Below are 51901 nucleotides of genomic sequence, written 5' to 3' on the forward strand. Positions count from 1 at the left end.
GGGGGGGTCGTCGCGGGCGCCGCGTCTCTCTGCGGCGCGGGGGGGGCGTCCCCCCCCCCGCTGGGGGGGGGTGGGCTGGGCTTGTTCCCCCCCCCCCCCCCGGGGGGGGGCGGGGGGGGGGCGTCGGCGATGGCGTGCCCGACCCCACCCCACCCCGCTCCGCTTCGCGGATCGACCCTCCCCTCGAGGGGGAGGGTGACGCCTGTTTCGCCAGCCGCTCGGCGAGCTGCCGCGCAGCCGTGGCGCGCGGCGATCTTTCGGATCGGAACCGCATCAGCCGCCGTTCGAGGTCGGCGCCGTCGCCGCCAAGGCCACGCTCGGTGAGCAGCACGGCGAGCATGGCCGCCTCGAACGCCTGGCCGGTTTTTGCCGCCTCGGCGACCATGTGAGCGAGCCGCACCGGCAGTGCCAGCCTGCGCATCGCGGCACCCGATTCCGTCAGGCGCCCTGCCTCGTCGACGGCGTCGAGCGCACGCAGCAGCGCCCTTGCCTCGTTGAGCGCCGGGGCCGGCGGCGGATCAAGGAACGAAAGGCTCACCGGGTCGGCGACACCGAAGGCGGCGCAGTCGAGCAAAAGGCCGGAAAGGTCCGCCTCGAGGATTTCCGGCGGGGTGAAGGCGGGAAGTGCCGCCGTCTGCTCGGCCCGCCACAGCCGGATGGCGACGCCCGGCTGTGTGCGACCGGCGCGGCCGGCGCGCTGGTCGGCGGACGCTCTGCTAACCCGCACCGTCTCCAGCCGCGTCAGGCCGCTGGCCGGTTCGTAGCGCGGCAGGCGCGACAGGCCGGAATCGATAACGACGCGCACGCCGTCGATGGTGATCGAAGTTTCGGCGATCGACGTCGCCAGCACGACCTTGCGGCGGCCGGACGGCGCTGGCTTGATCGCGGCGTCCTGTGCCTTGTTGTCGAGCATGCCGTAGAGCGGCACGATGTCGGTGTCGGCACTGACGCGGCCTTGCAGCCGCTCGGCTGTGCGCTCGATCTCGCGCTGGCCGGGCAGGAAGGCGAGCACGCTGCCGGGCTCATCGGCAAGGGCAGCGCGGATCGCCTTGGCCATGGCGTCCTCAATGGCGATGCCGGCCGGCCGCTCGTCGTAGCTGATGTCGACGGGAAAGGCGCGGCCCTCGCTCTCGATCACCGGGCCGCCGGAAAGCAGCCGCGCGACGCGCGCGCCGTCGAGCGTCGCCGACATGACCAGCAATCGCAGCTCGGGCCTCAGCGCACCTTGCACGTCAAGCGCCAGCGCCAGACCAAAATCACCGTCGAGCGAGCGCTCGTGGAACTCGTCGAAGAAAACAGCCGAGACACCGGGCAGCTCCGGATCGTCGAGGATCATCCGCGACAGCACGCCTTCTGTGACGACGAGGATCCTTGTCCTCGCAGAAGTGCGGTTTTCCATGCGCATGGCATAGCCGACCGTCTCGCCGGGTTCCTCGCCGAGCAGTTCGGCCATGCGGCGGGCGGCGGCGCGGGCAGCGAGCCGGCGCGGCTCGAGCAGAATGATCTTTCCCGTGCCGAGCCATGCCGCTTCGAGCAGCGCCAGCGGCATCAGCGTCGTCTTGCCGGCACCGGGCGGCGCCACCAGCACGGCGCTGTTGCCATGACCGAGCGCTTCGCTGAGCGCCGGCAGCACGGCGGAGACCGGAAGCTCGGGCAAGGGTTTTCTGGTCATTGTTCCAAGGATGCATCCATCCAATTGCGGCGGATCCGCAGCGCCCGCATATCAGCGGTGGCGTGCGCCGCGCAACCGGCAACGGGCCAACTCAAAGCCGGGTCCGTGAGAACGGGTTCCAGCGCACCGTGCCGAGCCTCACCTCCTCGCGCACCATCGTCACAAGGGCCCGAGCCGCCGACGACGGCGAGACCGACAAGCGACAGAAGATCTGGCGACAGAAGATCTGGCGACAGAAGATCCGGATATTCCTGGAGAAAGCGCCCAGGATCACCGCCAGAGGATCTGCAAGTAATGCGTCGGCGCGATCTGCCCAGGCTTTTGACAACGGCATCGTTGCATGAACAGCTTGCATGGGCGAGCAGAGCGAGCAGAATTCCGTTCGTCCCGTTATTCCAGTTCCAGGGGAGAGAGCAGAGTGAAGATACTGGCACTCGGTGCGCATCCGGACGATATCGAGATCTTCATGTTCGGTACGATGGCGGCCTATGCCGCACAAGGCGCAGAACTGGTTTTTGCCATAGCCACGGATGGCGGCAAGGGCGGGAAGGGCGATCCGGGATTACTCGCGCGCGCCCGCCGCGAGGAAGCGGCTGTGGCGGCGGACCTGCTTGGCGCAACATCGCACTTCCTCGATTTTCCGGACGGCGCGCTGGTTGTCGATGCCGCGCTGATCGCGGCCCTGAAGACGCTGATCGGGGATATCAGGCCGGATCTGGCGATCACCCATGCGCCGAACGACTATCATGGCGACCACCGTGCGCTGTCGGACGGCGTGCGCATCGCGGCGTCCTTCGCTGTCCCGGTGCTGCATGCCGATACGCTCGGCGGCACCGGTTTTTCGCCGACGCACTATGTCGATATCTCCGGGCATTTCGAGCTCAAGGCGATGGCGATCCGGGCGCACCAGTCGCAGGATCCCGAACGTTTCGTCGATGCGGCGCGCACGCAGAACTCGTTTCGCGCCGGCCAGTGCAATGGCGCGGCCGGTTCTTTCGCTGAGGCCCTCCGCTTCGAACCGATCTTCCCCTTCGCCGATATCCGCGCCCTGCTGCCGCCCGCCCCAGCGATCCGGCCGGTGACGGTGAGCACCAGAACGGTCAAATGAGCCGGCACCCGCGCCGAACGATCTGACACGCGCCTTTCCTGAACCAGCGACCGATGCGCTATGCTGCAGCGCAGCGACGAATTCGCTTGCCTTGTTTAGTAAAAATTGCATCACTAAACAAATTACTAAACATCCGCCGCTCAACCGCGTCGTTTGTTTAGACCCCTGAGGAGGGGGTGAGGTTTTTTGAAACCGTCATCCGGGCGCGTTTCGCAAATGGGAGGAAGGCATGAAATCGACCTTGAAACTGACGTTGGGACTGACATCGGCGATGTTTGCGTCGACCGCCGTTTCGAATGTCGCGCAGGCTGAAGATCTGACGCTTTGCTGGGCAGCCTGGGACCCGGCCAACGCGCTTGTCGAATTGTCCAAGGATTTCACCAAGGAAACCGGCATCGGCATGAAATTCGAATTCGTGCCGTGGACCAACTATGCCGATCGCTTCCTCAACGAACTGAATTCCAAGGGCAAGCTGTGCGACCTGATCATCGGCGACAGCCAGTGGATCGGCGGCTCTGCCGAGAACGGTCACTACGTCAAGCTGAACGACTTCTTCGACAAGGAGAAGATCAGCATGGACGACTTCGTGCCAGCCACCGTCGTCGGCTACTCCGAATGGCCGAAGAACTCGCCGAATTACTGGGCGCTGCCGGCCATGGGCGATGTCGTCGGCTGGACCTATCGCAAAGACTGGTTCTCCAAGCCGGAACTGCAGAAGGAATTCAAGGAAAAGTACGGCTGGGATCTCGCCGCGCCGACGACCTTCGACCAGCTGAAGCAGATCGCCGAGTTCTTCCAGAAGCGCGAGATCGACGGCAAGACGGTCTATGGCGCGTCGATCTATACCGAGCGCGGCTCCGAAGGCATCACCATGGGCGCCATGGACGTGCTCTACAGCTTCGGCTTCAAATATGAGAACCCCGACAAGCCCTACGAGATGGACGGCTTCGTCAATTCCGAGAAATCGGTGAAGGGTCTGGAGTTCTACAAGGCGCTGTATGATTGCTGCACGCCTCCCGGGGCCTCGAACAGCTACATGGGCGAAGGCGTCGATGCCTTCAAATCCGGCCAGGTGGCGATGCACATGAATTTCGCCTTTACCTGGCCAGGCCTGCAGAAGGACGAGAATGTCGGCGGCGACAAGATTGGCTATTTCGCCAATCCCAAGGGCCCCGACGGCGATCAATTCGCCCAGCTTGGCGGCCAGGGCATCTCGGTGGTCTCTTATTCGGACAAGCAGGAGGCTGCGCTCAAATACATCAAGTGGTTCGCCAACAAGGACGTGCAGGCCAAATGGTGGTCGCTCGGCGGCTTTTCCTGCCTCAACGCAGTCGTCAAAGATCCAGGCTTCGCAGCCAGCCAGCCTTACGCGCAGACCTTCCTCGACTCCATGGCCATCGTGAAGGATTTCTGGGCTGAGCCCAGCTATGCGCCGCTGCTGCAGACGTCGCAGAAGCGCTTCCATGACTATGTCGTCGCCGGCCAGGGTTCGGCCAAGGATGCGCTCGACGGCCTGGTCAAGGACTGGACCGAGGTCTTCCAGGACGATGGCAAGATGTAGTTGGGGCAGTATCTAACCGGCTCCTCCCGAGCCACGACCCGCGTGTCCCGTGCCGCCCTTGGCACGGGACACAGTTCAGATAAATTCCATTGTCGAGACGACTTAAAGTGACCGAAGCGGGACTGACCATGCTCAATCGGACTGCGGACAGCGTTGCCCGGGCTACGCCTGAGCCGTTGGCCCGCAAGGTCCGAGGCATCAGCGACAAGGGCCTCGCCTGGCTGTTCATCTCGCCGACGATCCTTTTGCTGCTCGCCATCAACATCTTCCCGCTGTTCTGGGCGATCTATCTTTCCTTCACCAACTACCGCGCCAATCGCCCCAATGAGGTCGTCAGGAATGTCGGCCTTGCCAATTACAAACGCATCCTCGGCGACCAGGATATCTGGATCGCCATGCAGACGACGGCGCATTTCGTGTTCTGGACCATCCTGCTGCAGACGCTGATCGGTTTCACGCTGGCCTGGCTGATCGACCGTAAGTTTCGCGGCCACGCCTTCTGGACGACTATCATTCTGGTGCCGATGATGCTGTCGCCGGCAGTTGTCGGCAATTTCTGGCGCTTCCTCTACGAGCCGCAGATCGGCCTGTTCGCCTATGCCATCTCGTTCGTCACCGGCATTCCGGCGACGCAGATCGGCATGCTCTCCAACGTGTCGCTGGCGCCGTGGTCGATCGTCATCGTCGACACCTGGATGTGGACGCCTTACGTGATGCTGATCTGCCTCGCCGGCCTGCGTTCGATCCCCGAATACATCTATGAGGCGGCAGAAGTCGACCGTGCCTCCAACTGGCGGCAGTTCTGGTCGATCACGCTGCCGATGGCGCTGCCCTTCATCATGCTGGCGGTGCTGTTCCGCGGCATCGAGAACTTCAAGATGTTCGACATGGTCAACCTGCTCACCGGCGGCGGACCGGGATCGACCACCGAGGTCGCCTCGATCACGCTGAAGCGGCAGGCCTTCGAAAGCTGGCGGACGGGCTATTCCTCAACCTTCGCCATCATCCTGTTCGTGGCGGTGTTCGGCCTTGCCAACATCTACGTCAAGGCGCTCAACAAGGTGAAGCAGAGATGAGCCTGACGTCAGCCCATTCGGTCGTCGCACCCTCGGCCACGTCGAAGCGCGTCGCCGGCACGATCATCGTGCTTTACGCACTGATCTCAATCGTGCCGCTGCTGTGGATCTTCGCCACCAGCTTCAAGACACCGCCGGATTCGATCGCCTATCCGCCAAAGATCCTGTTCCAGCCGAGCCTCGAGGGCTACTGCAATCTGTTCTCGACCCGGACCCGGCAGACACCGGAATACATCAACTCGCTGGGACCGGCGACGGGCGTCTGCGACGAGACAGTGCGCAAGCGCAACATGGTGATCGCCGGCCCGTCCAATTTCATGCCGCGCTTCGTCAATTCGCTGATCATCGCCTTCGGCTCGACCTTCTGCGCTGTGTTCCTCGGCACTCTGTCGGCCTATGGCTTCTCGCGCTTCAAGGTGCCGTTGGCCGACGATCTCCTGTTCTTCATCCTGTCGACGCGGATGATGCCGCCGATCGCGGTCGCCATCCCGATCTACCTGATGTATCGCGAGCTTGGCCTGTCGGACACCGCGCTCGGCATGATCCTGCTCTACACCGCGGTCAACGTGTCGCTTGCAGTGTGGCTACTGAAGGGCTTCATCGACGAGATCCCGCGCGAATATGAGGAAGCGGCGATGATCGACGGCTATACGCGGCTGCAGGCCTTCTGGCGCGCCGTGCTGCCGCAGGCGACCACCGGCATTGCCGCGACCGCCATCTTCTGCCTGATCTTCGCCTGGAACGAGTATGCGTTCGCCGCCCTTTTGACCTCGGGCACGGCGCAGACCGCACCGCCCTTCATCCCCACCATCATCGGCGAAGGCGGCCAGGACTGGCCGGCGGTCGCCGCGGGCACGACGATCTTCCTGGTGCCGATCCTGGTGTTCACCATCCTGCTTCGCAAGCAGTTGCTGCGCGGCATCACCTTCGGCGCGGTGCGCAAATGAGCCTGACCCAACCCGCAAAACGGAAGTCGCGCTGGCCGGCATGGGCCAGGCGCGGACTGATGGAGAATATCGCCACAGTAATCATAGCCATTGGCTTCCTGATGCTGTTCCAGCCCTTCGCGCTGTCGCTCTACACTTATTCGTTCATCACCATGCTGGCCGGTACGGCGATGTTCATCATCGTCTCGAAGTTTCCGGAGTAGACGATGGCGGAGATCAGGGTCGAGCATCTGAGAAAGGCATTCGGCGATTTCGTCGCCGTGCAGGATTCCAACTTCGTCGTCGGGGATGGCGAGTTCTTCGTCATGCTGGGGCCGTCGGGTTGCGGCAAGACGACGACGTTGCGCATGATTGCCGGGCTCGAACTGCCGACCGGCGGCAAGATCCTGCTCGGTGGCGAGGACGTCACCATGCGGCGTGCCCGCGAGCGCGACATCGCCTTCGTCTTCCAGCTGTTCGCGCTCTATCCGCATATGAATGTGCGCAAGAACATCGGTTTCCCGCTGTTGGCACAAGGTATGCCAGGCATCGAAATCCGCCAGCGCGTCGAAGAGACGGCGAAGCTGTTGCGCATCGATCATCTGCTCAACAAATCGGTCTCCGGCCTTGCCGGCGGTGATCGCCAGCGCGTCGCGCTCGGCCGCGCCATCGTGCGGCGGCCAAAATGCTTCCTTATGGACGAGCCGCTCGGCACGCTCGACACCGAATTCCGCGATCTCATGGTCCATGAGTTGCGCGAACTGCACAACCGCATCCACGCCACCACGGTCTACGTCACGCATGACCAGATGGAAGCGATGTCGATGGCCGACAAGATCGCGGTTATGAACCACGGCGTCATCGAACAGTTCGGCACGCCGCGCGAAATCTACGACCGGCCGGCGACCATGTTCGTCGCCGATTTCATCGGCTCGCCGCCGATGAACTTTCTCGGCTTCGGCGGCGGGCTTTCAAAGGGCGTCAGGGAGATCGTGGTGCAAGGCGCCAAAGTGGCGGTGCCGGAGGTGCGCGAGGACATCGCGCCGGCCGACATGGCGCTCGGCATCCGACCGGAGCACATCCGCTTCGACGACGCGTCGAAGCTGCGCGGCGCCATCTATGGCACCGAATATCTCGGCACCACGCAGATCGTTGCGGTGGAGACATCCGGCGGCATCGTCAAGGCGCGGGTGCCGGCCGAAATCCGGCTCAATGCGGGCGACCATGTCGGCCTAGCGCTGAGCAGCGCACGGCTGTCGCTGTTCGAGAAGGGCTCCGGCCGCGCGGTGCGAACCGCAATCCATGACGCGGCTTCCCAGGGAAGAGCGCATCATGGCTGACGTGGACATCAAGAGCGTGACCAAGAGCTTCGGCGAGCATGTCGCCGTGGACACTCTCGATCTGCACGTCGCCGATGGCGAATTCGTCGTGCTGCTCGGCCCGACCGGCGCCGGCAAAACGACGACGCTGCGGCTTATCGCCGGATTGGAACGGCCGGATATGGGCTCAATCCATATCGGCGGCCGCGATGCGACAATGTTGTCGCCGGCCGAGCGCGACACCGCCTTCGTCTTCCAGCAATATTCGCTCTATCCGCATCTGTCGGTCTACGACAACCTGGCCTTTCCGCTGCGCTCGCCGGCGCGGCGGCTGAGCGAGGCCGCGGTGCGTCGCCGCGTCGAGGATGTGGCCAAGATGGTGCGTATCCACCACAAGCTGAACAACCGCTCCACCAAGCTTTCCGGCGGCGAGATGCAGCGCGTCGCCATCGGGCGCGCCCTGGTGCGCAAGCCCTCGATCTATCTGATGGACGAGCCGCTGTCGTCGCTCGATGCCAAGCTGCGCGCCGATCTCCGGCTCGAGCTCAAGCGCATCCAGGCCGAGCTCGGCGCCACCATGCTTTATGTCACGCACGACCAGATCGAAGCGATGACGATGGCCGATCGCATCGGAATTCTCGCCGACGGCGTGCTGGTGCAGATCGGCACGCCACGCACCATCTACTCGGAGCCGGCAAACCTTCATGTCGCCGCAAGGCTCGGCCAGCCGGCGATCAATCTGTTGCCGACCGGCCTGCTGCCGGATGGCGATATGCCGGCGGGAACCAAAACGATCGGCGCGCGTACAGAACATCTGTCGATCGGCAAGGCATCGAATGGCCCCGCCGACGGCGTTGTTAACTGGGTCGAACATCTGGGCGACCAGAACCACCTGCATGTGACGGTGGGAAGCAAAAAGCTGGTGACGCTGACCGACCCCGACATCCAATTGGAAAAGGGCGACAGGGTGATTATCCGTTACCGGGCGCCGCTGTTCTTCGACCAGGCCGGCAATAGGATTGCAAACCGATGAGCGCTGGGACGATGGTCAAGACTGGGACGATGGTCAAGGTTGACCTGAAGACACTGATATCCGTCACCGCCGACACGATTGCCGCCCACGCGGACGAACTGACCGCGCTCGACCAGGCGATCGGCGACGGCGACCATGGGCTGAACATGAAGCGCGGCTTCGAGGCAGTGCGGGCGGAGGCCGAGGCGTTTGCGGCAAAGCCATTGCCGGAGGCGCTAAAGGCGATCGGCACCAAGCTGGTGATGACCGTCGGTGGAGCCTCGGGCCCGCTGTTCGGGACGCTGTTCATGGCGCTCGGCAAGGAGATTTCCGCAGAGCCGGATCGCGCCAATCTGGCTATGGCTTTCGGCAAGGCAATCGAGGCGGTGGCAGCCAGGGGCAAGTCGCAGGTCGGGCAAAAGACCATGCTCGACGTGCTGCAGCCAGTGCATGACGCCCTGCTGCAGGGAAAAACCGAGGCGGAAATCGCCGATGTCGCGGACAGTGCGGCCGATGCCACCGTGCCAATGAAGGCGTTGCGCGGACGCGCTTCGTTTCTCGGCGACCGCTCGATCGGCCATATGGATGCCGGCGGGCGCTCGGTCGCGCTTCTGGTGCGGGCTGTCACTGAGACCATCAAGGGGCACGCATGAGCAATGTCGGCATCGTTATCGTATCGCATTCACCGCTGGTCGCCGAGGGCACGGCAGACATGGTGCGCCAGATGGTCGGCGACGAAGTGCCGCTTGCATGGTGCGGCGGAAACGGCCATGGCGGGCTGGGAACCAATGTCGAGGCGATCATGGGCGCCATCAACAAGGCCTGGTCGGAGGCGGGTGTCGCCATACTTGTGGATCTCGGCGGCGCCGAGACCAACAGCGAGATGGCGGTCGAGATGATCGGCGAGCCGCGTGCGCACAAGATCATCGTCTGCAATGCGCCGATCGTCGAAGGCGCGGTGATGGCGGCGACGGAGGCTTCCGGCGGCGCTTCGCTCAGGGAAGTGGTGGCGACGGCACACGAATTGTCGCCATCGTGAATAACAGGAATTTTGACAGCATGTCGGCATCCGCAGAAGCCACCGTCCTGATCAGCCATGAGGTGGGCCTGCATGCGCGCCCTTCGGTGAAGTTCACCAAGCTCGCCAAAACATTTTCGGCCGAAGTCGAAGTGGCGCTCGCCGCCAACGGGCCCTGGTTCGATGCCAAGAGCATCGTCAAGGTGATGGCCGCCAAGGCGCCGAAAGGGACGGTGCTGCATATCCGAGCGAGGGGTGACGGCGCCGGCGAGGCGGTCGGCGCGCTGGTCGAGCTGGTGCGGCGCGATTTCGACGAGGGCGTGGACCATGCCCGAACCGCTTAGGCTGCAGGGGATTTCGGCTTCGGCCGGCTATGCCGAAGGGCCGCTATTCAACCTCGATCCGGTTGTCGCGCGCTATGGCCGTAAGGCGACCGCCGCGGACGAGAGGCTCGCGCTCGAAACGGCAATCACGGCAGCGACAGGCCGGCTTGCGACGCTGATCGAAGCGACCAAGGGCGACGCCGCCGACATTCTCGAATTCCAGCTCGCCATGCTGGATGACGATGCGCTGACCGGCCCGGCCTTTGCCGCGATTGCCGCCGGCCAGCCGGCCGATGCGGCCTGGCGGCAGGCGCTCGACGCCGAAATTGTAGGCTACGAAACGTCAGACCAGGATTATTTCCGGGCGCGCGCCGCCGACATGCGCGACATCAGAGACCAGGTGCTGCGCGCGCTGACCGAGGACAGCGACCCTGCGGCGCCGGCAGGAGCTATCTTCTACGGCGAGGACATCGCGCCGACGCGCTTTCTCGAAACCGACTGGAGTTCCGGCGGCGGCATCGCACTGAAAGCGGGCAGTGCCGCCAGCCATGTCGCCATGCTGGCGCGCTCGCGCGGCGTGCCGATGGTCGTGGGGCTTGGGGCAGTCGGGCTCGGTACTTCGCCGGCTCATCTTGCCGGCGTCGCCCTGCTTGATGCCGAGCATGGCGGCATCATATTGGCGCCATCAAGGGCAGAGGTCGAGGCGTTCCGGCGATCATCGTCGTCTTTCGCGGCGCGTCGCGACAGGGCGGAAACTTTTTTGGCCCGGCCGGCGGTGACGAAAGCCGGCACGGCGGTGCGGGTGCAGGTCAACATCGCCGATCCGTCCGATGTCGACAACATCGATGTCTCGACCTGCGACGGCGTCGGGCTGATGCGAACCGAGTTCCTGTTCGGCAAAACGCTGCCAGACGAGGAAACGCAGTATCGCGCCTACCGCAAGGTGCTCGAATGGGCTGAAGGCAGACCGGTGACCATTCGCACCGTCGACGCCGGCGGCGACAAGCCGGTGCCAGCCTTCACCGTGGCGGAAACTAATCCGTTCCTTGGCCTGCGCGGCATCAGGTTGTCTCTGGCAAGACCGGAGGTTTTTCGGCTGCAGATCAGGGCGCTGCTGCGCGCCGCCGTGCATGGCAATCTGAAGGTGATGTTCCCGATGGTCGCCGTTAGGGACGAATATGAACGTGCCGCCGCGCTCTTCGCGGAAGAGCAGGCCGCGCTTACCGCGCGCGGCGTCGCGCAAAAAATGCCGCCGCTTGGCATCATGGTCGAGGTGCCGTCGGTGGCGATCGCTCCTGAGGCTTTTACCGAGGTCGCCTTCTTCTCGATCGGCTCGAACGACCTTACGCAGTATGTGATGGCGGCGGCGCGCGACAACGCGTTGGTTGCGCATCTCAATTCGATCAGGCATCCGGCCGTGCTTCGGCTGATCGCCTCGGTTGCGGCGTTCGGCCGCGTGCAAAGGATTCCGGTCAGCCTATGCGGCGACGCCGGCGGCGATCCGGCGGCAATCCCGGCGCTGATTGAGGCCGGCCTGCGCGACCTTTCCGTGGTTCCCGCACAACTCGCAATGGCCAAGGCGGCCATTGCGGACGTTTCGATCTAGGCACCGGCATGGCCGACAAGACACCTGAAGCCGGCTCCGAAGAGGCGATCCGCGCCTATAAGACGATCCTGTCGCAGGTCCTCGACCAGCGCCCGTCCGGGATGCGCCAGCGCCTCGCCGACGCGTTGGGCAAGCATCGCAGCTTCGTCACCCAGATTTCCAGCCCGACCTACTCGATCCCGATCCCGTCAAAACATTTGCCGGCTATTTTCTCCGTCTGCCATTTCAGCCCGGCCGAACGCGATCATTTTCTAGCCGCCTACCATCAGGCGCATCCCGGGAAAATGTCGGTGGCATCAGGCATGCGCAAGACGCGGCATGTCTCGTTGATCGTTCCCGATTTCGGCGACGACAAGCAGAATGCGGCGCTCGATCGGGCGGTCAACGATTTCATCCAGAAGATCACCAGCATCGCCGGCAAGGGCGGGACATAGTCGCGCCAAGTTCAGCTATTTCGGGAGGAGACGGCCATGAAGAAGTTTCTAAATTCTGTTGACACGGTGCTGACCGAAAGCCTCGATGGCTTCGTTGCCGCCCATGCCGACATATTGGCGCTTGGCGACGAGCATAAATTCGTGCGCCGCAGGACACTCAAGCCCGGCAAGGTGGCGCTGATCTCCGGCGGCGGCTCTGGCCACGAACCGCTGCATGGCGGGCTGGTCGGGCATGGCATGCTGGATGCCGCCTGCCCCGGCCAGGTGTTCACCTCGCCGACGCCGGACCAGATGCTGGCGGCCGCGGAAGCGGTCAACACCGGCGCCGGCTGCCTGTTCATCGTCAAGAACTACGAGGGCGATGTAATGAATTTCGAGATGGCCGCCGAAATGTCGGAGGGCGTGATGCAAGTGGTGACCAATGACGACGTCGCGGTCGAGAACTCCTCCTACACCACTGGCCGGCGCGGCGTTGCCGGCACGCTGGTGGTCGAGAAGATCCTCGGTGCCGCAGCCGAGCAAGGCATGGCACTGAAGCCGTTGAAGGCGCTCGGCGAGCGCGTCAATGGCGCAACGCGCTCTATGGGCGTTGCGCTGACCAGTTGCACCGTACCGGCCGCCGGCAAGCCGACCTTCGATATCGGCGACGGCGAGATGGAATTCGGCGTCGGCATCCATGGCGAACCCGGCCGCCGCCGCGACGCGTTGAAGAGCGCCGACGCCATCGCCGAGGAGATCTGCGCGGCGATATCAGGCGATCTCGGTGACAGGGCAAAAGGCCCGGCGCTGCTTTTCGTCAACGGCTTTGGCGGCACGCCGCTGATGGAGCTCTACCTGATGTACAACAGTGCCCGGAAACTCTTCGAGAGAAACGGCGTGACGGTCACTCGCTCACTGGTCGGGTCCTATGTGACATCGCTCGACATGGCCGGCTGTTCGATCACGCTGACCATGCTCGATGACGAGACGACCGCATTGTGGGACGCGCCGGTACATACGGCTGCGCTACGCCGGGGGATGTAGCACGGCCAAGGCCGCGCTGCGGCTCACGACAAGAAGTGGCCGTCAAGCAAAGCCCGCTTCGGTCTGCGAAGCGGGCCTTTGCAAGGAATCCCAAAGACAGTCGGTGACAACACTGTCATGCGCTATGCCGAGCATTGTCAGGCCAGTGTGGTGGAGTTAGGCACAATGTTGCTTTTCCTTTACCTTTGGTAAGGTAAGAAAATCCGGCGGGTTTTTGGAGGCAGAACATGCGTTACAATTGGGATCGGGCGCCGACCGGTTTCGAACGTCACAGAAAGGCGCTGGTCGCCGCCTTGCTGATCGCCGGCGGTGTCGGCCTCATGCTCGCGGCGCTGCCGCTTTAGAACCGCATTTGAGCGCAAGCAGGCGCTTTTCAACGCACCTGGCCAGTCACTGCGATAAAGCGGCGGTCCCGTCCTTCAAATCCCTGACTGAAGCGTTGCACGAGCACGGCAAGCACAGCCGGTTTGCCGTCCGGGGTGAATGCATAGGATTCCGACAGGCTGTAGGAAGTCGGACAATGCCTCGAGCCGGGCACGGCCTTGTCCTGATGCAGCAGTTTGAACGGCTTGCCATCCTGTCCCTGCAGCGTCAGGCGGAAACCGAATGCCTTGCCGGTCGCGGCGCCTTGCTGCGTCTCGTCGAAGCTTGACGAGCAATCCGTCGTGCTGTCGGCCAGGATCTGGTCGAGCTGGATGCTAGAGATGCCAAGCACGTCATAGCTCGGCGAAAGCGATTTCTGCGAAACCTGCTCGAGGCGCGCAATGTCTTGGTAAGCGACCATGTCGTCGGGAAAGGTGAACCTGTCCACAGCCGTCCGCTCGCCGCGCGGCGCGATGGCATATCGGGCGAGGATCGGCGCCGCCTGCGCGGCAGCCTGTGCCCTCGCCTGATCGAGAGTGAGCGTCGCCTCCTCGGTTTCGTCGATGATGCGGATCGGCTTACCACCGACGAATTCATCGGTGCGCGTGTCGATGATGTCGATCTCCGACCAGCCCGAATCCGAAGCGCCGGCATCGAGCGTGCCGTATTGTTCGAAGGCGAAGTAGCTACCGTCCGGCGAAAAGCCGATAATGCGCCGTGCCGCCGCATCGCCGGCCTGAGCGGCGGAAGCGACCACCAACAGCATCGCCGCCAAAACGGCAGATCCAACCTTGCACCGCAACTTCATTGCGACTTGCCCCCAATTATGACCCAGACTGCAATTATGACCCGAGACCATCGTGCCGGGTATTTGCGACCAAGGCGAGAACGCCAAACGACGAAATTGCACATGCTTGCAAAAACAGCATACGCTATTTCAAAGGCAGAAAAACATTCCTGGGGAGTAAGCCGGATGGCGTCACGCTACCACGAGGTCTATGACGGCTGGAAACGCGACCCGGAAAAATTCTGGGCGGATGCGGCCAAAGCCATCGACTGGTTCTCACCGTTCGACACGGTCTTCGATCCGAATGCCGGCGTCTATGGGCGCTGGTTTGGCGGCGCCTCCTGCAACACCTGCTTCAACGCCGTCGACCGCCATGTGGCGGGTGGCCGCGCCGATCAGACCGCGCTGATCCATGACAGCGCGATTTCAGGCACGATCAGGAAATTCACCTATGCCGAACTGAAACGCGAGGTGATCGCGCTGACCTCGGTGCTGAAGAACCGCGGCGTCCAAAAAGGCGATCGAGTCATCATCTACATGCCGATGGTGCCGGAAGCGGCCTTCGTCATGCTTGCCTGCGCCCGGATCGGCGCCGTGCATTCGGTCGTTTTCGGCGGCTTTGCCTCGCACGAGCTCGCCACGCGCATTGATGACGCCAGGCCGAAGCTGATCATTTCCGCCTCTTGCGGCCTGGAGCCCGGGCGCGTCGTTGCCTACAAGCCGCTGCTCGACACGGCGATCGAGATGTCGCGGCACAAGCCCGAGGCCTGCCTTATCCTGCAGCGCGACCAACTGCGCTGCGAGCTCAGGGAAAACCATGACATCGACTATGCCGACGCCGTCGCCCGCGAGCGGGCCGCGGGCGCCAATGTCGACTGCGTTCCGGTGCTCGCCACCGATCCGCTCTACATTATCTACACGTCCGGAACGACCGGCCAGCCCAAGGGCATCGTGCGCGACAATGGCGGCCACATGGTTGCGCTGAAATGGTCGATGGAGAACGAGTTCGGCGTCAAGCAGGGCGAGGTGTTCTGGGCGGCTTCCGACGTCGGCTGGGTGGTCGGCCATTCCTACATCGTCTACGGCCCGCTGCTGCATGGCTGCACAACCGTCCTGTTCGAGGGCAAGCCGGTCGGCACGCCCGACGCCGGCACCTACTGGCGGGTGATCGCCGAGCATGGAGTCGTCGCGCTGTTCACCGCGCCGACCGCCTTCCGCGCCATCAAGGGACAGGACCCCAAGGGCGAATTCGTTCCGAAATACGACCTGTCGAAGTTCCGCACGCTGTTCCTCGCCGGCGAGCGCGCCGATCCGGAAACCATCAAATGGGCGGAGCAGAAACTGAACGTGCCGGTGATCGACCATTGGTGGCAGACCGAGACCGGCTCGCCGATGACGATCAACCCAGCCGGATTGGGCCTGCTGCCGGTGAAATATGGCTCGCCCGGCGTGCCGATGCCCGGCTACGACATTCGCGTGCTCGACGATGCCGGGCACGAAGTCCCGCGCGGCAAGTTGGGCAATGTCGTAGTCAAGCTGCCGCTGCCGGCCGGCTGCCTGCCGACGCTGTGGAATGCCGATGACCGGTTTCGCCAAGCCTATCTCGACGAATTCCCCGGCTTCTACAAAACGGCGGATGCCGGCATGATGGACGAGGACGGTTATTTGTTCGTCATGGCCCGGACCGACGACATCATCAATGTCGCCGGCCACCGGCTGTCGACCGGCGCCATGGAGGAGGTGCTGGCCGCGCATCCCGACGTTGCCGAATGCGCCGTCATCGGCATCGCCGATGCGATGAAGGGCCAGGTTCCGCTCGGCTTCGTGGTGCTGAATGCGGGTGTCGCGCGTGACAGCGGCGCCATCGAGGCCGAGGTGGTCACCCTGGTGCGCGAGCGGATCGGCCCGGTCGCCGCCCTCAAGACGGTGGTGACGATCAAGCGCCTGCCAAAGACGCGCTCCGGCAAAATCCTGCGCGGCACCATGCAGAAGATTGCCGACAAGGAAGGATGGACGATGCCGGCGACCATCGACGACCCGGCCATTCTCGACGAGATCACTGCGGCGCTCAAAGGGCGCGGCATCGGGCTTTAGTTGCTTTCGGAGCGCGGCCGGCGGATCGCGGCGTCGGACGAATTCACGAATTCATCCTGCACTGCAATCGTCTGTTGTGCAATGCAGCAATAGCCCTTAAACTTTGCGTGGGGGGCCATTCCGAAGGCACGGCATGGCTCAGCAAAAAACCACATTCGGCGGCATCGACATCCTGCGTTTTCTCGCCGCCGTCCTCGTGATGTTCTACCACTACGGCTTCTGGGTGTGGGCGTTCCCGAAGGGCGTTTCGGCGCGCGCGACGGGCGGCATCCCGACCCATCCGGAAATAGGCGGGCTGGTCCAATTCGGATGGGTCGGTGTCCAGATATTCTTCGTCATCAGCGGCTTCGTCATCGCCTTCAGCGCCGAGCATTCGACACCGCTGCGGTTTTTCGAGGCAAGGGTGAAACGATTGGCGCCGGCCGTCTGGATCTGCGCGCCAGTCACCGTGATGGTGCTGCTTTTCGTCGATCTCAGTTGGCCGACGGACGCTGTCACCAGGCTCTTGCGCACCGCCTTGTTCGTTCCGTTCAACCCCTGGGTCGACAGCGTCTACTGGACGCTCGGCATCGAGATCGCCTTTTATGCTGTCGTCTGGATCCTGCTGCGGCTCGGCCGCTTCGATCTGATGGAAGCGGTGGCAGTTGCGCTCGGCGCGATCAGCACGCTTTTTTGGTGCCTGTATTATCCATTCGACTGGTCGGACCTTGCCGAGGCGCGCTGGCTCGACCTGCTCCTGGTGCATCACGGATGTTTTTTCGCGACAGGTGTGCTGCTCTGGCTGATGCGTTTCAAGGCAGTGACGCCCGCCCGCCTTGTTTTCTGCGCCTTGTTCCTGGCCGGCGGCGTGCTGCAGATCGTCAGTGCTGTCGACGTCCGCAGCATCAAGGTCGAAGCCGCGATGCCCTATGCGCCGCCGATCGTCCTGTTTCTCGCTGCCATGGCGCTGATGGCGTGGTCGTTACGGCTCGACCTGTCCTGGCGCGGCTGGCGTCGGATCGGGCTGATGACCTACCCTCTCTATCTGATCCATAATGTCGTCGGCGCGGCTATTCTCGGGGCCTTGATGCGCGCGGGAGTGCCATACCTGCTTTCGCTGGTCATCGTCGGCGCGACCATGATCGCCGCGAGCTGGCTGATTGCGATCGAGGCCGAACCGCGAATCCGGCTTCTGCTCGACCACACCATCTTCCGCTATCGGCTCAAGGCCGCGTAACCGCACCGGCGTGTCACGCCGGTTCCTGGCTGCAAAGTCCTGCTGTGAACGTGCGGCGCGAAAATTGGTGTCCACGCTTTGCGGCATGACGACGCGACTTCCCAAGCGGGAATTATTTTCTATCGTGGATCATCTTCTGCAGTGGTGAGTTTTTCCAACCGTGTCGACCCGGCGCGGTTCGGCGACCTCTCGGGTCAAGCGAGGAGATCGACCAGCACCAGAAGCGACATTCCTGCCGACCAAGTCAGCTTCATGCGCAAGGCTGCCGATCATGCTCTGTTCGAGGGCATTCATGCACCAGCATCAGGCTCGGTATCGGTCTCGCCGCGCAGGACGACGACGCCGTGCTCAACATTCGTTCTTGTATACCGCCTCAGGTGTTTGCCTTCGTCCGCGCTTCCGATTTTTCCAGATAGTAGCTCGAATATCTGTCGAAGAATTTTTCCGAGGCGCCGATCGATCCATACTTCGCCAGCTTCTTCAAATCGACTTTGTTCAAGACGACGCCGACGATCTTGTTGGCGATATAGGATTCCGAGCTCAGTATGGATTGCACCATCGCACGCGGCGTGCGCCCCCACTCGGTCACGAGCACGAAGCCGTCGGCAAGCGGGGCAAAGGCCTTGGCATCGACCACCGGTCCGAGCGGCGGCAGGTCGACGATGATGTATTCGAAGGTTTCCTTGGCGTTGTCGATGAAACGCCGCATTCCGGCCGACGACAGAAGCTCGCTAGTGTGCGAGAAATGACCGCGCGGGACGGCCGGGACGATCGCCAGCTTCGTCTGCCGGTCGATCTTGCCGACGGACTGCCAGGTCTGCCCACTCACCACCGCTTCCATAAGGCCTTGCTCGGCCTCCATGCCAAGGCTGCGACTGAGGCCGGGGTTGCGCAGGTCGCCGTCCACCAGCAGGGTTTTCGACCCGTTGGCGGCAAGCAATCCGGCCAGATTCGCCGCCACGGTCGACTTGCCCTCGCCGGGAAGGACCGAGACTACGCCAATGACCCGGCTGCCTTGCCCTTCCATCACGACGTCGAAGGCAATCTTGGCGCTGCGGAGCGTTTCGGAAAACATCGATGCTGGAGCGTCGATGCTCACCCGCATGCGCGCGCGCCTTTCAGCGACCGACGGTGAGTGAGCGGTTTTGAGGTCCGCCTGACCGTCATCGCGCCTGTCATCCTTGACGACCTTGCTGCCGATGATCGGCAGGTAGCCGAGGAATTTGAGGCCGACGCGATCGCGAACGTCTTCGCCGGTCCTGAAGAACCGTTCCCTGAATTCATTCAGGCCGCCAACCCCGGCTCCCATCATCATGCCAAGAACAAGCGAAAGTCCCAGCACTATGGACATGCGCGGGGTTGCCGCGGACTTCGGCAGCGTCGCGTCGGAGATGACGCGGATCTTGCCGACCGGGAAGGATTGCTGCTGGGACGCTTCCTCGTAGCGGCCAAGGAACGTCTGATAGAGCGTCGACAGCGCGGTTGCCTTCTGCTCCAATTCGCGCAGCTTGACCTTCGACTGGTTGTCGATGGAACTCTTGCCAGCCGCTAGCGCGACATTTGCGCGGAGCGCCGTCTCGCGTGCGAGAGCGACTTCGTATTCGTTGCGGTAGCTTTCGGTCAATTGCTTCAGCTCGCCGAAAATCTGCGCCGAAATGTCGGCCTTTTCCTTGGCAAGTGCGACCGCCTGGGGATGCTCAGCCCCGAAATTGGCTTCGATATCCTGCTGCCGCTTGGCGACAGTGAGATAGCGGGTCTTGAGCGTTGAAATGACCGAGTTGCTCGGCTGGTCGGCGGATATGGCGGCGTCCCTGAATGCGTTGTCCGAACCGCTTTCGACGATCGACTTGTATTGCTGGTAACGGGCGCTGGCGCGGGCGGTATCGGCCTGCGCCTCAATGAGCTGGCCATTGAGGTCCGACAGTTGCTTGTCACTGATCAACTGGCCGTCATCGACGGCCAGCCCATGTTCGGCCCTGAACTTCTCGACGGCGAGCGCCGCTGCCTGGGAACTTTCGCGAAGCTCCGTCAGCCGGCCTTGCAGCCAGACCGCCGCCCGCTCGGTCGCATCGAAGCTCGCATCGAGCTGATCCGCGAGATAGGCGTCGGCATAGGCTTTGGTGACCGCGGTCGCAAGAGCGGGGTCCGTCGCCTGGTAGGCGATGGAGATCACATAGCTTCGACCGATGCGCTCGGCTTGCACCTCGTTTTGCAGTTTGAGGATAGCGTAATCGCGGCGTGACGACGCAATCATCGCGTCACGCGTCGCCGGATCAAGCTGAGTAACGTCGGTAGTACCCACGGCGGGACTGGGACGGAAATACCGGACCACGCCGCGCACAAAATCGGCAGCTTTCGACACGGCCGACGTCGGAGGGTCCATGAAAGCGTCGTTCTGATCGAGCTTCTGCTTGTCGACGACCACCGCCGCCAGCCTCGCCGAGTGGAGAATTTCAATCTGGCTCAAAATGGCGGAGTCGGTCTGCATGCTCACCGACGCCGCCGAGACCTCATCAACGACCTTGTTCAAGCCTTCGTCGATCAGCACGCGGCTCATTGCCATATAGGTGGGAGGCGTGGTCTGCAAATAGAGCACGCCCAGAAAAAGTCCGATGGCGGCGCATGCCGCAACAACCTTTGCCTGCCTTGCTGCCATGCCGAGCAAGCGCTCGACATCGATAAAGTCTTCGGCGCTGACTGCGTCCGAACTCGGCAATGGCTTCCTCTTGTCGAGAGGAAAATTGGCATAATTCATCTTCGGTCCAATTCTAGTTTGTACCTAGAGCGGCGGTCTCTCAAGTCGAACTGTGCCGCCGCTCTATTTTTGTCGAACATCGGATTTTCCCAAAACCGGTCTCCACTTTGGTTCCGATGCTCAAGTTGCAGACGCTAGAGCAAAATCGAGAGCATCAGCATATCTACGCTGCAAGCTTCATGCCAGACACCGCGAGACCTGGGCAGCAAAACATACCGGCGTGTCTTGCGTCATCATCCATTTGCTAATGCTCCCAAATAATGGGCTTTATGCGGCTTCCACCCGGCGCTCATGCGACCGGACGAACTCCTGAAGCATCTCGAAGATCGACCCCTTCATGTCGTCACGCGCCAGCGCGAATGCGACATTGGCCTGGATGAACCCCTCCTTCGAGCCGCAGTCGAACATTCGACCGTTGAAGGGCTGGGCGAAGAAAGCCTGGCTCTGCGCAAGGCGGACCATGGCGTCGGTCAGCTGAATCTCGTTGCCGGCGCCGCGCTGCTGATTGCCGAGCAGCGCGAAGATCTCGGGCTGCAGGATGTAGCGGCCGTTGATGTAGTAGTTCGACGGCGCATTGGCCGGAGCCGGCTTTTCGACCATGGCGGTGACCTCGAAACCCGAGCCGACATCCGCGCCGCAGCCGACAATGCCATATTTGCTGGTCTCGGTCGGATCACAGCGCTCGACAGCGATAACGTTTCCACCGGTCTGCGCATAGAGGTCGGCAATTTCGGCGAGACATCCGCGCCCGCCGAAGGACACCATGTCCGGCAACAGCAACGCAAAAGGCTCATCGCCGATGACCTCCCGGGCGCACCATACCGCATGGCCGAGACCTTGCGGCGACTGCTGCCGGATGAAGCTCGTCGCGCCAGCCACGGGAAGCAGGCTTTCGAGCGCCTGAAGCTGAGCCGTCTTGCCGGTCTGCTCCAAGGTCCCGACCAGTTCGGGATGCAGATCGAAATAATCCTCAATGACCGCCTTGTTGCGGCCCGTCACGAAGACAATGTGCTCGATGCCGGCTTCGAACGCCTCGTCCACCGCGTATTGCACGACAGGCCTGTCGACGACCGGCAGCATTTCCTTCGGCATCGATTTGGTCGCCGGCAGGAATCGCGTTCCAAGCCCCGCTACCGGTATGACTGCCTTCCTGACTTTCTTCATTGCATATTCCTTCTGAGGAGATCACTTCAACCTGTCGCAGGCCGCCAAACTATTTTTCAGCTGCCTGCACCCTTCACCTCCCCCGCACCCGCGGCAAATTGCGCCGCCACCCTTCGCAGCCGAACGGCGATCGGCATGCCCATATGCCGAACCGCCGCCGGATCGCTGAGCACCGTCCACACCGCCTTGAGGGGGGATCGGGCCTTGATGTGCTGGACCAACGAAAGGAAAGACGCCGCCTTGCGCAGGCTGCGCGTGCGCCTCGCGAAAGCGGCCTCGGCGGCTGCGTCCATCGAATGGGTCCTGGCGAAAACGAGGTCGGCCTTGCGCATCGCCTCGACGTGATGAAGTTCAAGCACGCGGGAAATGGAGCCGGTCCGGATGTGGTAGACATAGCCGGTCGTCGGCTCGACCACGCATTTGCCGCCCTTGGCCAGAGCACTGGCCAGCAGGATGTAATCTTCTCCGATGATCAGGCCTTCGTCATAGCGAAGCCCGTTTTCGCTCAGGAAGCGTCGCTGGAAGATCGGTTTGAGATAGCCGAGATTGAACCTGGATTCGAAGACCACGTTGCCGGCGATATAGTCCGCCAGCGAGATTTCACCGAGCCCCTCCAGGTAGTCGGCCGGGAACATCGCCTCCTCGGCAACGCCGTCCTCGCGAACGACCTGGAGATTGTCGACCGCGATCTCGGCGCCCGCTTTCTCCGCACGGTCAATCATGGTGCAGATTCGCCCGGGATAGACCGCGTCATCGGAATCGAGGACCGCGACCCACCTGCCGCGAGCAAGCTCAAGGCCGGCATTCCTGGCGCCGCCAGGACCACGGTTTTGCTCAAGTGCGACAACGCGTACGATGTCTTCGGGGTAGGATCGCGCCAGATCGATCGTCCGGTCGCGTGACTGGTCGTCGACGACGATGATTTCGACGCTGACATCGCGCTGGGCGATGGCGCTGGCGATCGCCCGCTCGATGGTCAGCTCCGCATTGTAGGCGGCAATGACAAAGGTGACGTCAGGCTGCATGCTTGCCCCCTTCCTGCGGCGAGGGCAGGCCGTACTGGCGGATTTCACGCACACCGACGAGACCGCTCACGACACCGACATGCATGACGCCGCGAAGCACGCTGCGGTTCCTGCGCACGGGATTGATGGCGACCGGGATTGCCGATGCGAAACAAAAGACCGCCTTTGCCGAGGCAAGACCAACTTGCCTCACCAGCGCGAGCCCATTCGCGTCGCGCCCCAGAAGGTGCCCATGCGTTTGCCCGGCGCGGAACCGGCGGCGCCGGAGCCAGTCGAATGCGGCCCTGGCGCGCGGCACCACTTCGTCGACCCAGGCCTGCGGCGAAAAGGCGATGCGGCCGCCGGCCTTGACCATATGATCGAAGAATTCGGTGTCCTCGCCGCCGGTCTGGCCACGCGCCAGGCTGAACCGTCGGCCGCGGAGGCAGTCGGCGCCCATCCTGAGCAGGACGTTGCAGGTGTAGCCGGTGCGGATCTCGCCGCGCACCCAGACCGGCAGGGTCGAGTGGAAATCGCCGCGGCGCATCCAGTCGGGCGCGTCCGGCCGATAGCGCGCCCGCACCGGCCCGAGCACGGCGGCGGCGCCACTCACCTCCGCCGTCGCCACCAGTTCGGCGAGCCATCTGGACGATGCCGTTTCGTCGTCGTCGAGGAAGGCGACGAAATCCGACGTGCTGGCGTCGAGGCAGGCGTTGCGGGCGATCGAGATGTTGCGCGCCGGGCAATGATGGTAGCTGACCGGCAACTTCAACGTCTCCGCCAACGTTGCCACCAGCAGTTCTGCCGTCGGGCCGTCATCATTATCGGCCACGATGACGCGGATGTCGTATCCCGAAGGCACGTCAAGGGCGGCTATCGAGCGAAGCGTGTCAGCAAGCTCCGGCCGCCGAAAGGTGCAGACGCAGATGTCAATGCTGCGGTTTTTTTCGGCCACACCCATCACGCCACTCTACGCTGTGATCGGGGTCCAAGCAGTTGCAGCCAGAAGCCGACGGACCAGCCGAAATGCATGACCATCGCCGAAATCCCGGCAAGCGCACTGTCCGGAGTGCGCTGGCTGATCGCGGTCCACGCGCCATAGCCGAGGCAGACCGACGCCCACACCAGCAGCGGCGTGATTGCCAGCCAATGCACGAAGGAAAAAGCGGCGAGAAGGACGACTGGGAACACCAGAAGCGGTACCATCTGCCGGACCTTCGGTATCATGCGGTGCTTGAGAATGTTCTTTGCCCGGCCGCGGCCATAGCCGAGATACTGGAAATAGAGGTCGGCGAGCGACGAGCGCGGGTAATAGATCATTTGCGTCTTGCCGCTCATCCAGATCCGGTAACCGGCCTTGCGCAGCCGGTAGTCGAGTTCCGCATCCTCGTTGTGGCTGAACGTCTCGTCATAGCCGCCCACCGCCTTGAAGGCCGATATTCGCATCAGCGCATGGTGGCCGTGATCGACCCACTCTCCCACTGAAAGATGCCGGTGCTTGGAGCCGCCAGTGCCGAGCTTGGAATTCTGTGCAGCCGCCACCGCTTTCTGCACCATACCGCTGCCGCTGGTCAGCATGGAGACGACGACCGAATCCGCGCCGGTGATCCGCGCCTCCTCGACCAGCCGATCGCAATAATCCGGGGAATAGCCGCCATGCGCGTCGATGCGAATGACATATTCAGCCCCTTCGCCATAACTGGCCACGGCGAGATTGATCGCCGCACTCTGGAGGCGCTTTTCGTTGTGAAGAAGGATGATCCGCGGATCCTTCCCGACGATCTCCTCGACGATCGCCCTTGTGCCGTCCCTGCTGCCGCCATCGGCAACGATGATCCGGGCACCGAGCCTCTCGGCCGCCGGGCGAAGCTCATGAACAAGCGCGCCGATGTGAGACGCTTCGTTCAGGCACGGAATCACGATCAGGCCGGACGGAAGAATTTTGGTCTGCATCATTGGCCCATGTCCATCCAACGCCATCCTAAGCCAGTGCCTTGGCAGCATATGAATCGGGCACGGCCGTCAACCTGCGAAGCTTCTCGACGAGCGCCCGGCAATCGCTGCGGTCGTGGCTCCAGATTCGCGGATTGCGGGCAAGAACACGCGCCCGCAATTTCCCGAAACGATGCTCCTCCAGTTCGCCCAGGGCGGCTTCGAGTGCCTCGGGAGTGGCTTGAGGCAAAAGAACGCCGATCCCCTGCCGGTCGAGGAACCGGCCAGTTTCGGTGTTGCCCATCGAGATCGGCACGGCGCCGAAGCGGCAGCCCTCGTAGAGGCGGTTGGGCAGCAGCCATTCGGAATTCAGCCCCTGCTCGAAAAAATCGATGGCCCAGGAAAAATGGACCTCACGGTAGATCGTAGCCATATCCTCGGGATTCCGATAGGGCCCGCCGAACGAGAGCCAGGGCTCGGATTCAACGAAACCGTGAAAATCCGGAAATTCGGAAAGCGCCGGACGGCCTCTGAGGATGATTTCGAAGCGGCCCTCGAGCCGTCGGGAAAATTCGGCCAGAAGCTCTAGGGAGCGGCGGCATCGGAGTGCGCCGAACCAGCCGATCCGCCAAGGCGGAGGGGTGGGGGCCTCCACCGCTGTGCGATCATCCAGCGAAACCGCGGCAATCTCGAAATATTTGTTTTCGAGCAGTTCGACCGGCGCAGCAATCTGCCCGAATGGCTTGAAATAATTGGCGATGAAGGCCGGCGAACTGGTGACCAGCAGCTTTACATCCCTGGCCAGATAGCGTTCCGCGCCGCGCATGGCCCTGCCCAGAAAGTCGTCGCGAAGCATCAGACGATGGATGTCGAGACACTCATAGACGATCGGCACCGTTGCCTGGAACGCCGATCTGGCACGCCGGGCAAGCGCCAGCATTTCCAGATTGCGTGCGACGATGAGGTCGGGTCTTGGCATCGAACCTAGTTTCGAACCGATCGAGACCGCCGCCTTTGTGACTGCTGCCAGACGCTGGGCGAATCGGCCGTCGCGCGTCGCGCCAAGATCGATCGGCCGCAAGCCCTCGACATCCGCGATCGGGCTTACAGTCCGACGGAAGCCCGCCAGTGTGACCTGGGCGCCGCCTGCCTTGAGCATTATGATCCGCCGGCGCACTGCCGGATCGGAGACGTCGTGTACCAAGTACAAGACATGCAGCATGAAAACTCGACCGCTGTTGGCCCGCCCGGAAAAACCCTAGTACAGCTTTTGCTGCATCGCAACATTTTTGGTGCAGCGGGGCAGGAATCCATGTTTTTTGTTGCACTGCAAAATTAATGCCGTAGTTTGATGGTGGCATCGGCCATGGGTCGGATATTGGGACCGGCACAAAAATCAGGGATCCTGAATTTGCAAGCCAATGCATTCGATCCGCCAGAGGGCTCTCTCCGAAGATCGGTCGGACGCGGCGCTATCGTCACGGCTTTGGCGCAATCGGTGCGGGTCGCGACGCAGGTCGCCTCCGTCATCGTGCTGTCGCGCCTGCTGTCGCCGCACGACTTCGGTGTGGTGGCAATGTGTGCGCCGGTGCTTGCCTTCATCGCGCTGTTCCAGGACTTTGGCCTAACCCAGGCGACGATCCAGAAAAGCGGAATCAAGCATGAAGAGATCAATTACCTTTTCTGGATCAATGTCGCGGTCAGCGTGTTACTCGCTTGCGTGCTCGTCGGCGCGGCGCCTCTGGTCGCCGCCTTCTACGGCGAGCCGCGGGTGGCAGATCTGGTGGCCGCGCTCGGGCTGCAGATCATAGCCTATGGGCTCGGCGCCCAGCATCTGGCGCTGCTGACACGCCGCATGCAGTTCGCCCGCCTGGCCATCATCGACGTCGCAAGTGCCATCGCCGGCCTCGTCGTGTCGATCGCCTGGACTTTCATCGACCGTTCCTACTGGGCGCTTTTTGCTGGCACGCTGACAGCAGCCGTGCTGCCCACGACTTGCTTCTGGGCAAGCTCGCGATGGCGCCCCAGCCTGCCGCGCAAGGTTGGCGGCATCAGCGAGCTGATCAATTTCGGCGCCGGCATCACCGGATTCAACTTCGCCAACTTCTTTGCCCGAAATCTCGACAATGTGCTGATCGGAAAATACTGGGGCGAAGCGCAGCTTGGGCTCTATGACCGCGCCTACAAGCTGCTTCTGTTTCCGCTGAGCCAGATCACCAACCCGCTGTCGAAGGTCATGGTGCCGGCTCTTTCCAGGCTGAAGGACGAGCCGGACCGCTACCGCAGCGCCTATCTTCGCGTCATGCCGCTGATCTTGCTGGTTGCACTTCCAGGTGTCGCCTTCGCCACCGCCATGGCCGACGTGCTGATACCGTTCGTGCTCGGCGAGCAGTGGCGGCAGAGTTCCAGCATCTTCCTGGCGCTCGGTTTTGCCGGGCTGCTGCAGCCGCTCAACAACCCGGCGGGATGGCTTTTCATCAGCCAGGGCCGCTCGGGCGATTTTATGCGCTGGGGCATCATAACAGCCTTGACCTCGGTGCTGGCCTTCATCGTCGGCCTGCCCTATGGCGCGCTGGGCGTGGCGATCGCCTATGCAGTCAGCGAGTATCTCAGAACGCCTTTCCTGTGGCTCTATATCGGCAAGACCGGGCCGCTGCGGGCAAGCCATATTCTTCGCGCGGCAACGCCCTTCGTGCTTGGTGCACATCTGGCGCTTGCCGCTATCTGGTTCGCCAAGCCGCTGCTGCCGCAACAGCACATCCTCGCCATGGCAAGCGCGGTGGTGCTATCCTACATGATCACCATCGTGGTCGCCCTAGCGTTTGCTTCCGGCCGCGAGGCGTTTCGGGAGGCACTGAAGCTCCTGCCGGCACGGGCGCCCACGGCGGCACCAAGCGAGGCGAGGTAACTTGCACGGACATCCATACGAGGACCAGGCCTGATCCCATGCACTACCGATCGATCTCCGACATGAACGATGCCATTGTCAGGAACCTTCACCGGTTGCCGCGCGATATCGATCTGGTGGTCGGTGTTCCCCGAAGCGGCATTCTCGCCGCCACGCTGCTCAGCCTGACGGCGAACATCCCTATGACCGATCTGGACAGTTTCCTTGCCGGAAAGATCTATACTTCGGGGGTCACCAAACGCCGGGCCGCGCTCGACCGGCAGGCTTCCGACATGCGCAAGGTTCTGGTAATCGACGACAGCGTCAGCGGCGGCGCCGCCATGCGCGAGGCACGCAGCCGCGTAGAGGCCGCCGGCATCAAGGCGGATTTCACCTTTGCCGCGGTGTTCGGCCTGCTGCCACAGCACGAGGAAACCGACATCGTCTTGGAAGTCGTGCCGCATCCAAGGATGTTCCAGTGGAATTTCATGCACCACAAATTCCTCGCGCAATGCTGCGTCGACATCGACGGCGTGCTCTGCCTGGATCCGACCGAAGCGGAGAACGACGACGGCCCGGCCTATGAGAAATTTCTGAGCGAAGCACTGCCTCTCTTTGGACCGACCCGCAAGATCGGCTGGCTGGTCACCAGCCGGCTCGAGAGATACCGCGCGCTTACCGAAGCATGGCTCGCAAAGCACGGCATCGAATACGACAAGCTGATCATGCTTGACCTGCCGAGCAAGGCGGAACGGCAAAGGCTTGGCGTGCATGGCAGTTTCAAGGCCGATTTCTACCGCAAATCCGATGCCATCCTGTTCATCGAAAGCGAGCACCAGCAGGCGCTAAAAATCGCCAAGCTTTCCGGCAAACCGGTGCTGTGCGTGGAAACGCATGTGATAAATTATCCCGACACGTTGTCGCTTCCGGCACTTCGACAGACGGCACGCAACCTTCCGGACAGATTGCAGGAGATCAGTTCGCCCGACGGGCGCAAGACGGCGATCAAGACCGTCGCGCGCACGCTGCTTGGCGAACGCGGCTACGAGACGCTCAAGAGCCGGGTCAAACGACCGGCCTGAACCTGGTTTCGGGACTTAAAGCGCGTCACGCGACGCGCTTTAAGGTTTGTTTTATGCAGTCGTTGTCCCAAAACCGCTACGCACTTTTGGGCGACATGCATTAGGCGGCTTGCCGCGAAGGCTGTCGTGTCGCCCTCTCTAGCATCGAGAAGAAGGTCGCGAACTGACTCGCCGGATCGAGTTCCGGGCGCTCGGAGAATGCACGCGCCGCCGCGGAAAGCCGCCGATATTCCTGGCTGTCGGTCCACAGACGCCTGACCACTGCCACCCAGTCGGCGAGTGGGGCGTCGTAGTCCAGCACCACGCCACCGGAGCCGACCGCTTCGGGCAGGCCACCACGACGCGAGCCGACGACGGGAATGCCGCTGCAATGCGCTTCCGACGCCACTCGCCCCCAGGCCTCTTCCCATTTGCTGGGTGCGAGCAGGATTTTCGTGCGGCCATAGACCGTCTTCATATCGCTGGTCCGGCTCTCCAGCGTGACGTTACCGAGCGGCGCGATCGTCTGCTCGATCCGGGCCCGATGATCGTCATCGAGCTTCCAGCTTTCGACGAACAGGAACGGGATTTCGGAGCAGGCGGCGGCGATGCGCACCGCAAGCTCGAAACCTTTTTCCTCATAGGGGTTGATCAGCGTGACAAACGCACCCGTCGTCGGCGTGCTGTAGAGTGCGGGATTGATGGTCGGCGGTATAACCGTCGAATCGATATCGAATTTTGCCTTGTAGGAGCGCGCCGTGAACTCGGAATTGGCGATGTAAAGCGCCGAATGCAGCTCGCGCAGATCGCCGCCCAATTCATGAAACTCGACATTCCTCAGATACACGACCAGCGGTACGCCTTCGGCCTGCAGCGCCTTGCCGATCGGAACCGACTTGTGGCACTGGACCACGGCGACGTCCGGCCTCAGCTTTTCGACGGCAAAACCCGCCGCCTCCCAGGGAAACCAAGCCCGCACGACCGGATAGCCCGGATAGCTGTCGATGACCGCTCGCTGCCTCAGAAGCTTCATCTTGGCGCGCGCCTTGTAGCCGAAGACGCCCTGGCCGAACAGCGCGGCGAGCACCGACGCCTCATGTCCGCGCTCGAGCAGCTGCTCGGCAAGATGATGAGTGCTGGACTGGACACCGCCGCTGAACTGGGGCGTGTAACCGTTGCCGCCTGCAAAAAGCACTTTCATGGTTTCGGCTCCTGTCGCATTCTCAAGTTTACGGACGATGACGGATCGCTTGTTTACGGATGGTGACTGCAACCCGCCTTCAGGCACCCTGCTGCATCTCTAAATTGGCGAACGGATTGGTGCATGGCTGCCATCCGGTGAATCGGATCGGGTCGGTTGGCGAACTGCGCCGGGCGTAGTCGGTCAGCATATGGAACTCGGCAATGACCCAGCGGTCGAAATGCCCCAGATCCTCTTTTTTCCGTTCGGGCAGCAACCGGCGGGCGGCGCCCAATTTCAGCGCCTCAAGCAGAGTGACCGCATCGCCCAGCTTTTCGTTTGGAAATATCCAGGGATTCCGCTTTTGGAACTCCAAAACGAACTGCTGCATATGCTCGATGCGCATGTTCAGCCTGCCGAAATATCTTTCGAGCGTGACGCGCACCAGGTCCTCATCCGAAAGCGAGGAAACGGCGGCGTAGGCGATGCCGGTCGAAGCAACTCCGCCAGCCATGATGGCCAGTGCCGCGCGTCGCGAAAGCTTGATCATCCGGGCATTTCCTTTCCCGCTATCCGGCTCGCCGCCCGCAAGGAGAGGGCTGCCGCGGTCAGGCTCGGGTTCGCACAGGAGCAGCTTGGATATGTGCTCGAGCCGACGACAACAAGGTTCCTGAGCCGATGGTGGATCATGTCGCGGTCGACAACCGAATCCGCCGGGCTCACGCCCATCCTCAACGTGCCCTGGACGTGCGACTCGGTCCGCCGGATGCCGCGATCGAAAATCTCTTCGACCGGCAGCGGAGCCAGAAGCGCCGGCAATTTCTCCTTTGCCCGCGCCATGCCCTTGACCGCGTAGTCGGATGCCCCATTGAAACTGACGAAGGCGTTTTCATCCTCGTCGAGGACCACGAGATTCTCCGGGTCGAGCAGGTCTTCGGTGACAATGATGAGGGGAAGCGTCTGACGGACACGTCCCTTTTCGGGGCGCATCCCGTGTTGCCAGCGGTTTTCGAAATAGACCAGCGCCGCCGCATGGTCTGATCTGTGAGGGCCGTCATAAAGGCCGAAATTCAAGCCGGTGGTGATGGTGCTTCCGTCGAAATTGTCGACACCGTCGAGATAGGCTTCGAAGTTCCATCCGTAGGATTCGTGCAGGCCGCGCCCGACGAATTCGCCCGATAGGCCCGACCGCAACATTATCGCCGGGCTCTGGATGGCATTGGCGCCCAGAATGAAAAGATCGCCGCTGACCGAATACTCCTTGCCCTCATGAACGAATGCGACCGAACGGACCGATCCGCCGACATGGTCGAGCCGGCGCACTTCAGCGCCAAGGCAGACCGAAACGTCGGGATGCTCGAAGACGTGCATCAGGCCGTTGTTGGCGGTGAACTTCGCGTCGACCGGGCATAACCCGCATCGCAAATTGGCGCAGCACGAAGACCGCTGCGCGGTCGGCACCCGCGCCCTGGCTGTCGGCACGACAAAATGCTGGTCCGGCTGCGCCGCTTTCATCATCCGGTCCGGCGTCGACATGCGATGCGGTGGTTGGGGAAACGGCCTGGAACGCGGCATCATCGCCGCCATGTCGGGGTCGCCTGAGATCGACATGACGTCCTCTGCATCGCAGTAGAACGGCTCGAGCTCGTCATAGCTGATCGGCCAGTCGTTGCCGACCCCGTAGAGGCTTTTCAGCCTGAAGTCGTTCGGATGAAAGCGCGGCGTCTGCGCGAACCAGCAATTCGTCCCGCCACCCAATCCGATGGTGTAGTTCCACGGCTTGTCGGAGTTGGTCTTGTAGGTGGTCTCGTCCTCGATGTCGGTGTTGACGTTCTGCTCGAGCTGCCATTCATGCGTGTTGTGCCGGCCCCATTCCAGAACCAGAATGCGCGCCTTTCGCTGCTTGGCGAACGCATGCAGGAAGAAGGCCGAACCGAAACCGGAACCGACAGCGACAAGATCAAAATGTTCGTTGGCGATCTGTTCCGGCCTGATGCCCAACACCATCAGATAAGACCCCTTGCTGACACGAGCGCGTTCATCGGCGCCCTCGTGATCGTCCTTGATGTCCGAGCCGGCCTTGTCACCGGCCTTTCCCGCATGGTCTCACGCCGCCATCCTGCCGATGCTGTGATATTCGATGCCGTAGCGAGCGATGACCTTCGGGTCGTAGAGATTTCGGCCGTCGAAGATGATCGGCGTGATCAGCGCATCCTTCATCGCATCGAACGACGGCGCCTGGAAGTTCTTCCACTCGGTGGCGATCATGAGAGCATCGGCGCCGCGCAGCGCTGCCTCCTTGGTGCCGCACAAGAGCAGATCCTCGCGCAGTCCGTAGATGGCCTGGCATTCCTGCATCGCCTCGGGATCGTAAGCCTGCACTTTGGCACCGGCCTTCCACAGCGCTTCCATCAACACACGCGCCGGCGCCTCGCGCATGTCGTCGGTATTGGGCTTGAAAGCCAAGCCCCACAGCGCAAAGGTCTTGCCCTTCAGATTGCCCTCGAAATAGCGGTTCACCTTGTCGAACAGGACCGACTTCTGTTCATTGTTGCGTTCCTCGACCGCGCGCAGCAGCTTGGCATCGAACTTGACGCCTTCCGCGGTCTTGATCAGGGCGCGCACGTCCTTGGGGAAGCATGAGCCGCCATAGCCGAGGCCCGGATAGATGAAGTGATAGCCGATGCGCGGATCGCTGCCGATGCCCCTGCGGACCTCCTCGATGTCGGCACCCAGCTCCTCGGCCAGATTCGCCATTTCGTTCATAAAGCTGATCTTGGTCGCCAGCATGCAATTAGCCGCGTATTTGGTGAACTCGGCGCTGCGCACATCCATCACGATCATCTTCTCGTGGTTGCGGTTGAATGGAGCGTAAAGCTCACGCATCACCGTCTCGGTATCCTCACTGCCGGTGCCGACGATAATGCGGTCGGGCTTCATGCAGTCGGCCACCGCGGAGCCCTCCTTGAGGAATTCCGGATTGGAGGCGACGTCGAAAGTCAGATCCTCGCGGCCCCGCGCCTTCAGCGTCGCGGCGATCTTGGCCTTTATCTTTTCGCAGGTGCCGACCGGCACGGTCGACTTACCCACGACGATCTTGGGCGCGTCCATCTCCCGGCCGATGGCCTCGGCAACGGCCAGCACATATTTGAGGTCGGCCGAACCATCCTCGCCCGGAGGCGTGCCGACGGCGATCATCTGGATTTGGCCATGCTTGACGGCGGCCGCGGCATCGGTGGTGAACTTGATGCGGCCGGCCGCATGGTTCTCCTTGACGAGGTTTTCGAGCCCGGGCTCGAAAATCGGGATGAGGCCCTGATTGAGCCGCTCGACCTTTTTCACGTCGATGTCGACGCACACCACCTGGTGTCCAACTTCGGCAAGCACCGCCGCCTGCACGAGACCGACATAACCAATTCCAAAGACCGTCAAATTCATTTGGTGTCATTCCTGTTCAAGACTTCGGAGCGCTTTCGGTCCGGCCGGTTCAGATTAGTCTTTACTTTATGCTGCATGCCAGCGATTCCGGAAACTGGCATGGCTGGCCCAGTGCCGTGAATGCGACGCGGTCAACTTGCATGGTGAGCTTGCGGCCCGGATCCGAAAACGGCCCCAGCCATTCCTTCATCGTGTCGCTGCCCCAGTGGTTGAAGAAAATCTTTTGCGCATGGCTGGGCAGCTTTGCCGGATCGGTGATCGTGTTCACCAGTTGGCCATTGACGTACCAGCGCAGCCGGTCTTTCTCCCAAACGAAGGCATAGTCGTTGAAAGCCTTGTCGGTGCCGCCAGCTACATCCACTACTTTCTCATTGTTGCCCTTGCCGCCTATGTAGGCGTTGACCTGCACCTTGGACGTGTCCTTGGTCAGCACCTCGAAGTCGATTTCATCCCACGGCTGCTTATCGGTGGGGCCGATATATGTGAAGAAGGCGGCGTTGATGCCGGAGCCCGCATCGGTTTTCAGCCGCGCCTCATAGGTGCCATAGCCGAAGCGCTTCTTGGTCTGGATCTCGCCACAGGCAAAGTCGCGATCCTTCAGCTTCCGCTTTTCGAAACCGAGCGTCAGCTTGCCGTCGGAAAGCTTGACCTGGCTTTTGGACCAGGTGCAGTTCTGAAATTTGCCGTTTGTCCAGCCGTCGGCAATGTACCAGCGCGCACGGTCGAAGCTGGTGAAATCATCGACGAACGATGGCGCAGTCGGGATGTCCTGCGAACGGGAAGGGGTCGGGCCTGCAATCAGGCTGCCGAGTGCGACCAGCAGAAACGCGCCGCCCGAACATAGCTGCCTCAGGTTCCCTTGCCTGATCGTGCGCGTGAACGGCCTGTCGCCGGTTGCTGGGGTGGACGTGCTTTTCGGATCCGCATTCATACCAAACTCACCTTTGTGCTGTGCGCCCCCAACCCAAAGTCGACGTTCAAACCATGACGAAACGAGATGATCTTGACCGTCTGCCAATACCTTCCTTGTGTTGCTTTTTTTGTCCTGTGCAGCCTTTTGCTGTGGCACCAAACCCCTTGCCTGTGGCGCCACCCAGGATCCTTGAAGTTCACCCCGTGCCGGCAGCCGGCTTGGCGAAATCAGCCTTGGTTGTGGAGCTACGCTCGACGCTTTCGTCGAAGATTGCATCCAGCGAATGACGGAGATCCTTCATTAATTCGTTCTGGCGCGCGAGCGCCGCGATGCGCCGCTCGCAATTCAGGATCGACTTCGTCAGTTCGCTGACCTCGGCGGATCTACTGGAGGAGACCGCCCCATTCTCCATCGCCTCGACCAGGAAGGCCGCGTTGGTGGCCTTGGTCCGATAGCGATTCTCAAGGCCGTTTTTCTCCGCCTCGACCTCGGCTGCGATCTGGTCAAGCAGCTTTGCCAGGCGGTCAAGGCGCGAGATGTCGGTCTGCCTGTCTCGGGCCGGATCCCTTGATCTAAAGCCGAATATCGAGACCATCCGCTCAGTTTCCTGTCATGGTCGGCCTGGCACTCATGGTCGGCCTGAGGCCACCCCCGTGCCCATCCGGGCCAACAAAACCTTGTCGCATCGTCCAGCTCCTCTGACAGGGGGACATTTTCGGGCCGATTCAAACAGCCAACCAAAATTGCTGCACCGCAACATACATGCCATCCCCAAGGCGAGTAGGCAACCACCTAGTGTGGCGAATCGGAAATTCGCATCACAATGGGGCGGGGTAAGGGCCTGTTGACAGGATCGGCATGGCACGGGCTGCGGACAAGCTTAAGTCTCGCCGGCCGGGCTGGTTGCGGCCATGAGAAAGCGCAACGGCGGCACAGGCTGCTTTGAGCCAAAGCCAGCGCGGCGAAACAGCGCATCCAGCTTGTCGGCGGCCACGCCGCGGACGATGGGGATAAGGTTGGATTGGCTGGCCAGGGCGTAGGCCGCAGCCGATGTCAGCCCCTGCTCATTCTTCATGTCGAGGAAGTTTCGCAACCGGTACTTGTCGCGTACCTGCCGTTCGTGCCTTCTGAGCACGGCCTTAGAACCTTCCGGCAAACTGTCGATCGCCAGCAGCGCCAGATCCGCGTCGGCCAGACGCTTGAGATCCTGCGTCTTGTGCCGGCCGCTCAGGGAATCCGCGCGGACGATCGCGCCATAGCCGCAGGACCTGATGACCTTGAAGCGCGCACCGCAAGCCACCGCGCGCGCGTAGAGTTCATAGTCTTCGCCCAGTCGCAGGTTTTCGTCATAGTGCAGCCCATGCCGGTCGAGAAAAGCACGGCTGATCACCGGCTTGAGGAAACCCAACTCACCTCTCTGCACACGGCGACTGGAGATGTTGCCTTCGATGAAACGCTCGAAATCGAGGAACTCCGGATCGGGCGAGAACCGCGGAGCGGCGATTTTCGAGACGTCGGTGGCCGCGTCGTCCCTGATCATCATGATATTGTCGGCAGCGAAATCCCAATCGGCGCTGGCGAACAATTCGCGAAATCTGCCCGCAAGAAAAAAATCGTCGGCGTCCAGAATGCTGATGAACGGCGATTTGGAGCTGGCGATCGCGGCGTTGCGGGCGAAGGAAGGACCGCCGTTGACGTCAAGCCGGATTACGGAAAGCCTGCCGCTGCCATCGTCGGCCGCCCGAGCGACTTTCGCGGTATCGTCGGTAGAGGCGTCGTCGACGACGACGACTTCCGCCACCTCCGGCTCGCGCAATGCCGATGCGATGGCAACCGGGATTGTCCGCGCCGCGTTGCGGGCAGCGATGATCACGCAGACCTGGGGTTCTGTCATCAATTCGCCTCTCGACTGCACGGTAGCTCCGATTCCTCGCCCTTCCCCGTTGAATGTCCAATGCAGCTCTCGTTCTCAACGACTGCCGGCTGTTTGAAAAAGCGTCAGCCGGCGCTTATGCTGCAGGTGCGAAGCAAAGCATCGTCAAAATCATTCGCCCCGTCCAGTCTTTCCTTTCGGTGTCGCCTCGGCGCAAATCTATGGGCGATGAAATGCCAGCGGATAGACGGGCCGCTTCGCACACCGTCCCTGCTCATTCTGGATGGACCGTCAGCGCACTCGAATCGGCGATCATCAGGTCGATCGACAGGGTTTAGGCAATATTAGGGGCTGAATCAGAGGATCCGAGGCTGAAGGAAAATCCGGAAGCCGGTTGTCCAGGATGTTGTCGGGCGAGCAGTCCGCTAGGAATCCGATTGACGCTACCTGTCGTCAGGTCAGTGGAGGCTTCTCCTGGCACTGAACTTCTCGCCATCGGCCGTTTCGGCCGAACTCAGCTTTCGTTCGGCATCGCGAATCTTATCAGCCGACGTCGGGGGATTTCTGACAACCATGACGAAAACCAACAGAAAGTAGCCCAGCTGGATGACAATGGCGCAGGCTATAGTGCGAAATAGCGTTGTGCCTAGCGAAGCGCCGTCGAGATAAGACCAGGCGGCCACGATCGCCAGGGCGAAAATCATGCCGACAATGAACTTTGGTAGCGACATACCCAGCCCGTTAACCTGCTCGGGCAAAAATCGATGATTGACCCACCCCGAGCCTCCCTTCGCCATGCGAGCTGTTGAGGCCGCTCGCTTTTTGGCCGGTTGCTTCCGGCCTTCCCACGCTGTCCATACTCTGACAGAAACAAACTGCAACTCTATTAAGGTGTGCAATAGCGGGCAAGGCCAACCGCAAATTATTTTGGATAAGTTCGCGGGATCGAGTCTGCCATGTTGCGATGCACACATCGGCATCACGGCCAATCACCCGGTATGGACTCACTTCAGTAAGAGCCGCAATATTAACCAGTATTTTACCTTAAATATTTCCTATATTTACAAATATGAAGCACGATAAACACTCGAAGATGCGACACAAAGAGCGATTCGTCCAAAATCAACCCCAAAAAGGCACTAAATTTTTCACGATTGCCCATAATTTGTCACAAACTCGCCATAAAGTTCAACATTTGTGCAGGATCGGTTTATTATTTAGTCAATTCATGACGTGATTATTTCAGGCGCTCAAGAAATTGTGTGTTGCGATGCAGCATTTTTTTGATATCGTGCGGCAAACCATCCGTTCAACGTATGGAGTTTACGCATGAGGGACGTAGCCAAGCCGGCCGACGCGGAATTTTCGCAGGCCGGTATCGATTTTCAACCAATCGGCGGCCTGCTCAAACGCAGCTTCGATATTGCCGGTTCACTGATTGGCCTGGTTGCTCTCAGTCCGCTGTTTGTGATGGTCGCGCTGCTTGTCAAGTTTTCTGACGGCGGGCCGATTTTCTACGGTCACAGCCGGATCGGTCGGGGAGGACGGATATTCCCGTGCCTCAAATTTCGGACTATGGTACAGAATGGCGAACAGGTGCTGGCTGCATATCTTGCCGCCAACCCAGATGCCAATGCCGAATGGATAGCGACCCGCAAGCTCAAGAACGATCCGCGCGTCACGCGCGTCGGGGCCGTGCTGAGGAAGCTCAGCCTCGACGAATTGCCGCAGATCATCAACATCCTTCAGGGCGACATGAGCCTTGTCGGTCCTCGCCCCGTCGTGCGCGACGAGCTCGAAATCTACGGCAGTTCGGCTGTTTATTACCTGAAATCGCGCCCCGGCCTGACCGGGCTCTGGCAGGTCAGCGGCCGCAACGACGTTTCCTATGACAGCCGCGTCGCATTCGATCGCCACTATGTCGAGAACTGGTCGCTATTCGAGGACATTCGCATTATCATCAAGACCGTGCCTGCCGTCTGGATGTCGCGGGGCTGCTACTGACCGGCCGAGACCCGGTCTCTGTGCAGGAGCGACTGTCCTGACGCCAAGCATTCTGCAGCAAGCTTCATCGGGCGGGGCAAAAGCGGATCGGAAAACGTTCAGTTGAAAACAGACATCTTCGAAATCTCCTGCGCCGGCACCGTCAGCAATTGCATGCGACGGATGCGGCTTATGATCACTTGCCTCGCACTGGCGCTCGCCGTTCCCCAACTCGCCGCCGCCGACGAGTACCGCCTTGGATCGCAAGACAAGCTGACCATCCGCGTGGCCGAATGGCAAACTGTTGAAGGCACGTTCCGCGACTGGACGGCCGTCAACGGAGAGTACACAATTGGTCCTTCCGGAACATTGTCAGTGCCGTTCGTCGGCGAAATGCCGGCATCCGGCAAGACGACATCGGAGATCGCGGCAGCGATCGGCCAGGCGCTCCAGCGCAAACTCGCTCTGGCGGACCGGCCGGAAGCCTCCGTCGAAATGGCGCAGTACAGGCCGTTCTACATTTCCGGGGAAGTCCAGACGCCGGGCCAGTATCCTTACGTGCCGGACCTGACCGTCCTGAGGGCGATGAGCATCGCTGGCGGTGTCAGGCGGAGCCCAGAAGGACAGCGGTACGACCGCGACATGATCAATGCCAAGGGCGATTTTGACGTTCTCCAAGATCAACGGGTCCGACTGATCGTCAGGCGCGCCCGCATCGAAGCGGAGATCGCGGACAAGCCGACATTCGACGTACCGAAGGAGTTGGGCGACGATCCGAAGCTGGCAAGTATCGTTGCCGACGAGATGGCGATCCTGACAGCCGACCAAAAGAAGCTCAAACTGCGCCTTCAGGCGCTCGACGACTTGAAGAAGCTGCTGCAGAGCGAGATCGAATCGTTGCAGAAAAAGATCGTCAACCAGCAGCGGCAGGTCGACCTGGCAAAAGAACAGCTCAGCGGCATCGGTTCGCTGGCGCAGAAAGGCCTTGTCGTCAACACGCGGGTTCTGGGTTCGCAACAGACGATCGCCGACCTGGAAGGCCAGATCCTGGATTACGACACGGCCATCCTCACCGCCAAGCAGGCGATCAGCAAAGCCACCCAAGATGCCATCGACCTGGAAAACACCCAGAATGCGGACCTGGCCGCCGACCGGCAACAGGTAGAAGCCGATCTCAGTGCAACGATGCTCAAGATGAACATGCAAACAGGCCTGATGGCCGAAGCCATGTCGGGGAACCCGGCACTGCAACGCTATCGCGACGGCGAAGAGCCGGCAATGACGTTTAGCCTGGTTCGGATGGTCGACGGCAAGACTAGCGCAATCACCGCCAGCGAAGACACGCCCGTACTGCCCGGGGACGTGATCAAGGTGAAGCTGGTGCCGATGGCTAGCCAATAGGCCTTCGAGCGATCGGCTGATCAGATCACGCCGAACAGATCGACTGGATCGGCGAAGAGTTGGACTCGGACGAGTCCGACCTTGAACTCGCCAACACTGTGCTCGCCGCCCCGACAAACCGGCCTACCGCCAACCTCGGGACGTGAGTAATTGCAGCGCAAGGAGATGTTGTGCTTTAGTTGCAACTTAAATCCGAGGAGGACTTTGTCGTGCACAGTGAAAGGGACGAAATCGTCAGTCGAGAAAGAGAATTTCACAATCTCAGATTCAGTCAAGAGGAGGATCCAAGAGGAAGCCTGGACAAGTGGTATCGAACAATTCGTCACGGCGCTGAACGTCAAGACGAGCAAATAAAACGCCTGTCGAAGAACGCAGACGTGCTCGAGTACGGTTGCTCCGATGGCGGGTGGTCCCTGCATTCCCTGCACCTGCCCGATCTTTGCCGATCTCTGACGGGGATCGATATTTCGGATGTAGCAGTAAACAAGGCGAACGAACGGGCGAGCACGCTTGGAAGCACGAACGCTACATTCCTGGCGATGAATGCGGAAGCCATGTCCTTCGAGGACAACAAGTTCGACCTGGTGTATGGACGCGGGATCATCCATCACCTGGACCTGGACCGGTGCTTTTCCGATGTGGTCCGTGTCTTGAAGCCGAACGGCGTGGCGTCCTTCTACGAGCCGATGGGACACAATCCTCTCCTGAATGCCTTCAGAAGGCGGACACCCCTTATCCGCACCGCCGATGAACATCCTTTGTTAATTTCGGACTTCGCGTTGGCCCGCCGCTATTTCAGCAATGTCCAGGTGGACTATTTCGGCCTGTGCTCCGTAGGAAGCGCGCTAATGCCGCGAAGCATCTCGGAAACCGTCTACACCGTTGGCAAAGCTGTCGATTCGGTGGTTCTGACGCTTCCCTTCGTGAAGCGGTTCGCATGGTATGCGCTCCTAACCCTTAGGGCCTGATCAATAGGTGGCAAGCCCAACTGGGGCGAGGGTGGAAGGAGCAAGTGCCTCTCGCCACCGCTTCAGAAGCTGCCTGCGTGATGATTGTTGGCCTGAGCGTTGTTAGGCGGCGTCTTCGTCCGAAGTTCAATACAATAATCCTGCCTGGCGTCGAAATCGGGGATCATCGCGTAATTGGATCTGGGTCCGTGGTCGCCCCCACGAAGCATGGCTACGGGAAATCCTGCCCGAATAATTCGCGAATTTGTGGCGTCCCAGGATTACATTTATTTTGATACTAATCTTAGCAAACGAACATCAAGACGATATTTGGCGCTTTGCTTAGCCCCTTGCGGTTTCTGGTTCCGCGAGGTTGGCTGCGGCCCACCGGGGACGGGCGACAGGCACCCTCACCAGCTTGAAGTAGCTGTAGTACAGGAGGAAAGAGCCCATGATATAGGGGTTGAAGGTATCGATCTCGACGAAGGATCGGATGAACAGAAGCACCATCACGCCGGCAAGAATCACGGACTCGGCTTGCCATGTCCTGAATATCAACGCCGATATATGGCCCCACAGCGTGCGCACGATGATCAGCGACATCAGCGTCGCCCCGACATAGCCAAGCTCGACGAGGGCTTCGATATAGGTGTTGTGGAAGTGGAAGCCGCTTCGGGTCGTGATGTAGAATTCGTTCCAAAGCCGCTCGGCCTCGGCGAAACCCTGCACCCAATAAGCCGCGTAGCCGACGCCGAGGATCGGTGCTTGCTGCGCCGCATCCCAGCCCTGCTCCCAGAGATAGGTCCGTCCGGTGAGCGTGGAATCCTTTCCGAAGGCGCCAAGGATGAAATCCAGAAGTCCCGCAAAGGCAACCACGGTGACCACGACCAGCCCGAATGCGCCGACTAGGAAAATCACCCGTCGGTAGCGGAGCGAAAGCTTCTTGGCCATGGTAAGCAGAGCCACCAGAGCGAGAGCTGCCGGTATCGAAGCCGTCGAGGTGGCGGAATGCGCCATGACCAGCAGATAGGCCGACAGGACGAGGACCGGCGCCGTCAGGAAAAGGCTTGTCCGGCCGCGTCTGAGGAAGACCAGGAAGACAATGCAAAAATAGATGCCGAGCGATGCGACAAAGCCGATCTGGTTTTTGGAGCTGAATGCGCCGACGAAATTGTACGTCCCGTCGAGCATATCATAGGAATAACCCCCGACCTTCAGCGAATAGAGCAGAACGACAAAAATCCCAATCAGTGAGCCTATCGTCAACGTTCGGACGCTGACGGTGCGTGCTGCAATGTAGGCGCAGGCGATATGGGAGCAATACTGGATTGCCGTCCTCAACGTGATGCCGGGGGCATCCGACCAGAACACCGAGAGGCAGACGTAGAATGCAAACGCCAGCGGGAGCCACGCGCTGGAGGCATGTCGCAGCAGCCGCCGGTAGTCGACCAAGATCAGGGGAAGCCAGACCGCATAGTAGGCCAGGATCAGGATCTGGCCGAAAACGGAAGAGTAGGAGAACGCCCAAACGGAGATGGCAACAGCAAATGTGCCGTAGACCGTGCTCTTCTCCGGGTCGACCAACAGAGATTTTGGAATCTTCATCTCGGTAGCGAATTCTCGTCCATGCAGTTCAATGCCGATTCGCCGCCGCGCCACCATGCGCGAACGCTTCCATTGTGCAGTGCAATATACCCCATCTCCCGCAGCCTGTCACCCAAATGAGGCAAAAACAGCCATAAGGCGCCCCGGGACGGCGGTAAAAGGCCACGACAGGCCGTGCGGCAAGAACCCGAGCATCCCGGCGCACGGCTGGGCATCGCTGTCGGCGCCGTCAAAAACCATCGCCGCCGCATTTATGAGAGGCTCGGCATCACCACCGCGCGGAACTGTTTTTGCAGTTCTTTCAGCACCGGACCGAAAAATAGCAGCCGGCATTCGTTGCATCCGTTGCAATGAATGAGGCCCTCCGCGTACGCTATCTCCGGGACAACCAGACGATGGCCACACGAACAATTGGCAGGCGCTGGTCGTCCCCGATCTGCTGGGTTGGAGCAAACGGATGGACAAACCTCGAATCTTCCTGGGCTCTTCGGGGAAGCAGAAAAAACTGCTGCAGGCGCTGACACGCGGTCTTGAAGACATCGCGCATGTGGAACCTTGGACGACGTCCTTCAATCCGGGGACAACCACCCTGGGGCGCCTCCTCGAGCTTACGCGTGAAGTCGACTTCGCCGCTTTCGTGTTCGCTCAGGACGATTGGACCAGTGTGAGCCAGCCGGCATCGTCTGCGGCGGCATCCGCTCAAGCTTCTCCACGAGACAATGTGGTTTTCGAGGCCGGGCTTTTCGGCGGAGTCCTTGGAATGCGCCGGACGTTCATCCTACATGCCAATGGCTCCAAGCTTCCAAGCGATCTCCTCGGCCTCACCTCCGTAAGGTATGGCGAGGCGACGACCGGCGCGGAGATGAGGGCGATCAACCAAAAGCTTCGGAATGCGATCGAGAACGAAAGTCGCGTCGCCCGCATAGAGGGCTTCTGGTGGCAGTTTTCCCTGACGGAGCGCTCCGCGAGGGAGCCGTCCGCCGTGAGCCTCTTGCGTATCTCGCGAGGCCGCGATGGTGCGCTGGAGTTGGCCGGCCGCTCATGGCAAGAGAATGGCAGTCTGTCAGCCAGATACTGGAGCGAGGCGGTAAAGGAGAGAAAGGAGCCTCCCGGCATCTTCTACTTTTGGAATGGAGAACGGCCCTTGGATGCGAACGCGTCGCAGTTGTACGGGACGGGAGAGATCCGGCTGGAGTCCGCCGATCGCGCATCCGGGTATTTCACGACGCGCGCAGACACGAACCCCGAGGTGAATGCGCGCACGTCCGGGGTCTACCTGCGCGCCGATCCGGAGGACTTAAGCATCCTGGACGGACGCGACAATCAGCGGCGCGTGGAGTTGATCGCAGAGCGGCTGAGCCATTGGAAGTCGATCAAGAACGTCTGAACTGCGCCCATGGGAGTCGCTCGGACGGCCCTGCCGCCTCGCCGCGACCGCAGCCCCAGTATCATATGGAGAGGTAACAGCCAGGAGGGGCTTCTCCACCGCCTGCTACTGGCCCACCACGAAGCTGTTCGGAGGCTCCAGACTCCGGCTTGAACTTCTCTGTCGTTGACTTCACATTCGCCGCCGATTGGGAGGACGAGCACATGACGATGAGTTTTGCGGGACGGTTTGCCGGGCGGTCGGCCGTGATCACCGGTGGCGCGTCGGGAATCGGCCTGGCCGTCGCGCAAAGAATCGCTGGGGAGGGCGGGCGCGTTTGCGTCTGGGATCGTGACCCCGCCCAAATCGAGCAGGCGAAGGCTGTCATTGCCAACCTGCACAGCGTGACAGTCGACGTCGCCGATCCCTTAGCGGTCGAACAGGCCGCTCAGCAGACATTCGATACCCTTGGCGCGGTCGATATCCTGGTCACCAGTGCGGCCATCACCGGACCGAACACGACGACCTGGGACTATTCGGTGGAGGATTGGCGCCGGGTCATCGACATCAACATCAATGGCGTCTTCTACTGCAACAAGGCACTGGTTCCGCACATGCTCAAGCGCAATTACGGCAGGATCGTCAACATCGCTTCGATCGCCGGCAAGGAGGGAAACCCGAATGCATCTGCCTACAGCACCTCAAAGGCGGCGGTGATCGGCCTGACCAAGTCGCTGGGCAAGGAACTGGCCAAGACCAAGGTGACGGTGAACTGTGTCACGCCGGCGGCCGTGCGCACCGCGATCTTCCAGCAGATGAGCCAGCAGCACATCGATTTCATGCTGTCGAAGATACCGATGGCGCGGTTTGGCGAGGTCGAGGAGGTGGCGGCACTGATCTCGTGGATCGCTTCCGAGGAATGTTCCTTCACGACGGCTGCCGTTTTCGACGTTTCCGGCGGCCGGGCGACCTATTGAAGCAACTGAGGCGCGATCCAGACTGGAGTTAACGTCGCTTGCTTAGGGTCGAATCCCCCCTGTCCGACGAAGATCTGCTCGACCGCTTCCAGTGCGCGGCCTTCGGCTATTTTCTGGAAACCGTGAATCCCGAGAACGGGCTGGTCGCCGACACCTCGCGGCCAAATTGGCCGGCAAGCATCGCGGTCGTCGGCTTCGCCCTGTCCTGCTATCCGGTCGGGGCGGAGCGCGGCTGGATGACGCGAGACACAGCCGCGAAGCTGACGCTTGCCGCACTGCGCTTCTTCTGGAACAGCCGGCAAGGCAATGGCGACAACGTCACCGGGCACAAAGGCTTCTATTACCATTTCCTCGACATGCAGACCGGCCTGCGCGCCTGGCGATGCGAATTGTCGATGGTGGACACTGCGCTTTTGATGGCCGGCGTGCTCGTGGCTGGCGCCTATTTCACGGGCGACAATGACGAAGAAACCGAAATCCGCGAACTCGCGGAAGTGCTCTACCGGCGCGTCGACTGGCGATGGGCGCAAGGCAGCAATTCGACCTTGCGGCAGGGCTGGAGGCCGAAGAGCGGCTTTCTGCGTTATGGCTGGGAAGGCTACAACGAAGCGACGATGCTCTACGTTCTGGCAATGGCCGCCCCGGACAAGCCAGCCTCGGACGACAGCTATGCCGGCTGGACGGCAACATATCAGTGGGAAAACATCTACGGCTACGACGTGCTCTATGGCGGCCCGCTGTTCATGCACCAGTTCTCGCATGCCTGGATTGACTTCGACGGCATCCGGGATGCGTTCATGCGAGAGAAGAACTCGGACTATTTCGAAAACAGCCGCCGCGCGACCTACCTTCACCGGGACTATGCGCGGCACAACCCCTCTGGCTACGACGGCTACGGCGAAGGACTTTGGGGCCTTTCGGCGGGTGACGGACCCGGCAACTTCCGCGCGCAGATCGAGCGGCGACCTCGCAAATTTTCCGGCTACGCGGCGCGCGGCGCACCGTTCGGGCCCGACGACGGAACGATAGCGCCGTGGTCGTATCTCGCATCGCTGCCCTTCGCGCCGGAAATCTGCCTGCCGGCGCTGCGCCACCTCAGAGAACGCCACCCTGAGGTGATCGACAGTTTCAGGATGCCGAGCGGCTTCAACCCGACGCTGGCAAACCGGCGGAAGTTCGGGCCGAGCGGCTGGATATCGGATGCGCATTACGGACTGGACCAGGGCATTGTCGTGCTGATGATCGAAAACCACCGCTCGCGCCTAATCTGGGACCTGATGCGGTCGAGCCCGCATATCCGTCGCGGCCTGTGCAAGGCTGGATTCAGCGGCGGCTGGCTGTCGCAGCCGGCGAGCCTCCTCCCAAGGACCAGTGCTGAATGACGGCTACCGCCCAGCTGTCGCTGTCGTGTCGGGCACGAAGGTGTTCGCCCTTCCCAGCAACTCGCGCTTGCTAGGAGGGGCGTCATCGGCCGGCTCGCATGTTCGTCTCGCTTGGCAAGTCACCGATTTGATTAGCCGGCGAACGTATAAGCGGTCTTCACCGTGGTGTAGAATTCCGCCGCGTAGCGGCCTTGCTCGCGCGGGCCGTAGCTCGATCCCTTGCGTCCGCCGAATGGCACATGGAAGTCGACGCCCGCCGTCGGCAGATTGACCATCACCATGCCGGCCTCCGAGTTGCGCTTGAAATGCGTGGCGTGCTTGAGGCTCGACGTGCAGATGCCCGACGTCAGCCCGAACGGCGTGTCGTTGGCCACCGCCAGCGCCTCGTCATAGTCCTTGACGCGGATCACGTTGGCGACCGGGCCGAAGATCTCCTCGCGTGAGATGCGCATGGCGTTGGTGGCCTGCGTAAACAGCGCCGGCTGCAGGTAGAAGCCGCGGGTTTCGCGATCGAGCCGCTCGCCGCCGAAAGCGAGATCGGCGCCCTCCTGGCGGCCGATGGCGATATAGTCTTCGTCCTGCTTCAGCTGGCTCTGGTCGACCACGGGTCCGATCTGGGTTTTGGTATCGAGCGCGTCGCCGACGACCAGCTTGGCGAGGCGATCTTTCATCGCATCGACGAAGCGGTCATGGATGCCGTCCGTCACGACCAGGCGGGACGATGCCGTGCAGCGCTGGCCGGTCGAGAAGTATGCGCCGTTGATCGCGCAGTCGACGGCGACGGCAAGATCTGCATCGTCGAGCACAACTAGCGGGTTCTTGCCACCCATTTCGAGCTGGAACTTGCGCATGTGCTCGACGCTGGCAGCAGCGACGCGCTTGCCGGTGCCGACCGAGCCGGTGAAGGTGATGGCATTGAGGTCAGGGCTGTCGAGCATGGCCTGGCCGACCACCGAACCCTTGCCCATCACGAGATTGAGCACACCCTTCGGCAGGCCGGCGCGGTGCAATATGTCGACAATGGTCCAGGCGCTCTCCGGAACCAGCTCGGCCGGCTTGAAGACAATGGTGTTGCCATAGGCCAGGGCAGGAGCGATTTTCCACGCCGGGATGGCGATCGGGAAATTCCACGGCGTTATGATGCCGACGACGCCGACCGCCTCCCGCGTGATCTCGACACCGACGCCGGGCCGCACACTCGGAACCAGCTCGCCAGACAGGCGCAGCGTCTCACCAGCGAAGAAATCGAAGATCTGGGCGGCCCGCACGGTCTCGCCGATGCCCTCGACCAGCGTCTTGCCTTCCTCGCGCGCCAACGCCCGGCCGATTTCATCTTTCCGCGCTGTGATCTCGTCCGACGCCTTCCTCAGCACCGCATGGCGTGCCAGCAGGCCCGATCGGGACCATGACGGAAATGCCGCTTTCGCCGCCGCGATGGCCTGCCGGGCCTGCTCGGCGCCCCCCGACGCATATTCGCCGACCACGTCGTCGAGATTGGACGGGTTGATGTTGCGGGAGCCGGCATCGCCCACCCACTCGCCATCGATGAGGTTCTTTCGAAACGGGATCATGTCGCTGCCTTCCTTGTCGTCCTTCGATTGCCGTCTATCTGGACCACCGGCCGCCACACCGCAAGGCCGCGGGCGGCAAAGTTCTCCTCTTCGACAGGCATGTGATAAGCAGGTTTCGGAAAAGTGTCCGACGGTTTTCCGATAGAAACCTGCGACAAACCATGATTCTAGTATGGTGCGACGCGGATCGCACCAGGAGGAAACTGCCATGTCCGACAGCGCGTTGCCGCTGGTGATCAGCGCGCCCGAGCCACGCACGCTCGACCTGATTTTCACGCCCGAGGCACTGGCGAGATTCCGCGCCAGATACCGTATCGTCGAGACGTCGCCCGAAGGCGTCGCGGCTCTGCCGGCCCATTTGCTCGCCGAGGCGCGCTACATTGTCGGCCAGCCGCCGATCGCGCCGGAGACGCTCGACAAGATGCAAACGCTGCGCTGCGTCTTCAACGTCGAGAGCAACCTCATCAACAACATGCCGTATGAGACGCTGTTTACGCGCGGCATCCATGTCGTCACCACAGGCCTGGTCTTCGCCGAGCCGGTGGCCGAACTCGGCCTTGCCATGGCGCTCAACCTCGCCCGCGACATCGTCGACGCCGACCTCGCCTTCCGTCAGGGCAAGGAACTGTGGGGCGGCGACGGCAACCAGACGGCACGGCTTCTCTCCGGTGCGGACGTCGGCATCATCGGCTTCGGCGATCTCGGCCGCGCGCTCAACCGGCTGCTGTCAGGCTTTCGCACGCGGACAAAGGTTTTCGATCCGTGGCTGCCGCCGTCGATCCTTATCGAGAACGGCGTCGAGCCCGCTTCGCTCGACACGGTTTTGTCGGCCAGCGATTTCGTCTTCGTCGTCGCTTCGGTGACCAGCGAAAACCAGGGTTTTCTCGGCACTGAGTCCTTTGCCAGGATGCGCAAAGGAGCCGCGTTCATCCTGCTCAGCCGCGCAGGAGTGGTCGATTTTCCGGCGCTGATGGACGCCGTTCGCAGCGGTCACATCGTCGCCGCCAGCGACGTGTTTCCGGAAGAGCCGCTGGCGCAGGATCATCCCGTGCGCTCGCTGACTGGCTTCCTGCGCTCCGCCCACCGGGCCGGCGCGCTCGACATCGCCTTCAGGCGCATGGGCGACATGGTGCTGGAGGACATGGACCTCATCGATCGCGGCCTGCCGCCCATGCGTTCGAAGCGGGCCGAACGCGAAACCGTTTCGCGCATGCGTTCGAAGCCTGTCGACAAGAATTAAGCCGTCAAAGCCAGCGCCTGCGCGGGTTCTCAGATGGTGAACGACCACAACAGGCAGGCCAGAGTCGCAGCGGCGAAGACGACAAAGAACAGGCTTCTCAGCAGGATATTGCGGCGCAACTCGTTCATGAAGAGATGGCATCCGACTACGGCGGCGACAAACAGGAAGCGCCAATTCAGCAGTGCCGGCAAGATATTGCTTCGATCGAAAGCCCATCTGGCGGCGAGGCCGCCAATGATAGCCGCGAACAACACGATGACTGTCCAGAAGATCGCATCTGCTGCGTTCGTCAGGACGACGCCGGCGGCCCGAATCGGCAGGATCATCATCAGCAGCGCGCTGAAGAAATACACTGAAGCAAGCGGGATGAACGTCCCGGCATCGGCGACGTCGTCCAGGCGTTTTGCGCCGATCGCACCATAGGGATAGCCATGCCTGGCCACTGCCAGGCTGAGAGCCATCAGCAGAGCCGTCAAAATGGCGACCAATGCGAATGAAGTGAGGGCTTTGCTCATGCTGTTCCTTGTCCCACCGTTCAACGTGCTTGGCGAATCGAACAAGGACGTTGGTAGACCATGGTTGTAAATGGCTGGTAAGCGGCAAAGCAGCGCGGTGACAGCTTTGTGGGACGGCCTTTACGGCAGAACCGTTCCGGCCACAGGAAATTCAACAGCAGTCGAGCATTCACTCTGCCGCTTGAAGATTTCGCGCGTCGATGATGGTCCTGATCTCGGCGCGGCAGGAGCCGCAATTGGTGCCGGCATGCAAGGTGGCGCCGATCGCTTCGACGCTGGTGCAGCCGCCGCGCACCGCTTCGGCGATCTGATTGGCGCCAACCCCGAAACAGGAGCAGACGATGGCACCACGGTCGACGCGATTGCCGCCGGGCCGCCCAGCCACGATCGCCAGCCGCCCGCGCCGATCGGCGTGATCCGCACTCAACTGCTCCACCGCCCAGCTGCGCGACACCGCGACAGGCTTAGGCGCAAGATAGAGCGCACCAGCCAGGCGGCTGCCGGCGAAGCGGGCGAAGCGATAGTGCCCGCCGGCGACATCATGATAGGCGAGCGTCTCACCTTGCACGTCCGCCTCGAGAAGCGAAGTCGCGAAAACCGGCCAGTCCCGGCCTGCCTTCAACGCAAACTCGAGGCGCCAGCCAGCGGCGCAGCGGGCGAGACTCCAATAGTCGGCGTCGATCGCGGCCGGCCGTTCGCCAAGCACCGCGAAGCCAAAGGCGACAGCAGCGAAGCGCTCTACGCGGGTGGCAACGTTCTTCGAGGCCGGCTGGCCTGAAATCGCATCGGTTATGGGCGCCACCAGCGCATCGACGCGGGCGCGCGCGGAGAACTGGTCCGTCCAGTGCATCGGCACGAAGACCGATCCCGGGCGCTGCCGCGCTGTCACCAGCGCGCGAACCAGCACCTCGCCGTGCACAGTCGAGACGCGCACGATGTCGGCGTCGCCGATGCCGAAGTGCAGTGCATCCGCCGGGTGGATTTCGATGAAGGGCTCGGCCATGTGCTGGGACAGGCGCTGGCTTTTGCCGGTCCGCGTCATCGTGTGCCAGTGATCGCGAACCCGCCCGGTGTTGAGGATCAGCGGGAATTTTTCGTTCGTGCGGGTTTGCGGAACTGGACGGATCGGGATGAAGCGCGCTTTGCCATCGGGTGTGTAGAAGCTGCCGTTGGCGAAAAAGCGGGTGCTGGGTGAGGCACGTCTTGCCTGAACGCCCAAGTCTTTCTCACTTTCAGCCTGAGCACCCCCCTCTGGCCTGCCGGCCATCTCCCCCGCAAGGGGGGAGATTAGCAGCTTGGGCGCCTGCTCTCCCCTTGCAGTATTGGAGATTGGCGAAGGCCGTGGTGATAGCCGATCTCCCCCCTTGCGGGGGAGATGGCCGGCAGGCCAGAGGGGGTCGTCCGCGACGGCCTCCACCTCGTTGAGGCGGCCCGGAGAGGTCGAGACTTCACCACCGACCCCACCCCGGCTCGCTTGTCTCGCTTCGCTCAACGCGCGCGCCGACCCTCCCCTCAAGGGGGAGGGTGAGGCCGGCGCTGGCCACTGGAAAGGCACCAGCGCGTCGTAGTCTTCTCCATCGGCCCCTGCGTACGCGCCGATGTCAAAATCGCGCGCGCCGTCATTCTCGAATGCCGACAGCGCTGCGTGTTCGGCGAAGACATCGGCCGGCGACGCATGTGAAAACGCTTCGCCAAAACCCATCCGCTTGGCCACTTCGGCGATAATCCACCAGTCGGCTCTTGCCTCGCCGGGCGTGGCCAAAAAGGTGCGCTGGCGCGAGATGAGGCGCTCCGAATTGGTGACGGTGCCGTCCTTTTCACCCCATGCGGCGGCGGGCAGGCGGACATGGGCGTGGCGGACCGTGTCAGTCTTGGCCAGCACGTCCGACACCACGACAAACGGGCAGGCCTTGATCGCCGCCTCGACGGCATCGGCATCCGGCATCGAATCGACCGGGTTGGTCGCCATGATCCACAGCGCCTTGACGCGCCCGTCGGCCACCGCCTGGAACATTTCGACCGCCTTCAGGCCGGGTTTTTCGGCGACGGTCGGCGCACTCCAGAAACGCTGCACGCGGTCGCGGTGCTCGGGGTTTTCGATCTCCATATGGGCGGCCAGCATGTTGGCAAGGCCGCCGACCTCGCGGCCGCCCATGGCGTTGGGCTGGCCGGTCACCGAAAACGGCCCGGCGCCGGGCTTGCCGATGCGGCCGGTCGCAAGATGACAGTTGATGATGGCGTTGACCTTGTCGGTGCCCGAGGATGACTGGTTCACGCCCTGGCTGTAGACGGTCACCGTCTTCGCCGTCGCGGCGAACAGGCTATAGAAGCTGAGAAGCTCGTCCTCGCCGAGGCCCGTGGCTGCGGCAACGCCGGCAAGGTCGAGCGCGGAGGCGGCGAAAAGCGCTTGCCCGAAGCCGGTCGTGTGCGCCGTGATGTAAGTGCGGTCCAGCGCGTTATGCTGGCCGAGATAGGCGAGCAGTCCTGTGAACAAAGCAACGTCGCCATCCGGCGCGATCGCCAGATGCATGTCGGCGATATCTGCAGTCATGGTGCGGCGTGGATCGATCAGCACCACCTTCATCTCGGGCCGCTTTTCCCGGGCACCTGCAATGCGCTGGTAGAGCACCGGATGGCACCAGGCGAGATTGGAGCCGACGAGCACGATCAGGTCGGCAAGCTCCAGATCCTCGTAACTGCCCGGCACGGTGTCGGAGCCGAAGGCACGGCGGTGGCCGGCGACCGACGAGGCCATGCACAGGCGCGAATTGGTGTCGATATTGGCCGAGCCGACAAACCCCTTCATCAGCTTGTTGGCGACATAATAGTCCTCGGTCAGCAACTGGCCGGAGACGTAGAAGGCGACCGAATCGGGACCGTGCTCGGCAATGGTTTGCGAGAAGGTCGAGGCGACGAGGTCGAGCGCTTCGTCCCAGTCGGTGCGGCGGCCGTGGATCTCCGGGTAGAGCAGCCGTCCGTCGAGGTCGATCGTCTCGGCCAGCGCCGAGCCCTTGGAACAGAGCCGGCCGAAACTCGCCGGATGGTCGGGATCGCCCCCGGCGGGTTAGCCAACCGGCCCCGGCGCCCAAGCCCCCCCCCCCCCCCCCCCCCCCCCCAAAAGGGGGGGGGGGGCGCACCCCCCGGGGGGGGCCCCGGAGTCAGAATATAG

43 protein-coding genes and 2 pseudogenes are annotated in these 51901 nt (G+C 61.9%); 25 read left to right on the forward strand and 20 right to left on the reverse strand.

Annotation, left to right across the window (positions count from 1 at the left end):
- A partial coding sequence (gene hrpB, locus AC0L3L_RS07810; protein WP_473637161.1) for an ATP-dependent helicase HrpB occupies positions 1 to 1672 on the reverse strand: 1672 nt, incomplete at its 3' end.
- 418 nt (positions 1673 to 2090) lie between these two features.
- On the opposite strand from hrpB, the gene AC0L3L_RS07815 reads away from it, so the two are divergent.
- The 13 genes from AC0L3L_RS07815 (at position 2091) to dhaK (ending at position 13078) form a co-directional block, all read left to right on the forward strand.
- Positions 2091 to 2780, forward strand: a complete 690-nt coding sequence (locus AC0L3L_RS07815; protein ID WP_473637162.1) for a PIG-L deacetylase family protein — start codon at positions 2091 to 2093, stop codon at positions 2778 to 2780.
- A gap of 229 nt (positions 2781 to 3009) precedes the next feature.
- Entirely contained in the window at positions 3010 to 4341 is a 1332-nt protein-coding gene (locus tag AC0L3L_RS07820; RefSeq protein WP_473637163.1) for an ABC transporter substrate-binding protein, read from the forward strand.
- Between the two features lie 128 nt (positions 4342 to 4469).
- The gene (locus tag AC0L3L_RS07825) at positions 4470 to 5417 is read left to right on the forward strand and encodes a carbohydrate ABC transporter permease (protein WP_473637305.1); all 948 of its coding nucleotides are present in this window, start codon (positions 4470 to 4472) and stop codon (positions 5415 to 5417) included.
- Positions 5414 to 6364: a carbohydrate ABC transporter permease gene (locus tag AC0L3L_RS07830; protein WP_473637164.1), complete on the forward strand. Its 951-nt coding sequence runs from the start codon at positions 5414 to 5416 to the stop codon at positions 6362 to 6364. Before AC0L3L_RS07825 ends, AC0L3L_RS07830 begins: the two co-directional genes overlap by 4 nt.
- Positions 6361 to 6567 (forward strand): hypothetical protein, encoded by a 207-nt coding sequence (locus tag AC0L3L_RS07835; RefSeq protein WP_029347717.1) that lies wholly within the window; start codon positions 6361 to 6363, stop codon positions 6565 to 6567. Before AC0L3L_RS07830 ends, AC0L3L_RS07835 begins: the two co-directional genes overlap by 4 nt.
- A 3-nt stretch (positions 6568 to 6570) precedes the next feature.
- Positions 6571 to 7683 (forward strand): ABC transporter ATP-binding protein, encoded by a 1113-nt coding sequence (locus tag AC0L3L_RS07840; RefSeq protein WP_473637165.1) that lies wholly within the window; start codon positions 6571 to 6573, stop codon positions 7681 to 7683.
- A complete protein-coding gene (locus tag AC0L3L_RS07845) occupies positions 7676 to 8695 on the forward strand; it encodes an ABC transporter ATP-binding protein (RefSeq protein WP_473637166.1) in 1020 nt (339 codons plus the stop codon). The genes AC0L3L_RS07840 and AC0L3L_RS07845 overlap by 8 nt, the downstream gene beginning before the upstream one ends.
- Positions 8696 to 8724: 29 nt before the next feature.
- Entirely contained in the window at positions 8725 to 9327 is a 603-nt protein-coding gene (dhaL, locus tag AC0L3L_RS07850; protein ID WP_473637306.1) for a dihydroxyacetone kinase subunit DhaL, read from the forward strand.
- A complete protein-coding gene (gene dhaM, locus AC0L3L_RS07855; protein ID WP_123146397.1) occupies positions 9324 to 9713 on the forward strand; it encodes a dihydroxyacetone kinase phosphoryl donor subunit DhaM in 390 nt (129 codons plus the stop codon). Before dhaL ends, dhaM begins: the two co-directional genes overlap by 4 nt.
- A gap of 20 nt (positions 9714 to 9733) precedes the next feature.
- Positions 9734 to 10036, forward strand: a complete 303-nt coding sequence (locus AC0L3L_RS07860) for an HPr family phosphocarrier protein (RefSeq protein ID WP_473526172.1) — start codon at positions 9734 to 9736, stop codon at positions 10034 to 10036.
- Positions 10020 to 11621, forward strand: coding sequence for a phosphoenolpyruvate--protein phosphotransferase (ptsP, locus tag AC0L3L_RS07865; protein ID WP_473637167.1), 1602 nt, complete (start codon positions 10020 to 10022; stop codon positions 11619 to 11621). The genes AC0L3L_RS07860 and ptsP overlap by 17 nt, the downstream gene beginning before the upstream one ends.
- An 8-nt stretch (positions 11622 to 11629) precedes the next feature.
- Positions 11630 to 12055 (forward strand): hypothetical protein, encoded by a 426-nt coding sequence (locus AC0L3L_RS07870; protein ID WP_192363160.1) that lies wholly within the window; start codon positions 11630 to 11632, stop codon positions 12053 to 12055.
- Positions 12056 to 12091: 36 nt separating this feature from the next.
- Positions 12092 to 13078, forward strand: a complete 987-nt coding sequence (gene dhaK / locus AC0L3L_RS07875) for a dihydroxyacetone kinase subunit DhaK (protein WP_473637168.1) — start codon at positions 12092 to 12094, stop codon at positions 13076 to 13078.
- Between the two features lie 373 nt (positions 13079 to 13451).
- Here the strand turns inward: dhaK and AC0L3L_RS07880 are convergent, their stop codons facing one another.
- Entirely contained in the window at positions 13452 to 14207 is a 756-nt protein-coding gene (locus AC0L3L_RS07880; RefSeq protein ID WP_473637307.1) for a DUF2259 domain-containing protein, read from the reverse strand.
- A gap of 207 nt (positions 14208 to 14414) precedes the next feature.
- Here AC0L3L_RS07880 and AC0L3L_RS07885 point away from each other — a divergent pair, with 207 nt between their 5' ends.
- Both AC0L3L_RS07885 and AC0L3L_RS07890 read left to right on the forward strand, forming a co-directional pair.
- On the forward strand, positions 14415 to 16322 hold the full coding sequence (locus AC0L3L_RS07885; RefSeq protein WP_473637169.1) for a propionyl-CoA synthetase: 1908 nt from the start codon (positions 14415 to 14417) through the stop codon (positions 16320 to 16322).
- Positions 16323 to 16455: 133 nt separating this feature from the next.
- On the forward strand, positions 16456 to 17538 hold the full coding sequence (locus tag AC0L3L_RS07890) for an acyltransferase family protein (RefSeq protein WP_473637170.1): 1083 nt from the start codon (positions 16456 to 16458) through the stop codon (positions 17536 to 17538).
- Between the two features lie 373 nt (positions 17539 to 17911).
- Here the strand turns inward: AC0L3L_RS07890 and AC0L3L_RS07895 are convergent, their stop codons facing one another.
- From AC0L3L_RS07895 to AC0L3L_RS07920, 6 genes are all read right to left on the reverse strand, one after another.
- Complete coding sequence (locus AC0L3L_RS07895) at positions 17912 to 20293, reverse strand: polysaccharide biosynthesis tyrosine autokinase (RefSeq protein WP_473637171.1); 2382 nt, start codon at positions 20291 to 20293, stop codon at positions 17912 to 17914.
- 267 nt (positions 20294 to 20560) lie between these two features.
- Positions 20561 to 21457 carry a UTP--glucose-1-phosphate uridylyltransferase gene (locus AC0L3L_RS07900; RefSeq protein ID WP_473484181.1) on the reverse strand — a complete coding sequence of 299 codons (897 nt, stop codon included), beginning with the start codon at positions 21455 to 21457 and terminating at the stop codon, positions 20561 to 20563.
- Between the two features lie 56 nt (positions 21458 to 21513).
- The gene (locus tag AC0L3L_RS07905; protein WP_473637172.1) at positions 21514 to 22482 is read right to left on the reverse strand and encodes a glycosyltransferase family 2 protein; all 969 of its coding nucleotides are present in this window, start codon (positions 22480 to 22482) and stop codon (positions 21514 to 21516) included.
- The gene (locus tag AC0L3L_RS07910; protein ID WP_473637173.1) at positions 22472 to 23422 is read right to left on the reverse strand and encodes a glycosyltransferase family 2 protein; all 951 of its coding nucleotides are present in this window, start codon (positions 23420 to 23422) and stop codon (positions 22472 to 22474) included. The genes AC0L3L_RS07905 and AC0L3L_RS07910 overlap by 11 nt, the downstream gene beginning before the upstream one ends.
- The gene (locus AC0L3L_RS07915) at positions 23422 to 24417 is read right to left on the reverse strand and encodes a glycosyltransferase family 2 protein (protein ID WP_473637174.1); all 996 of its coding nucleotides are present in this window, start codon (positions 24415 to 24417) and stop codon (positions 23422 to 23424) included. The genes AC0L3L_RS07910 and AC0L3L_RS07915 overlap by 1 nt, the downstream gene beginning before the upstream one ends.
- Before the next feature lie 25 nt (positions 24418 to 24442).
- Positions 24443 to 25615 (reverse strand): glycosyltransferase family protein, encoded by a 1173-nt coding sequence (locus AC0L3L_RS07920; protein ID WP_473637175.1) that lies wholly within the window; start codon positions 25613 to 25615, stop codon positions 24443 to 24445.
- A gap of 189 nt (positions 25616 to 25804) precedes the next feature.
- Here AC0L3L_RS07920 and AC0L3L_RS07925 point away from each other — a divergent pair, with 189 nt between their 5' ends.
- The gene (locus tag AC0L3L_RS07925; RefSeq protein WP_473637176.1) at positions 25805 to 27301 is read left to right on the forward strand and encodes a lipopolysaccharide biosynthesis protein; all 1497 of its coding nucleotides are present in this window, start codon (positions 25805 to 25807) and stop codon (positions 27299 to 27301) included.
- A gap of 38 nt (positions 27302 to 27339) precedes the next feature.
- Entirely contained in the window at positions 27340 to 28362 is a 1023-nt protein-coding gene (locus AC0L3L_RS07930; RefSeq protein WP_309508735.1) for a phosphoribosyltransferase family protein, read from the forward strand.
- A 100-nt stretch (positions 28363 to 28462) separates the two neighbouring features.
- Here the strand turns inward: AC0L3L_RS07930 and AC0L3L_RS07935 are convergent, their stop codons facing one another.
- From AC0L3L_RS07935 to AC0L3L_RS07970, 8 genes are all read right to left on the reverse strand, one after another.
- On the reverse strand, positions 28463 to 29542 hold the full coding sequence (locus AC0L3L_RS07935; RefSeq protein ID WP_258120737.1) for a glycosyltransferase: 1080 nt from the start codon (positions 29540 to 29542) through the stop codon (positions 28463 to 28465).
- Positions 29543 to 29621: 79 nt separating this feature from the next.
- On the reverse strand, positions 29622 to 30071 hold the full coding sequence (locus tag AC0L3L_RS07940) for a hypothetical protein (protein ID WP_123146383.1): 450 nt from the start codon (positions 30069 to 30071) through the stop codon (positions 29622 to 29624).
- Complete coding sequence (locus tag AC0L3L_RS07945; RefSeq protein WP_473637177.1) at positions 30068 to 31528, reverse strand: GMC oxidoreductase; 1461 nt, start codon at positions 31526 to 31528, stop codon at positions 30068 to 30070. The genes AC0L3L_RS07940 and AC0L3L_RS07945 overlap by 4 nt, the downstream gene beginning before the upstream one ends.
- Positions 31529 to 31627: 99 nt before the next feature.
- Positions 31628 to 32959, reverse strand: coding sequence for a UDP-glucose dehydrogenase family protein (locus AC0L3L_RS07950; RefSeq protein WP_473484202.1), 1332 nt, complete (start codon positions 32957 to 32959; stop codon positions 31628 to 31630).
- Positions 32960 to 33020: 61 nt separating this feature from the next.
- Positions 33021 to 33890: an endo-1,3-1,4-beta-glycanase ExoK gene (exoK, locus tag AC0L3L_RS07955; protein WP_473637308.1), complete on the reverse strand. Its 870-nt coding sequence runs from the start codon at positions 33888 to 33890 to the stop codon at positions 33021 to 33023.
- 178 nt (positions 33891 to 34068) lie between these two features.
- Positions 34069 to 34467 carry a single stranded DNA-binding domain-containing protein gene (locus AC0L3L_RS07960; protein WP_473484205.1) on the reverse strand — a complete coding sequence of 133 codons (399 nt, stop codon included), beginning with the start codon at positions 34465 to 34467 and terminating at the stop codon, positions 34069 to 34071.
- A gap of 285 nt (positions 34468 to 34752) precedes the next feature.
- A complete protein-coding gene (locus tag AC0L3L_RS07965; RefSeq protein ID WP_473637178.1) occupies positions 34753 to 35766 on the reverse strand; it encodes a glycosyltransferase family 2 protein in 1014 nt (337 codons plus the stop codon).
- 437 nt (positions 35767 to 36203) lie between these two features.
- Complete coding sequence (locus tag AC0L3L_RS07970) at positions 36204 to 36542, reverse strand: exopolysaccharide production repressor protein (protein WP_244602612.1); 339 nt, start codon at positions 36540 to 36542, stop codon at positions 36204 to 36206.
- Positions 36543 to 37074: 532 nt separating this feature from the next.
- Between AC0L3L_RS07970 and AC0L3L_RS07975 the strand changes: the two genes are divergently transcribed.
- The 4 genes and pseudogenes from AC0L3L_RS07975 to AC0L3L_RS07990 form a co-directional block, all read left to right on the forward strand.
- Entirely contained in the window at positions 37075 to 37749 is a 675-nt protein-coding gene (locus tag AC0L3L_RS07975) for a sugar transferase (RefSeq protein ID WP_095493866.1), read from the forward strand.
- Between the two features lie 171 nt (positions 37750 to 37920).
- Positions 37921 to 39129, forward strand: a complete 1209-nt coding sequence (locus AC0L3L_RS07980; RefSeq protein ID WP_473637309.1) for a polysaccharide biosynthesis/export family protein — start codon at positions 37921 to 37923, stop codon at positions 39127 to 39129.
- 179 nt (positions 39130 to 39308) lie between these two features.
- A complete protein-coding gene (locus AC0L3L_RS07985) occupies positions 39309 to 40097 on the forward strand; it encodes a class I SAM-dependent methyltransferase (RefSeq protein ID WP_258120744.1) in 789 nt (262 codons plus the stop codon).
- Positions 40098 to 40228: 131 nt separating this feature from the next.
- Positions 40229 to 40337: pseudogene (locus AC0L3L_RS07990) on the forward strand (acyltransferase); the annotation flags it as partial.
- A gap of 81 nt (positions 40338 to 40418) precedes the next feature.
- Here the strand turns inward: AC0L3L_RS07990 and AC0L3L_RS07995 are convergent.
- Positions 40419 to 41681 (reverse strand): O-antigen ligase family protein, encoded by a 1263-nt coding sequence (locus AC0L3L_RS07995; RefSeq protein ID WP_123147366.1) that lies wholly within the window; start codon positions 41679 to 41681, stop codon positions 40419 to 40421.
- Between the two features lie 457 nt (positions 41682 to 42138).
- On the opposite strand from AC0L3L_RS07995, the gene AC0L3L_RS08000 reads away from it, so the two are divergent.
- The 3 genes from AC0L3L_RS08000 to AC0L3L_RS08010 all read left to right on the forward strand — a co-directional run bounded on the left by AC0L3L_RS08000 (position 42139) and on the right by AC0L3L_RS08010 (position 45406).
- Entirely contained in the window at positions 42139 to 43068 is a 930-nt protein-coding gene (locus AC0L3L_RS08000) for a TIR domain-containing protein (RefSeq protein WP_473484217.1), read from the forward strand.
- A gap of 203 nt (positions 43069 to 43271) precedes the next feature.
- Entirely contained in the window at positions 43272 to 44024 is a 753-nt protein-coding gene (locus tag AC0L3L_RS08005) for an SDR family NAD(P)-dependent oxidoreductase (RefSeq protein ID WP_473637179.1), read from the forward strand.
- Between the two features lie 38 nt (positions 44025 to 44062).
- Positions 44063 to 45406, forward strand: coding sequence for a glucoamylase family protein (locus AC0L3L_RS08010; protein ID WP_473637180.1), 1344 nt, complete (start codon positions 44063 to 44065; stop codon positions 45404 to 45406).
- A 131-nt stretch (positions 45407 to 45537) separates the two neighbouring features.
- On the opposite strand, the gene AC0L3L_RS08015 is transcribed toward AC0L3L_RS08010, so the two are convergent.
- Positions 45538 to 46974: an aldehyde dehydrogenase family protein gene (locus tag AC0L3L_RS08015; RefSeq protein WP_473637310.1), complete on the reverse strand. Its 1437-nt coding sequence runs from the start codon at positions 46972 to 46974 to the stop codon at positions 45538 to 45540.
- A gap of 211 nt (positions 46975 to 47185) precedes the next feature.
- Here AC0L3L_RS08015 and AC0L3L_RS08020 point away from each other — a divergent pair, with 211 nt between their 5' ends.
- The gene (locus AC0L3L_RS08020) at positions 47186 to 48217 is read left to right on the forward strand and encodes a hydroxyacid dehydrogenase (protein WP_473637181.1); all 1032 of its coding nucleotides are present in this window, start codon (positions 47186 to 47188) and stop codon (positions 48215 to 48217) included.
- Between the two features lie 29 nt (positions 48218 to 48246).
- On the opposite strand, the gene AC0L3L_RS08025 is transcribed toward AC0L3L_RS08020, so the two are convergent.
- Together AC0L3L_RS08025 and AC0L3L_RS08030 are read right to left on the reverse strand one after the other, a co-directional pair.
- Entirely contained in the window at positions 48247 to 48732 is a 486-nt protein-coding gene (locus tag AC0L3L_RS08025) for a hypothetical protein (RefSeq protein WP_473637182.1), read from the reverse strand.
- Between the two features lie 169 nt (positions 48733 to 48901).
- Positions 48902 to 51821 (reverse strand): annotated as a pseudogene (locus AC0L3L_RS08030) (nitrate reductase).
- Between the last annotated feature and the right edge of the window lie 80 nt (positions 51822 to 51901).

Source organism: Mesorhizobium sp. WSM4849 (assembly GCF_055811385.1).

Coding starts and splice junctions, on each gene's coding strand:
- AC0L3L_RS07820 (WP_473637163.1), top strand. CDS start 3,010: ATGAAATCGACCTTGAAACTGACGTTGGGACTGACATCGGCGATGTTT.
- AC0L3L_RS07825 (WP_473637305.1), top strand. CDS start 4,470: ATGCTCAATCGGACTGCGGACAGCGTTGCCCGGGCTACGCCTGAGCCG.
- AC0L3L_RS07830 (WP_473637164.1), top strand. CDS start 5,414: ATGAGCCTGACGTCAGCCCATTCGGTCGTCGCACCCTCGGCCACGTCG.
- AC0L3L_RS07835 (WP_029347717.1), top strand. CDS start 6,361: ATGAGCCTGACCCAACCCGCAAAACGGAAGTCGCGCTGGCCGGCATGG.
- AC0L3L_RS07840 (WP_473637165.1), top strand. CDS start 6,571: ATGGCGGAGATCAGGGTCGAGCATCTGAGAAAGGCATTCGGCGATTTC.
- AC0L3L_RS07845 (WP_473637166.1), top strand. CDS start 7,676: ATGGCTGACGTGGACATCAAGAGCGTGACCAAGAGCTTCGGCGAGCAT.
- dhaL (WP_473637306.1), top strand. CDS start 8,725: ATGGTCAAGGTTGACCTGAAGACACTGATATCCGTCACCGCCGACACG.
- dhaM (WP_123146397.1), top strand. CDS start 9,324: ATGAGCAATGTCGGCATCGTTATCGTATCGCATTCACCGCTGGTCGCC.
- AC0L3L_RS07860 (WP_473526172.1), top strand. CDS start 9,734: ATGTCGGCATCCGCAGAAGCCACCGTCCTGATCAGCCATGAGGTGGGC.
- ptsP (WP_473637167.1), top strand. CDS start 10,020: ATGCCCGAACCGCTTAGGCTGCAGGGGATTTCGGCTTCGGCCGGCTAT.
- AC0L3L_RS07870 (WP_192363160.1), top strand. CDS start 11,630: ATGGCCGACAAGACACCTGAAGCCGGCTCCGAAGAGGCGATCCGCGCC.
- dhaK (WP_473637168.1), top strand. CDS start 12,092: ATGAAGAAGTTTCTAAATTCTGTTGACACGGTGCTGACCGAAAGCCTC.
- AC0L3L_RS07880 (WP_473637307.1), bottom strand. CDS start 14,207: ATGCTGTTGGTGGTCGCTTCCGCCGCTCAGGCCGGCGATGCGGCGGCA.
- AC0L3L_RS07885 (WP_473637169.1), top strand. CDS start 14,415: ATGGCGTCACGCTACCACGAGGTCTATGACGGCTGGAAACGCGACCCG.
- AC0L3L_RS07890 (WP_473637170.1), top strand. CDS start 16,456: ATGGCTCAGCAAAAAACCACATTCGGCGGCATCGACATCCTGCGTTTT.
- AC0L3L_RS07895 (WP_473637171.1), bottom strand. CDS start 20,293: ATGAATTATGCCAATTTTCCTCTCGACAAGAGGAAGCCATTGCCGAGT.
- AC0L3L_RS07900 (WP_473484181.1), bottom strand. CDS start 21,457: ATGAAGAAAGTCAGGAAGGCAGTCATACCGGTAGCGGGGCTTGGAACG.
- AC0L3L_RS07905 (WP_473637172.1), bottom strand. CDS start 22,482: ATGCAGCCTGACGTCACCTTTGTCATTGCCGCCTACAATGCGGAGCTG.
- AC0L3L_RS07910 (WP_473637173.1), bottom strand. CDS start 23,422: ATGGGTGTGGCCGAAAAAAACCGCAGCATTGACATCTGCGTCTGCACC.
- AC0L3L_RS07915 (WP_473637174.1), bottom strand. CDS start 24,417: ATGATGCAGACCAAAATTCTTCCGTCCGGCCTGATCGTGATTCCGTGC.
- AC0L3L_RS07920 (WP_473637175.1), bottom strand. CDS start 25,615: ATGCTGCATGTCTTGTACTTGGTACACGACGTCTCCGATCCGGCAGTG.
- AC0L3L_RS07930 (WP_309508735.1), top strand. CDS start 27,340: ATGCACTACCGATCGATCTCCGACATGAACGATGCCATTGTCAGGAAC.
- AC0L3L_RS07935 (WP_258120737.1), bottom strand. CDS start 29,542: ATGAAAGTGCTTTTTGCAGGCGGCAACGGTTACACGCCCCAGTTCAGC.
- AC0L3L_RS07940 (WP_123146383.1), bottom strand. CDS start 30,071: ATGATCAAGCTTTCGCGACGCGCGGCACTGGCCATCATGGCTGGCGGA.
- AC0L3L_RS07945 (WP_473637177.1), bottom strand. CDS start 31,528: ATGGTGTTGGGCATCAGGCCGGAACAGATCGCCAACGAACATTTTGAT.
- AC0L3L_RS07950 (WP_473484202.1), bottom strand. CDS start 32,959: ATGAATTTGACGGTCTTTGGAATTGGTTATGTCGGTCTCGTGCAGGCG.
- exoK (WP_473637308.1), bottom strand. CDS start 33,890: ATGAATGCGGATCCGAAAAGCACGTCCACCCCAGCAACCGGCGACAGG.
- AC0L3L_RS07960 (WP_473484205.1), bottom strand. CDS start 34,467: ATGGTCTCGATATTCGGCTTTAGATCAAGGGATCCGGCCCGAGACAGG.
- AC0L3L_RS07965 (WP_473637178.1), bottom strand. CDS start 35,766: ATGACAGAACCCCAGGTCTGCGTGATCATCGCTGCCCGCAACGCGGCG.
- AC0L3L_RS07970 (WP_244602612.1), bottom strand. CDS start 36,542: ATGGCGAAGGGAGGCTCGGGGTGGGTCAATCATCGATTTTTGCCCGAG.
- AC0L3L_RS07975 (WP_095493866.1), top strand. CDS start 37,075: ATGAGGGACGTAGCCAAGCCGGCCGACGCGGAATTTTCGCAGGCCGGT.
- AC0L3L_RS07980 (WP_473637309.1), top strand. CDS start 37,921: ATGATCACTTGCCTCGCACTGGCGCTCGCCGTTCCCCAACTCGCCGCC.
- AC0L3L_RS07995 (WP_123147366.1), bottom strand. CDS start 41,681: ATGAAGATTCCAAAATCTCTGTTGGTCGACCCGGAGAAGAGCACGGTC.
- AC0L3L_RS08000 (WP_473484217.1), top strand. CDS start 42,139: ATGGACAAACCTCGAATCTTCCTGGGCTCTTCGGGGAAGCAGAAAAAA.
- AC0L3L_RS08005 (WP_473637179.1), top strand. CDS start 43,272: ATGACGATGAGTTTTGCGGGACGGTTTGCCGGGCGGTCGGCCGTGATC.
- AC0L3L_RS08020 (WP_473637181.1), top strand. CDS start 47,186: ATGTCCGACAGCGCGTTGCCGCTGGTGATCAGCGCGCCCGAGCCACGC.
- AC0L3L_RS08025 (WP_473637182.1), bottom strand. CDS start 48,732: ATGAGCAAAGCCCTCACTTCATTCGCATTGGTCGCCATTTTGACGGCT.